The organism is Actinoplanes sp. NPDC049802 (assembly GCF_040656595.1).
Taxonomy (GTDB): domain Bacteria; phylum Actinomycetota; class Actinomycetes; order Mycobacteriales; family Micromonosporaceae; genus Actinoplanes.
Genome location: NZ_JBFAMR010000066.1, coordinates 1 through 46,626, shown reverse-complemented (window position 1 = coordinate 46,626; position 46,626 = coordinate 1). Strand labels below are relative to the sequence as shown.

The 46,626-nt window shown below is 72.2% G+C and carries 33 protein-coding genes; 20 read left to right on the top strand and 13 right to left on the bottom strand.

Annotation, left to right across the window (positions count from 1 at the left end; translation table 11 throughout):
- Both AB0I88_RS32320 and AB0I88_RS32315 read left to right on the top strand, forming a co-directional pair.
- A partial coding sequence (locus AB0I88_RS32320) for a GGDEF domain-containing protein (protein ID WP_361033337.1) occupies positions 1 to 1,172 on the top strand: 1,172 nt, incomplete at its 5' end.
- 104 nt (positions 1,173 to 1,276) lie between these two features.
- Positions 1,277 to 2,665 (top strand): cellulase family glycosylhydrolase, encoded by a 1,389-nt coding sequence (locus AB0I88_RS32315; protein WP_361033334.1) that lies wholly within the window; start codon positions 1,277 to 1,279, stop codon positions 2,663 to 2,665.
- Between the two features lie 246 nt (positions 2,666 to 2,911).
- On the opposite strand, the gene AB0I88_RS32310 is transcribed toward AB0I88_RS32315, so the two are convergent.
- Both AB0I88_RS32310 and AB0I88_RS32305 read right to left on the bottom strand, forming a co-directional pair.
- Positions 2,912 to 3,991: a CaiB/BaiF CoA-transferase family protein gene (locus AB0I88_RS32310; RefSeq protein ID WP_361033331.1), complete on the bottom strand. Its 1,080-nt coding sequence runs from the start codon at positions 3,989 to 3,991 to the stop codon at positions 2,912 to 2,914.
- Positions 3,981 to 5,144: an acyl-CoA dehydrogenase family protein gene (locus AB0I88_RS32305; RefSeq protein ID WP_361033328.1), complete on the bottom strand. Its 1,164-nt coding sequence runs from the start codon at positions 5,142 to 5,144 to the stop codon at positions 3,981 to 3,983. Before AB0I88_RS32305 ends, AB0I88_RS32310 begins: the two co-directional genes overlap by 11 nt.
- A 140-nt stretch (positions 5,145 to 5,284) precedes the next feature.
- On the opposite strand from AB0I88_RS32305, the gene AB0I88_RS32300 reads away from it, so the two are divergent.
- The gene (locus tag AB0I88_RS32300; RefSeq protein ID WP_361033325.1) at positions 5,285 to 5,893 is read left to right on the top strand and encodes a TetR/AcrR family transcriptional regulator; all 609 of its coding nucleotides are present in this window, start codon (positions 5,285 to 5,287) and stop codon (positions 5,891 to 5,893) included.
- 121 nt (positions 5,894 to 6,014) lie between these two features.
- A complete protein-coding gene (locus AB0I88_RS32295; RefSeq protein WP_361033322.1) occupies positions 6,015 to 7,907 on the top strand; it encodes a propionyl-CoA synthetase in 1,893 nt (630 codons plus the stop codon).
- A gap of 60 nt (positions 7,908 to 7,967) precedes the next feature.
- On the opposite strand, the gene AB0I88_RS32290 is transcribed toward AB0I88_RS32295, so the two are convergent.
- Positions 7,968 to 9,644, bottom strand: a complete 1,677-nt coding sequence (locus AB0I88_RS32290; protein ID WP_361033318.1) for a sulfatase-like hydrolase/transferase — start codon at positions 9,642 to 9,644, stop codon at positions 7,968 to 7,970.
- Between the two features lie 238 nt (positions 9,645 to 9,882).
- Between AB0I88_RS32290 and AB0I88_RS32285 the strand changes: the two genes are divergently transcribed.
- The 4 genes from AB0I88_RS32285 (at position 9,883) to AB0I88_RS32270 (ending at position 13,253) form a co-directional block, all read left to right on the top strand.
- Complete coding sequence (locus tag AB0I88_RS32285; RefSeq protein WP_361033315.1) at positions 9,883 to 10,875, top strand: SMP-30/gluconolactonase/LRE family protein; 993 nt, start codon at positions 9,883 to 9,885, stop codon at positions 10,873 to 10,875.
- 67 nt (positions 10,876 to 10,942) lie between these two features.
- Positions 10,943 to 11,467, top strand: a complete 525-nt coding sequence (locus tag AB0I88_RS32280) for a GtrA family protein (protein WP_361033312.1) — start codon at positions 10,943 to 10,945, stop codon at positions 11,465 to 11,467.
- A 132-nt stretch (positions 11,468 to 11,599) separates the two neighbouring features.
- Positions 11,600 to 12,265, top strand: coding sequence for a VanZ family protein (locus tag AB0I88_RS32275; RefSeq protein ID WP_361033309.1), 666 nt, complete (start codon positions 11,600 to 11,602; stop codon positions 12,263 to 12,265).
- 46 nt (positions 12,266 to 12,311) lie between these two features.
- Positions 12,312 to 13,253: a LysR family transcriptional regulator gene (locus AB0I88_RS32270; RefSeq protein WP_361033306.1), complete on the top strand. Its 942-nt coding sequence runs from the start codon at positions 12,312 to 12,314 to the stop codon at positions 13,251 to 13,253.
- Between the two features lie 38 nt (positions 13,254 to 13,291).
- Here the strand turns inward: AB0I88_RS32270 and AB0I88_RS32265 are convergent, their stop codons facing one another.
- Positions 13,292 to 14,290 (bottom strand): hypothetical protein, encoded by a 999-nt coding sequence (locus tag AB0I88_RS32265; protein ID WP_361033303.1) that lies wholly within the window; start codon positions 14,288 to 14,290, stop codon positions 13,292 to 13,294.
- Positions 14,291 to 15,426: 1,136 nt separating this feature from the next.
- Here AB0I88_RS32265 and AB0I88_RS32260 point away from each other — a divergent pair.
- Positions 15,427 to 16,848 carry an MFS transporter gene (locus AB0I88_RS32260; RefSeq protein ID WP_361033300.1) on the top strand — a complete coding sequence of 474 codons (1,422 nt, stop codon included), beginning with the start codon at positions 15,427 to 15,429 and terminating at the stop codon, positions 16,846 to 16,848.
- 72 nt (positions 16,849 to 16,920) lie between these two features.
- Entirely contained in the window at positions 16,921 to 17,724 is an 804-nt protein-coding gene (locus AB0I88_RS32255) for an SAM-dependent methyltransferase (RefSeq protein WP_361033296.1), read from the top strand.
- A 162-nt stretch (positions 17,725 to 17,886) separates the two neighbouring features.
- Here the strand turns inward: AB0I88_RS32255 and AB0I88_RS32250 are convergent, their stop codons facing one another.
- The 7 genes from AB0I88_RS32250 to AB0I88_RS32220 all read right to left on the bottom strand — a co-directional run bounded on the left by AB0I88_RS32250 (position 17,887) and on the right by AB0I88_RS32220 (position 31,564).
- The gene (locus tag AB0I88_RS32250) at positions 17,887 to 19,770 is read right to left on the bottom strand and encodes a bifunctional diguanylate cyclase/phosphodiesterase (protein ID WP_361033293.1); all 1,884 of its coding nucleotides are present in this window, start codon (positions 19,768 to 19,770) and stop codon (positions 17,887 to 17,889) included.
- The gene (locus AB0I88_RS32245; protein ID WP_361033288.1) at positions 19,767 to 24,497 is read right to left on the bottom strand and encodes a diguanylate cyclase; all 4,731 of its coding nucleotides are present in this window, start codon (positions 24,495 to 24,497) and stop codon (positions 19,767 to 19,769) included. Before AB0I88_RS32245 ends, AB0I88_RS32250 begins: the two co-directional genes overlap by 4 nt.
- Before the next feature lie 105 nt (positions 24,498 to 24,602).
- Complete coding sequence (locus AB0I88_RS32240; RefSeq protein WP_361033285.1) at positions 24,603 to 26,048, bottom strand: polysaccharide deacetylase family protein; 1,446 nt, start codon at positions 26,046 to 26,048, stop codon at positions 24,603 to 24,605.
- Between the two features lie 301 nt (positions 26,049 to 26,349).
- Positions 26,350 to 28,023, bottom strand: coding sequence for a glycoside hydrolase family 13 protein (locus AB0I88_RS32235; protein WP_361033282.1), 1,674 nt, complete (start codon positions 28,021 to 28,023; stop codon positions 26,350 to 26,352).
- 82 nt (positions 28,024 to 28,105) lie between these two features.
- Complete coding sequence (locus AB0I88_RS32230) at positions 28,106 to 29,137, bottom strand: LacI family DNA-binding transcriptional regulator (protein WP_361033279.1); 1,032 nt, start codon at positions 29,135 to 29,137, stop codon at positions 28,106 to 28,108.
- 39 nt (positions 29,138 to 29,176) lie between these two features.
- Entirely contained in the window at positions 29,177 to 30,385 is a 1,209-nt protein-coding gene (locus tag AB0I88_RS32225) for a sulfite oxidase (protein WP_361033273.1), read from the bottom strand.
- A gap of 60 nt (positions 30,386 to 30,445) precedes the next feature.
- The gene (locus AB0I88_RS32220; RefSeq protein WP_361033270.1) at positions 30,446 to 31,564 is read right to left on the bottom strand and encodes an SAM-dependent methyltransferase; all 1,119 of its coding nucleotides are present in this window, start codon (positions 31,562 to 31,564) and stop codon (positions 30,446 to 30,448) included.
- Positions 31,565 to 31,710: 146 nt separating this feature from the next.
- Here AB0I88_RS32220 and AB0I88_RS32215 point away from each other — a divergent pair, with 146 nt between their 5' ends.
- The 7 genes from AB0I88_RS32215 to AB0I88_RS32185 all read left to right on the top strand — a co-directional run bounded on the left by AB0I88_RS32215 (position 31,711) and on the right by AB0I88_RS32185 (position 40,305).
- Positions 31,711 to 33,846, top strand: a complete 2,136-nt coding sequence (locus AB0I88_RS32215; RefSeq protein WP_361033267.1) for a sensor histidine kinase — start codon at positions 31,711 to 31,713, stop codon at positions 33,844 to 33,846.
- On the top strand, positions 33,843 to 34,259 hold the full coding sequence (locus AB0I88_RS32210) for a roadblock/LC7 domain-containing protein (RefSeq protein ID WP_361033264.1): 417 nt from the start codon (positions 33,843 to 33,845) through the stop codon (positions 34,257 to 34,259). The genes AB0I88_RS32215 and AB0I88_RS32210 overlap by 4 nt, the downstream gene beginning before the upstream one ends.
- Positions 34,260 to 34,266: 7 nt before the next feature.
- Positions 34,267 to 35,445, top strand: a complete 1,179-nt coding sequence (locus tag AB0I88_RS32205; RefSeq protein WP_361033261.1) for an ABC transporter substrate-binding protein — start codon at positions 34,267 to 34,269, stop codon at positions 35,443 to 35,445.
- Between the two features lie 11 nt (positions 35,446 to 35,456).
- On the top strand, positions 35,457 to 36,239 hold the full coding sequence (locus tag AB0I88_RS32200; protein ID WP_361033258.1) for a class I SAM-dependent methyltransferase: 783 nt from the start codon (positions 35,457 to 35,459) through the stop codon (positions 36,237 to 36,239).
- Positions 36,240 to 36,243: 4 nt separating this feature from the next.
- A complete protein-coding gene (locus AB0I88_RS32195; RefSeq protein ID WP_361033255.1) occupies positions 36,244 to 37,125 on the top strand; it encodes a branched-chain amino acid ABC transporter permease in 882 nt (293 codons plus the stop codon).
- A gap of 278 nt (positions 37,126 to 37,403) precedes the next feature.
- Positions 37,404 to 38,384 (top strand): branched-chain amino acid ABC transporter permease, encoded by a 981-nt coding sequence (locus tag AB0I88_RS32190; RefSeq protein ID WP_361033252.1) that lies wholly within the window; start codon positions 37,404 to 37,406, stop codon positions 38,382 to 38,384.
- 220 nt (positions 38,385 to 38,604) lie between these two features.
- Entirely contained in the window at positions 38,605 to 40,305 is a 1,701-nt protein-coding gene (locus AB0I88_RS32185; protein WP_361033248.1) for an ATP-binding cassette domain-containing protein, read from the top strand.
- A 48-nt stretch (positions 40,306 to 40,353) separates the two neighbouring features.
- Here AB0I88_RS32185 and AB0I88_RS32180 read toward each other — a convergent pair whose 3' ends face one another.
- Positions 40,354 to 42,408, bottom strand: coding sequence for an MMPL family transporter (locus AB0I88_RS32180; protein ID WP_361033245.1), 2,055 nt, complete (start codon positions 42,406 to 42,408; stop codon positions 40,354 to 40,356).
- Positions 42,409 to 42,484: 76 nt separating this feature from the next.
- Here AB0I88_RS32180 and AB0I88_RS32175 point away from each other — a divergent pair, with 76 nt between their 5' ends.
- Together AB0I88_RS32175 and AB0I88_RS32170 are read left to right on the top strand one after the other, a co-directional pair.
- Positions 42,485 to 42,970 (top strand): MarR family transcriptional regulator, encoded by a 486-nt coding sequence (locus tag AB0I88_RS32175; RefSeq protein WP_361033242.1) that lies wholly within the window; start codon positions 42,485 to 42,487, stop codon positions 42,968 to 42,970.
- Positions 42,971 to 43,165: 195 nt separating this feature from the next.
- Positions 43,166 to 44,017 carry a tetratricopeptide repeat protein gene (locus AB0I88_RS32170; RefSeq protein WP_361033239.1) on the top strand — a complete coding sequence of 284 codons (852 nt, stop codon included), beginning with the start codon at positions 43,166 to 43,168 and terminating at the stop codon, positions 44,015 to 44,017.
- 163 nt (positions 44,018 to 44,180) lie between these two features.
- Here the strand turns inward: AB0I88_RS32170 and AB0I88_RS32165 are convergent, their stop codons facing one another.
- The gene (locus tag AB0I88_RS32165; protein ID WP_361033236.1) at positions 44,181 to 44,594 is read right to left on the bottom strand and encodes a MarR family winged helix-turn-helix transcriptional regulator; all 414 of its coding nucleotides are present in this window, start codon (positions 44,592 to 44,594) and stop codon (positions 44,181 to 44,183) included.
- Positions 44,595 to 44,680: 86 nt separating this feature from the next.
- Here AB0I88_RS32165 and AB0I88_RS32160 point away from each other — a divergent pair, with 86 nt between their 5' ends.
- Positions 44,681 to 46,450, top strand: a complete 1,770-nt coding sequence (locus AB0I88_RS32160; protein ID WP_361033233.1) for an ABC transporter ATP-binding protein — start codon at positions 44,681 to 44,683, stop codon at positions 46,448 to 46,450.
- Positions 46,451 to 46,626: the final 176 nt, after the last annotated feature.

Here is a 46,626-nt window from a genome sequence, read left to right as displayed (position 1 = left end):
ACTACGTACTGGTCTGTCCGACCTGGCGGTCGTTCCTTCTGGACGTGTCCGAGGCGGAGTTCCGGGACTCCGAGTTCTTCCGCAACTGGCACAGTGAAGATCTCATGCGTACGGTGATCGCGGCGCCGTCCGACGCGGCCCTGTTGTCCCGTCGGCGCACCATCGAGTCGGCCGCCCTGGTGTCCCGTGGCGTCGGCATCCTCTGCACGGCGCTCTACGCCGCCGGGTTCGGCGCCATGGCGCCCGAGCAGTTGCAGAGCACCGGGATGCGGGCCGTCAGCTGGATCGCGGTCGTGGGCATGACGTGCTCCAGCCTCTTCGCCCTCAAGAACTTCCGGCGGCCCGGTTCACGCCGGTACGAGATGCGCAGCGCCCTCCAGGTGGCCCTGGACACCGCCGCGATCATCGTCTTCGTGGTGATCGCCGAGGAGCAGACCCGGGAGACCACCTGGCCGCTGCTGGCGCTGGCCGTGGTGATCGGCGCGGTCCGGCACCGGCTGCCCGGGGCGCTGGCCGTCTGGGCCCTGACCACGGCGATCTTCATCGTGGCGTTCCCGGACTCGGCGGACATCCCGTTCGTGTTCGGCGGCCACCTGATGATCGCGGTGATCACCGGCACCCAGTCGTCCAGCCTGGCCCGGCACCTGCGGACGCTTCACGAGGCCCGGGAGGCGCTGCGGCACCAGGCGACTCACGACGGCCTGACCGGGCTGCCCAACCGCGCCCATCTGGCCGACTGCGCGGACCGGCTCACCGGCTGCCCGCTCGGCGTGCTGCTGCTCGACCTCAACGGCTTCAAACAGGTCAACGACACCCACGGGCACGCCGCCGGGGACCGGCTGCTGCATCTGATCGGCGAACGGCTGACCGGCGCCCTGCGTGACGTCACCGGGTCGGACGACGAGGCGCCGGTGGTGGGGCGGCTGGGCGGCGACGAGTTCCTGGTCCTGTTGCCGGGCGCCGATCACGCCACGGTGGCGGTGGCCTGCGAACGGGTCCGTGAGGCCGTCGGGCGGCCCGCGGATCTCGGTGACGGCGTTCAGGTGACGGTCGGGGTGAGTATCGGGGTGGCGTTGCGGCCGGCCGGGGGAGAGGCGGCCCTCGACGCGCTGACCGCCGAGGCGGACGCCGCCATGTACCGGGAGAAGCGCGGCCGCCGGCACGCCGCCTGAATCGACGCGTTGCGATGAGAGGGTGCCGGGAGTAGGTTGTCAACTGCCCGGGGGCGGGTGGAACGCGCCGTCATACGCCGTTCACTTCCCCCAAGAGGCAGGTCATGAAGAGAAGACTGGCCGTTCTGGCCGCCGTCCTCGTCACCCTCACCGCATCCGTGCTGACCTTCGTCAATCCCGCCTACGCCGCCACCGGCCTGCACGTCGAGGGCCGCGACATCGTCGAGGCCAACGGCAACACGTTCGTGATGCGCGGCATCAACCACATGCACACCTGGTACGCCGGGCAGACCGGCTCGTTCGCCGACATGAAGGCGGCCGGCGCCAACACGGTCCGGGTGGTGCTCAGCGGTGGCCGCTGGACGGCGAACACCGCCGCCGACGTGTCGAACGTGATCAACCTGTGCAAGGCCAACCGGATGATCTGCGTGCTGGAGAATCACGACACCACCGGGTACGGCGAGGACGGCGCCGCCTACACCCTGGACCAGGCCGTGAACTACTGGACCGGCCTGAAGAGCGTGCTGACCGGGCAGGAGAACTACGTCGTCATCAACATCGGCAACGAGCCGATCGGCAACACCGACCCGTCCCAGTGGACCGCCGCGACCGTCGCCGCGATCCAGAAGATGCGCACCAACGGGTTCGAGCACCTGCTGATGATCGACGCCCCTAACTGGGGTCAGGACTGGCAGTACGTGATGCGCGACAACGCCCAGACGGTGCTGGACGCCGACAGCCGGGACAACACGGTGCTGTCCATCCACATGTACTCGGTGTTCAGCTCGGCCTCGTCGATCACCGCCTACCTGGACCACTTCCAGAGCCGCGGCTGGCCGCTGGTGATCGGCGAGTTCGGCTGGCGGTTCGACTCCGGCCAGGTCGACGACCAGGCGCTGATGGCCGAGGCGCAGGCCCGGGGGATCGGCTACCTGGGCTGGTCCTGGGCGGGCAACACCGACCCGATCCTGGACATGACGAACAACTTCGACGCGGCCTCGCTCACCACCTGGGGCCAGCGGATCGTCAACGGGCCGAACGGGCTGAAGGCCACCAGCAAGGAGGCCACCGTCTTCGGCGGCACCCAGCCCAGCTCGCCCGGTTCGTCCTCCCCGTCGGCCTCAGCCTCGCCGTCGGTCTCCTCCCCGTCGCCGTCGCCCAGCTCCGCGTCGCCGTCGCCGTCGATGTCCATGCCGGGCGCCTGCACCGCCACCTACTCGATCGCCGGGCAGTGGCCGGGTGGCTTCCAGGGCGAGGTGAAGGTGACCGCCGGCTCGCCGGTCAGGAGCTGGACCGTGACCTGGACCTACGCCGACGGGCAGACCGTGAGCAACGCCTGGAGCGCCACGGTGACCAGCAGCGGTTCGACCGTGTCGGCTCGCAACGTGAGCTACAACGGCGTCCTCGCGGCCGGGGCGTCGACGTCGTTCGGGTTCCTCGGATCCTGGACCGGGAAGAACAGCGTGCCCACGCTGACCTGCTCGGCCACCTGACCGGGCACGAACCGCCGGGACGTTGCACTGGGAGCGCTCCCATGAAACGATGGGCGCAGACGCGTGCCTGCCCCCGCTCGGCGTCATCCCCATCATGAACAAGGTGCGGCCGGCCTCCAGGGTCGTCTCGCGGCCCGCGAGACGACCCGGAAGCCGGCCGGACCCACCACCTCGGCCCGGTGGTCGCGGCACTGCCTCGACCGGGCAGCGGCTTGCGGCTTTTCCGTACGATATGGTGGTTTTGAGCTAAGCCCAGCCGGACAGGACCTCCTCGACCGTCGCGGGTTTGACGGCCTCCGGGGTGGGCGCGGGCGTGCGGCTCAGGCGCGGCGCCGGCGCCGGCTGGACCACCCCGCCGACCTCGACGAACGCGCCGCGGGCCTGGTTGTGCGGGTGCAGTGGCGCCTCGGTGAGCGACAGGACCGGGCTCACGCAGGCGTCCAGCCCGTCGAAGATCGACGCCCACTCGTCGCGGGTGCGCAGCGCGAACCGTTCGGCGAAGCGCCGGCGCAGCTCCGGCCAGGCGCCGACGTCGAACTGGCCGGGCAGGTCCGGGTCGTCGTCGAGGCCGAGGCCCTTGAGCAGCGCCGCGTAGAACTGCGGCTCCAGCGAGCCGACGGCCAGGTAGCCGCCGTCGGAGGCCCGGTAGGTGTCGTAGAACGGGGCGCCGCCGTCGAGCAGGTTCTGCCCGCGCCCGCCCGGCCAGCGGCCCTCGGCCAGGAAACCGTGCAGGAACGTCATCAGCAGCGAGGAACCGTCGACCATGGCGGCGTCGACCACCTGACCGCGACCCGACCGCCCGCGCTCGACCAGCGCGGCGAGCACACCGACGGCCAGCAGCATGCCGCCGCCGGCGAAGTCGCCCAGCAGGTTGACCGGGGCGTGCGGGCGTTCGCCGGGGCGGCCCAGCGGCTCCAGCGCCCCGGAGATCGCGATGTAGTCGATGTCGTGGCCGGCGGCCGTCGCGAGCGGCCCGTCCTGACCCCAGCCGGTCATCCGGGCGTAGATCAGCCCCGGGTTGATCCGCTCGCAGTCGGCCGGGCCGAACCCGAGCCGCTCGGCGACCCCCGGACGGTAGCCCTCGACCAGCACGTCGGCCCGCTCGACGAGCGCCAGCAGCTCGGCCTTCCCGCCGCCGGACTTGAGATCCAGGGTGACCAGGCGGCGGCCGCGCTGCAGCGGACCGATCGGTCCGGTGCCGCCCGGCCGGTCGACGAGCACCACGTCGGCGCCGAGATCCGCGAGCATCATGCAGCCGAACGGGGCCGGCGCGAGACCGGCCAGCTCCACGACGCGGACACCGTCGAGGGGACCCCTAGAGGACACGCGAGATCAGCTCCTTCATGATCTCGTTCGTGCCGCCGTAGATCTTCTGGACCCGGGCGTCCGCGTACATCTTCGAGATCGGGTACTCGGTGGTGTAGCCGTAGCCGCCGAAGATCTGCAGGCAGCGGTCGACCACCTCGCACTGGCCCTCGGTCAAATACAGCTTGGCCATCGCGGCCGTCGACACGTCCAGCTCACCACGGGCGTGCCGCTGGATGCAGTCGTCCAGGAAGATCCGGGACACCCTGGTCCGGGTCGCGACGTCGGCCAGCACCATCCGGGTGTTCTGGTGGCCGATCAGCGGTTTGCCGAAGGCGGTGCGCTCCTTCGCGTACGCGGTCGCCATCTCCACGGCCCGCTGCATGGCGGCCACCGCGCCCACCCCGATGACCAGCCGCTCCTGCGGCAACTGCTGCATCATCTGGATGAAGCCGGCGCCCTCGGCGCCCAGCAGGTTGGCGGCCGGCACCCGGAAGTCGTCGAAGAACAGCTCCGCCGTGTCGTTCGAGTGCAGGCCGATCTTCTCGATCCGCCGGCCGCGCCGGAAACCCCGCGGGTCGCCGGTGATCTCGCAGACCAGCAGGGACATGCCGTGCGCGCGTGCGGACGTGTCGGTCTTCACGGCCAGGACCAACAGGTCCGCGAGGATCCCGTTGGTGATGAACGTCTTCGAGCCGTTGACCACGTAGTCGTCGCCGTCGCGGATCGCCCTCGTGCGGATCGACTGGAGGTCGGAACCGCCGTCCGGCTCGGTCATCGCGATCGCGCCGACCAGCTCCCCGCTGACCAGGCCGGGCAGCCAGCGCCGCTTCTGCTCGTCGGTGCCGTACTCGTTGATGTACCCGGTGACGATCCCGCTGTGCACCGCGATGCCGAGGCTGCCCTCACCGGCCAGCGTCTGCTCGTGCAGCAGCACGGCCTCGTGGGTGAAGTCGCCGCCCCCGCCGCCGTACTCCTCCGGGATGGAGAGGCCGAGCAGGCCGAGCTCGCCGGCCCGGCGGTAGTGCTCGCGATCGGGGTGGCCCTGCCGTTCCAGCCGCTCGGCGTGCGGCAGCACCTCCTTGGTGAAGAAGGCGCGGGCGAGCTCGGCCAGGTCGTCGTGTTCCGGCTTGCGCCACGGTTCGACGTAACCGTCCAGTCCAGGGGTCGGCATCGACCTACCATCGAGCACTATTGGCGATGTGTCAATAAGCTCGATATGAATTGCCACCATCCATCTGTCGCCGCGATCGATCGATCGATGAAACGGGCATCTCGGAACACGATGAATCCACGTGCCGTAAGGTCTGGCCCGTGGTGCACGCCGAGTCGATGCGCCGGCGCCGGCTCGAGCCCGACGCCCGGCGTGAACAGATCCTGTCGGTGGCGATCCGGCACTTCGGGTCGCGACCCTATGCCGAGGTCTCGACCACCGATGTGGCCCGTGACGCCGGAGTCGCCCGTGGTCTGGTCAACCACTACTTCGGTACGAAGAAGGATCTCTACCTCGAAGTCGTGCGCGTCATGCTGACCGTGCCCGAGGTGGCCCTGGAGCAGCTTCCCGAAGGCGATCTGCCGGAACGGGCCGACTCGATCGTCGGCTACTTCCTCGACGTGGTGTCCCGGCACAGCACCTCCTGGCTGGCCGCGACCGGTGCCGGCGGGATGGCCGGCGATGCCGACGTGAAGCAGGTGATCGCCGAGGCGGTGGACGTCGCGGCGGCCGGCGTGCTGCGCGCCGTCGGGATGGGCGACGATCCGTCGCCGGCGTTGCGTGCGATGAGCCGCTCCTACGTCGGCCTGGCGATCTGGACGGCCCAGGAGTGGCTGCAGCGGGGCGTTCTCACCCGGGATCAGGTGCACGCGCTGCTCGCCACGTCCCTGCTCGCCCTGGTGGACCGGGTGTTCCCGCAGGCCGTCTGAACCGGACCGTCCGGTCCGTCCCGCCTCCGGGTGACGGACCGTGTGTTCCGCCGGGCCGTTCTCCTGGGCCTAGCCTCCTAGGATGCTGGACAAGGTGTGATCCACGGCGCAGCGTCGAGGGATGGGCGCATACCTCGACGAGTACAAGCGCAGCATCGACGACCCGGCCGGCTTCTGGCGTGGCGCGGCCGAACTGATCGACTGGTACCAGCCACCGGACCGGATCCTCGACGACACCGAAGCGCCGATCTTCCGGTGGTTCCCCGGCGCCACGCTCAACACCTGCCACAACGCCCTCGACCGGCACGTCCACAGTGGCCGCGGCGACCAGACCGCCCTGATCCACGACAGCCCGGTCACCTCGGTGGTGCGCGGGTACACGTACCGGGAGTTGCGCGACGAGGTGGCCTCGTTCGCCGGGGCGCTGCGACGGCTCGGCGTGGAACGCGGCGACCGGGTGGTCATCTACATGGCCATGGTTCCGGAAGCGGTCGTGGCGATGCTCGCCTGCGCCCGCCTCGGCGCCGTCCACTCGGTCGTCTTCGGCGGGTTCGGCGCCCGCGAGCTGACCGCCCGCATCGACGACGCCCGGCCCCGGGTGATCGTGGCCAGCTCGTGCGGGATCGAGGCCGGGCGGGTGGTGCCCTACCAGCCGATGCTGTCCGCGGCGCTGGCCGAAGCCGCCCACGTGCCGTCGCGCTGCGTGATCCTGCAGCGGCCGCAGGCACCCTTCGACCTGGTCCCGGGCCGCGATCTGAGCTGGACGGACGCGATCGCCGGGGCGGAACCGGCGGACTGCGTGCCGGTCGCCGCCACCGACCCGCTCTACATCCTCTACACCTCCGGCACCACCGGGCGGCCCAAGGGCGTGGTCCGGGACAACGGCGGCCACGCGGTCGCGTTGCGGTGGTCGATGGAGAAGATCTTCGGGGTACGCCCGGGCGAGGTCTTCTGGGCCGCCTCCGACGTGGGCTGGGTCGTCGGGCACTCGTACATCGTGTACGGGCCGCTGCTGACCGGGGCGACCACGGTCCTCTACGAGGGCAAGCCGGTCGGCACCCCGGACGCGGGCGCGTTCTGGCGGGTGGCGGAACAGCACCGGGTGGCGGCCATGTTCACGGCGCCGACCGCGATCCGGGCGGTCCGCAAGGAGGATCCGGAGGGCAAACTGCTGGCCGGCCGGGATCTGGGCGGTCTGCGGACACTGTTCCTGGCGGGGGAGCGGCTCGACACGCAGACGTACGCCTGGGCGGGTGACCTGCTGGGCGTACCGGTGATCGACAACTGGTGGCAGACCGAGACCGGCTGGCCGATCGCGGCGAGCCCCCGCGGCATCGAGGAACTGCCGACCCGGCCGGGTTCGCCGTCGGTGCCGATGCCCGGATACCGGGTGCGGGTGGTCGGCCCGGACGGGACCGATGTACCGGCCGGCGTCGAGGGGGCGATCGTGATCGGGTTGCCGTTGCCGCCGGGCTGTCTGCCGACGCTGTGGGGCGACGACGAACGCTACGTGCGTTCGTACCTGTCGGCGTTCCAGGGCAACTATCTGACCGGTGACGGGGGGATGTTCGACTCCGACGGCTATCTGTACGTGCTCGGGCGTACCGATGATGTGATCAATGTGGCCGGTCACCGGCTGTCGACCGGGGCGATGGAGGAGGTGCTGGCGGCCCATCCGGCGGTCGCCGAGTGCGCGGTGATCGGGGTGGGCGATCTGCTGAAAGGTCAGGTGCCGCGCGGTTTCGTGGTGTTGCGCAGCGGGGTGGCGCCTGACGTCGCGAAGCTTTCGGCCGAGTTGGTGGCGCTGGTCCGGGAGCGGATCGGGGCGGTGGCGGCGCTGCGGCGGATCGACGTGGTGGCGGCGTTGCCGAAGACCCGGTCGGGGAAGATCCTGCGCGGCACGATGCGGGGGATCGCCGACGGGCGGGAGGAGGCGGTTCCGGCGACGATCGAGAACCCGGACGTGCTGGAGGCGTTGCGGCCGGTGCTGCGTTCACCGCGCGTGTCCGGATAAAGGGTTCGGGTGGTGTGCGGCGCCTGGAGTGACCGGGACCGGCGCCGCACACCACGCTTTCTAGTGGGCGCCGTCCGGGCCGTAGGCGGTGAGGAACTTGTCGCGGAAGTCGCTCATCGGCCAGACGGGGGCGTCGGGGGCCGGTTTGAGGCTGTCGGTCCAGCCCCAGGAGGTGATCCGGTCGAGGACGGCGGGGTCCTTGGCGACGATGGTGATCGGCACGTCGTGGCTGGCGTTGTCGCCGGAGACGACGCTGGACGGCTGGTGGTCGCCGAGGAAGACGAGCACGAGGTTGTCGTCGCCGTACCGCTGGATCCAGTCGATCAGGGTGCTCATCGTGTAGACGACGGACTTGCCGTATTCCTTGCGTACCTTCTTGGTGCTGTTCCAGATCTCCGACTTGCGGGTGGCGGCGGCCGTCTGGGAGTGGTAGACGGAGCCGTCGCCGACCTGGTCCCAGCCGATGGTGCTGGGGATGGGCGCCCACGGGGTGTGGGTGGACAGCAGTGGCATCTCGACCATCAGCGGCGCGCGGCCGGGTTTGGTGTATTCGAGTTCGTTGAAGCGGGTGAGGGTGTACTGGTCGGGCATGCTGGCCCAGCCGAACTTGGGGCCCTGGTAGCCGAGGTTGCGGGAGTCCCAGACCCGGTTGTAGCCGTAGAACTCGCTTTCCGGCCAGGGCCGGCTGTTGCCCGGCATCATGGCGACGGTGTCCCAGTTCGCCGACTTGAACGCCTTCGTGAGGGTGAGCCGTTGGCTGGCGTTGAGGTTGCGGTAGCGGGACTGGTTGTTGATCCACAGTCCGGACAGCAGGGTCGAGTGGGCGAGCCAGCTGCTGCCGCCGAACGTCGGTGAGGTCAGCCAGCCGCTGCGGGCGGCGAATCCGGCGGCCTTGAGTCTGGTGTCGCCGTCGGCGAGCAGCGCGCCGGTGGTCTCGGCGAACTCGGGGGCCTCGATGGCGTTGCGGCCGTAGCTCTCGATGAAGGTGAGGACGAAGTCCTTGCCGCGCAGGGCGGTGAGCAGTTGGTCCGGCGGGACGTCGTGGTACGGGTCCTGGTCGACCTCAGCCGCGAACTCGGCCTCGTTCTCCAGTCCTTCGCGGGCCTGCCCGATGCGGTCCCAGACGTAGGTGGCGGAGGTCCGGGCGGCGAGTGGGACCTCGGCGGTGAGCTGGACGCCGAGGGCGAGGGTGAGCATCCAGGCGGCGGCGATGCCGGTGGCGGTGAACGCGGAGCGGCGGCGGTGCCGGGTGAGCAGGGCGGCGACGCGCAGCATGGCCCAGGTGACGAACGCCGGGGCGGAGAGGCCGAGCACGAGGGCGCCGATGACGGCGGCCCAGGCGGCGAGCCCGCCGTAGGTCTCGTTGACGAAGTTGTAGGCGTCGCCGAACAGTGACCAGTCGAGGACCGGGTCGAACGGGCGGGCCAGGGTGCGGAAGAAGCCCATGTCGAGGCTTTTCTCGACGACCAGCCAGCCGAGCAGGACGCCGATGGTGGAGGCGACCGCGATCCGGGGGCGGCGGGGCAGCACGATGAGCAGCAGGATGATGACCGCGGCCTCGATCGGGATGCGGGCGAAGCTGCCGACGCCGACCCGGCGCAGGACGTTGGGGTAGAGCAGCGCCACGAAGACGGTCAGGCAGGCCACGACGGTCAGGGATCGCGACGTCCACGGCGAGTTCAGCAGCCGTCGTACCCGATGGGGTTTCTCGGGGGTGGGCTCCGGTTCCTTCTCCACCTGGGGTTCTTCGGGCGTGGACGGATCGGCGAGGTCTGTCGGCTGCACGACATGGTGAACGCACCGTGGGCCGGGATGGTTCAGCCGGGTGACCAAGAAGTCGGCTCGGTGGACCGGACGGTCCTGTTCGGGGGTGACCGCGGTTGCCGGACCGGTTGTTCCGCGCGATGCCGGACCGGGGTGGCCGTGCCGGGCGGGACCTGCGACGATGCGGGACCGATCGTTTTCTGGAGGAGCGATGGCCCGCCGCAGGATCAGCCCGTTGCGCTGGAAGCCGCCCGTCCTCGACGACCGGGGGCCCACCGGGCGGCTGCGGGTGGGGCGGCGGCTGCCGACCGGCGGGCGCGGGCCGGAGGATGTGGTGTTCGACGCGGACGGGCGGGTGGTCTGCGGGATCGCGGACGGGCGGATCGTCCGGCTCGACCCGGTGAGCGGGGAACGCACGGTGCTTGCCGACACCGGCGGGCGACCGCTCGGGCTGCACGCCCGCGCCGACGGTTCGGTGCTGGTCTGCGACCACGACAAAGGCCTTCTCGAGGTACGCGCTGACGGTTCCGTGACGACGTTGGTGGACACGGTGGACGGTGTGCCGCTGAGGTTCGCCAGCAACGTCGTGGAGTCCACCGACCGGACGATCTATTTCACCGCGTCGACCAGCCGGTGGAGTCTCGACGACCATCTCGGTGACCTGTTCGAGCACTCGTGCACGGGGCGGCTGCTGCGGCGTGACCCGGACGGGACGGTCACCACCCTGATGAGCGGGCTGAAGTTCGCCAACGGCCTGGTGCTGGCGCCGGACGAGTCGTATCTGCTGGTCGCCGAGACGACCGGTTACCGGGTGCGACGGTTTCTGCTGGCCGGGCCGCGCGCCGGTGAGGTGGAGACGCTGGTGGAGAACCTGGCCGGGTTCCCGGACAACATGTTCCTCGGTGGTGACGGGCTGTTGTGGATCGGGATCGCGGCGCCCCGCAACGGGTTGCTCGACCGGCTGCTGCCGCTGCCCGGCCTGCTGCGGACGCTGGTGTGGAACCTGCCGGAGGCGGTGCGGCCCAAGGCCGTGCCGATCGCCTGGGTCATGGCCTTCGATCTGGACGGCCGGCTCGTGCACGATCTGCGGGCCGCCGACGGGTCCTACGGTTTCGTGACGTCGGTCGCCGAGCGGGACGGGACGATCGTCGCCGGCAGTCTCACCGAACCTGACGTGGCGGTTCTCCGCCTCGGGACCGATTGACCGGCGTGCGTGCGCTAGGGTCGCCGGGATGTGGTTAACCACCCTGGTGCGCAAACACCATGAAGCGGTGAAGTTCCTGTTGGTCGGGGGCGTCTGCTTCGTCACGACAACAGTGATCAACTACGCGCTGAAGCTGACGGTGCTGCACGACAAGCCGGTCACCGCGCTGGCGGTCGCCACGATCATCGCCACCGTCCTGTCGTATGTGCTCAATCGCGAATGGTCCTTCCGCACCCGGGGCGGCCGGGAACGCCATCACGAGGCCGCGCTGTTCTTCTCGGTCAGCGCCATCGGCATCGCCCTCAACTCGCTGCCGCTCGCCGTCTCCCGGTACGTGCTGGACCTGCGCGTTCCGGAGGTGAGCCGTCCGGTCCAGGAGATCGCCGACTTCGTCTCCGGCATCATCCTCGGCACGCTCATCGCGATGTGCTTCCGGCTGTGGGCCTTCAAACGGTTCGTCTTCCCGCATTCCGGTGTCCGGCCGCGCACCCGTGTCCCGCGCGCCCGGCGGGGCCCCCGCAGCGCCCTGGTCCGCCACGAGTCCGAGGTGCAGGACCTTTCGCCGGACCTGCCGCGCGACCCCTTCGCGTGACCTCTCGTGGGCCGCGCCCGGTCGACGGTGCGGACCGCTGGGCAGCGAGTATGCCGTCGGCGCCGGGCGTGTATCGATGGGAATCGCCGGACGCTTACGCCACCGCGACGAAGCTGCGGCTTTGATGGCGGCATGAATCTCGGTACGGCGCGCCGCGCCCTGCTTCCCGGCCTGGTCCTGCTGGGCGTGCTGTACGCCGCCTACGTTGTGCGGCGGCCGCTGCTGATGTCCGCGCCGCGATGCTTCGACGGGCACTGGCACGGCTGCTACGACACCGAGAACGGTGTGGTCCTGATGACGCTGGTGGGGGCGCCGTCGGCCGTACTCCTGGCGTGGGTGTTGAAGGGGTTGCGGCCGGGTCCGATGGCGTGGCGGAGGTCGCTGGCCGAGGTGGGCATGGTCTACGGGACCGTGCCGATGGTGTGGCTCACGTTGATGCCCGGTCCGGGTGCGGGTGTCGTTGCCGGGCGGGTGAGTCTCACTCCGCTGGTGGACCTGGCCGTCATGGGGCCGCTCGGCATCGGCGGCAACCTGCTGATCTTCGCGGCGCTCGGGTTCTTCGCGCCGATCCGGTTCGCGGCGCTGGCGTCGGTGCCGCGGATCCTGGCGCTCGGGGCCGGCTGTTCGGCGCTGATCGAGATCGCGCAGTACACGTTGCGCCTGGACCGGGTGTCCTCGGTCGACGACGTGCTGCTCAACGCGGCCGGTGCGGCGCTGGCCGCGTGCGTGTCCCGCCGCTGGTGGCGGCGTGACGGTGACCGGGTTACCGCGTCGAGATCAGCGGTTAAGATGATTTAAGGGCTAAAATCGCCCAGGAAGGGGCGGTGGCACGCACCCTGACCGGGTGGAGTTACGGCAGCTCAGCTACGTCGAGGCGGTGGCCCGGTACGGCGGGTTCACCCGTGCCGCCGAACGCCTGCACATCGCCCAGAGCGCGGTGTCCGCCCAGATCCGGGCGCTGGAGGTCGAACTGGGCGTCACCCTGTTCGCGCGGACCACCCGCAAGGTGGCGCTCACTCCGGCCGGGGAGATGTTCGTGGCCCGGGCGCGGCGGATCCTCGCCGAACTGGACGGCGCCCGCACCGAGATGAACGAGATCACCGCCGTGGTCAGCGGCCGGGTGACCGTCGGCGCGACCGGCATGCTCGGCCCCTACGACCTGCCGCGGGCGCTGGCCCGGTTCCGCGACCGCTATCCGGGGATCGCCCTGCGGCAGCGTTCCGGGCTGCTGGTCAGCCTGCTCGGCGCGCTGGATCAGGGTGAGCTGGATCTGGTCATCGGGGCGGTGCACGCCGAGATGCCGCCGCGGTTCGACGCGCTGCCGCTCGCCGACGAGCAACTGATCCTGGCGCTGCCGGTCGGCCACCCGCTCACCCGCTCCGGCCGGCTCACCCTGGGCGAGGCCCGCGACGAGCCGTTCGTGAGCCTGCCGCCGGGCAGCGGGCAGCGCTGGATCCTCGACGACACGGCCCGGTCGGCCGGGTTCACGGCCCGCGTGCAGTACGAGACGGACGGCCCGGCCGGCATCCGCTCGCTGGTGGCGGCCGGCCTGGGGGTGGGCCTGCTGTCCCGGTCGGCGGCCGAGGACCCGTGCGGCCCGGCCATCGAGATCCGCCACCTGCATCCGCCGCCGGTGCACCCGCCGATCGGCGTGATCCACCACCGGGACCGGCCGTTGAACGCGGCCGCCCAGTCGCTGCGCCACCACCTGGTCGAGATGGCCGGCCCCCGCCCCGACCCGGCACACCGCGACGAGGCCGAGGCCGGGGCATCGCTCGATCCGTGACCCGCAAGCGTGAGGGCGGCGCCCGGTTCGGCGGGTGGTCAGAGCTTCTTGACGACGACCTTCTTGCCGGAGGCCTTGACCGAGTAGGTGACGGTCTTCTTCGTCCACGGGTTGGTGCCGAAGACCCGCACACCGCCGGAGACGTTCTTGACCTTGACCATGGCGACGCCGGCGTAACTGTTCACCGCCGACGCGTCGGCGCGGACCACCCTGCGCAGCGTCGTGACGTTCACCTTGCGGCCCTTGGCGGCCTTGCGGGTGTCGGCGGCGCCGAGCGACGCGGCGCGCTTCACGGTCTCCGGCATGGTCAGGTAGGCGACACCGGTGGCCAGGGTCTTGTGGTCGATCGTCTCGGCGGCCGCCGGCTTGTGCACCGTCTGCGGGCCGTAGGAGTAGTCCAGCGACACCTCGCTGGTGCCGCCGTCCTCGGTCATCGTGGCGTCGGTGCCGGTCAGCACCGCATCGGCGCCGACGTGCAGAGTGATCGACACACCGTCCCCGGCGGTGAACGCGTAGTGCGCCGAACCGTCCTCATGCGCCGTCCGCGTGCCCGCGACCGCGTAGTCCTCGACCAGGTCGCCCGGGTCGGGGGCGCTGTCCTCCAGGCTGACCGTCTTGTCGGCGACGAAGACGTACTTCACCGCGGACCGGCCCATCATCTTGAGCGCGTCCACCTGCGGTCCACCGCTGATCGACTGGTAGACACCGTCACCCTCGTCCAGCACGAGCGTCGTCGCCCCGAACCCGTCGACCGCGAAGACGTCGGAGAGCAGCCCGTGCGTACGGTCGGCGGTGATCGTCTCGGTGCCGGTCACGGACTTCCCGGATTCCGTGAACCGGTAGCCGGCGGCGCCCTTCCAACCCTCCGCGGCGGCCGTGTCGCTGGCCGCCGACACCTTCTCCAGCGCCGCCTTCATCTCGGCCGCGGTGAGCTGGGTGGTGGTGTCGGCGGCGTAGGCGGCGCCGGGCGCGACGAGCAGGCCGGCGGCCACGGCCGCGGAAGCGAGCAGAACGGCGGGGCGGGTGAGAACGGACATGCGGCAGAACCCCAAGCGGTCGAGAAGCGGAAGTGTCAGGCGCCGCTAGGGATCGGTCGCCGCCGCGCCCGCATGAGGTTCCGCACGGTGTCACTTCGTCAAGCACCCCGCCTTCACGTCCTCGATGAACGCGGCCCAGGTGAACGCCGCGAAAGCGGGCGTCCGCCGGCCCGGTCCATGCTGTCCCGAACACCGGCGACACCCGCCAGACAGCGCCCACGGCCGGCCGGCGCCGTGCGGCCGGTGCTGAGCGCGGCCTCACCAACGCCGAAACAGCACCGACCCTGCTGGCGAAATCGTCTGCCCCCGCCCACCCGCCTGCACGCCCGCCGGGCGGGCGGGGCGCCCAGCGCACCGATCGTGTGCCCCGAGCACTGCTGTGACACTCGTGAGCGACCACGCAGGGCCCTGCATGCGTGCCGAATCGCTCGGCCCCGTCCGCCCGCCGGGCGGGCGGGCGCCCACAGCGCACCGACGGCGCGCCCTGTCGTTCTGTCGTTCTGTCGCCTTGTCGCCCTGGCGTCCGGTGGGCCAGCGTGCAGGGCGATGTGTGCTCGGAGAACGCGACACCCGTAGTGGGTGTGAGGACACCCGCTGCGGGTGTCATGTCTGCGGAACACCGATGCCGTGATCCGTGTCCGGTCTCCCCGGATGGGGATTCGTTTCTGCGTGCGCTGCCGGCTGGTGATCGTGGTGGTGGCGGCGTGTGGCGGCCGTCCGGTGCCGCACGGTGAAGTCCAGGGGACAGCGTCAGCGGCGGTCGCCCGGGGAGTCATCACCGGCCGGCCGGGTCGTTTCGCCGGTCTTGCTCGGGGACGAGCGCACCGTTCACGTAATGCCGTCTACATGCGCAACCGCCGCAGCGGACGGGTCTTCACCGGTCTTGGACCGCCGACCGCCGACCGCAGGTCATCGAATCCCTGGTCCAGGTCCGGTTCCGCTACCCGGCACCCGCGTCGTGGGGCCTGGCGAAGCAGGGCCGGACCGGATATGCGCTGGTAGCGAGCCTCTATTGATAAGCCGGCAGGGTCAGCGTCTACGGCCGGCCGAACAAGATCAGCCGGAATCCGGGCAGTCCGGCCGTCCGGGCGTACCGGATCTGGTTTTTCAGGAGAGTGACCGGGCAACTGAGCACGATGGACGTTCGGGGCGAAGCGGCGGTCACGCCGGTGCGGCGGGGGTGGAGCACGGCGCTGGTGCTCGCCGGGGCGATGTTCCTCGTGCTGTTCGACAGCCTGGCGGTGGCCACCGCGCTGCCCGCCATCGGGGACGAGTTCGGGCTCTCGCCGGGGCGGTTGCAATGGGTGGTGACGCTCTACTCGCTCAGCATCGGGGGGTTCCTGGTGCTCGGCGGGCGGGTCTGCGATCTGTGGGGCCGTCGCCGGACGATGGTGGCGAGTCTCGCGCTGACCGCTGTCGGTCTGCTCGTGGCCGGGGTGGCGCCGGGAGCGGGGCCGCTGCTCGCCGGACGGGTCATGCAAGGGGTGGGGGCCGCGTTCGCGATTCCGGCGGCGCTCGCCTCGGCGGGGACGCTGTTTCCGGAGGAGCCGTGGCGCAGCCGGGTCTTCTCGGTGGTGGCGTCGGCGGCCAACACGGCCGGGATCGCCGGGGCGGTCGGCGGTGGGCTGATCACCTCTCTGCTCGGCTGGCGGTGGCTCTTTCTGATCGTCGTGCCGGTCGCTGTCATCGCGGTGGTGGTGGCCCTGCGAGTCCTGCCGCCGGACGCGCCGGGAGAGACGTGGCGCGGGCTGGACGTGGGTGGGGCGGTGCTGGTCACCGGTGGGCTGGTGGCCGTGATCCACGGTGCCGGGCAGGTGGGGGAGCGCGGTCCGGGAGCCGGCGCGCTGCTGCCGGTGCTCGCCGGGCTGGCGATGCTGGGGGCGCTCGTCCGGTGGGAGCGGCGGGCCGCCGCGCCGCTGATCAAGCCGTCGGTGGTGCGGTCGCGGCGGCTGACCGCCTGCTGTCTGGCATTCGCCGCGCATTCGGCGGCCTACTCGGCGGTGGTCGTCGTCGGGAGCCTGGCGTTGCAGGAACGGCACGGCCTGTCGGCCGCGCAGGCCGGGCTGGCGCTCGCGCCGATGCTGGTGAGCGCGCTGATCAGCGCGGTTCCGGCGAGTGCACTGGTGCGACGGTACGGAACACGCGCGGTGGCCGCGACCGCACTGCTGGTGTGTTCGGCGTCCCTGGCGCTGGCCGGTTCTCAGGCCGACGACGGTCCGGTGCCGGTGATCATCGTCTGCCTGGCGGTGTGGGGGCTCTCCGGCGGGCCGATATATGTGGCCCTGACCCGGTCCGCGGTCGTCGACGCGGCGCCCGCCGACCGGGGTGTGGCGTCGGCGCTGTTCGAGTCGACGAGCCATGTGGGCGGGGCGATCTCGGTCGCCGTCTTCCTGTCGATGATCGGCGCGGGGGCGGGGTACGGCGGAGCGCAGCTCCTGGGCGCCGCGGTCAGCGTCGCGGGCGTTCTGGCGCTGCTGACGATCGTGCCGCCGGGCCGTTCGGATCGGGGAACGTCCGCGAAGCCCGGCGATCATGCCGCGGCCCGTGCGGATCGGTGACGTCGCGGGGGTCGTCGGAATCGGTGAACCGTCCGCTGTGGACCGGAAAGGATTAGGGCTATGCTTCCGGCCATGACCGACAGTGACGCGGCCAACCTCGACTCGAGCGTGCCGCACTCGGCCCGGGTGTGGAACTACTGGCTCGGTGGGAAGGACAACTTCCCGGTGGACCGGGCGGTCGGCGACGACTTCGCGAATCTGTATCCGGACATCGAGGTGGTGGCCCGGCACTCGCGGGCGTTCCTGAAACGGGCGGTCACCTTCCTGGTGCGGGAGAAGGGGATCCGGCAGTTCCTGGACGTCGGCACCGGCATGCCGACCGCGGAGAACACGCACCAGGTGGCGCAGGCCGCGGACGCCGGCGCGCGGATCGTCTACGTCGACAACGACCCGCTGGTGCTGGTGCACGCGCGGGCGCTGCTGACCAGTACGCCCGAGGGCAGGACGGACTACATCGACGCGAATCTGCACGAGCCCGCCGAGATCATCAAGGGCGCGCGGGAGACGCTGGACCTCGATGAGCCGGTCTGTCTCATCCTCATGAACATCCTCGGTCACGTGCCCGATCTTGATCAGGCGGTGTCGATCGTTCGCGAGCTGCTCGCGGCACTGCCGTCCGGCAGTTACTTCCTCACCGCCGACGGGACGAACGTGATCGACGGACCGGCGTTCGAGGAGGCGATCGGGGTGTGGAACGCGAATGCCCCCCTGTCGTACCACCTGCGTCACCCCGACCAGCTCAGCCGTTTCCTCGAGGGCCTCGAAGTGCTGGAGCCGGGCCTCGTGCCGTGCTCGAAGTGGCGCCCGGCCGCCGACGCGGCCGGCGAGGACCTGCGCGAGGTCGACGAGTTCGGGGCGGTCGCCCGCAAGCCCTGAGCGGGGACACGGGAAAGGGCGGTCGCCCGCAAGCCCTGAGCGAGGACACGGGAAAGGGCGCTCGCCGCAAGCCCTGACCGGGGAGCCGGGAAGGGCGCGAGCCTTGAGCGAGGCCACGGCGAAGGGCGGCAACCCGCACAAGGTCGCCGCCCTTCGCCGTTTTCATGTGGGCTGGGCCAGCAGAAGGTCGGCGGCCGGCTGAGGGCGGGCGAAGTGGTAGCCCTGGGCCGTGTCGCAGCCCAGGGCGGCCAGCGCCGCCGCGGTGGCCGCGTCCTCGACACCTTCGGCGACGACCGTGAGACCCAGGTTGTGGGCCAGGTCCACCGACGAGGCGACCAGGGCGCGGCTGCTCGCGTCGGTCACCATGTCGGCCACGAACGAGCGGTCGATCTTCAGCTCGTCGACGGGCAGCAGCTTCAGGTAGGTCATCGACGAGTAGCCCGTACCGAAGTCGTCGATCGAGGTTTTGACCCCGAGGGCCCGGACCCGGTGCAGGGCGTCGATCGTCGTGGTGGGGTCGGACATCACCGTGTGTTCGGTGATCTCGATGCACAGCAGTTCGCCGGGCACCCCGCTGGACTCCAGCAGCGCGGCCAGCCGGTCCGGGAACGAACCGTCGAGCAGGCTGCGGGTGGACAGGTTGACGGCGACCGGGATGTGCCGGCCGGCGTCCATCCATTCGCGGGCCTGCTGCAACGCGATGGTGAGGACCCGCTCGGAGAACGGGTGGATCAGGCTGGTGGTCTCCAGCACCGGCACGAACTGGCCGGGCGGCACCGGGCCGCGGGTGGGGTGGTGCCAGCGGGCCAGGGCCTCGACCCCGGCGACGGCGCCGTCGGCCAGGCCGATCTTCGGCTGGTAGTGCAGGGTGAACTGGGAGGTGTCGGTCAGCGCCCGCCGCAGGTCGCCGAGCAGGTTGAGCCGGTCGGCGCTGTCCTGTCCGGATTCTCCGGTGAACCGGCGGTACCCGTCGTGCTGCGACTTGGCGTCGTGCAGGGCGCTGGCGGCGTGCCCGAGCAGGGTGCTGACGTCGTCGCCGTCGGCCGCGGTGGCCGCGCCGATGCTGATCTCCAGGTCGACGGTGAGGTCGTCGAGCTGGAACGGCTCGTCGAAGGTCTCCCGCAGCCGGGCCGCCACGTTCTCGGCCCGGGCCGGGTCGAGGTCGCGCAGCAGGATCGCGAACTCGTCGCCGCCGGTACGCGCGATCAGGTCGGTGTCACGTACCACGGCGGACAGACGCCACCCGGCCTCGGCCAGCAGCCGGTCGCCGACGTGCGGGCCGAGTTGGTCGTTGACGTGCCGGAAGCCGTTGATGTTGACGGTCAGCACGGTGACGCCGGGCGTGGTGCGGACCGGCCCGGTCACGTCCAGCGCCCGCTGCAGGTGCGCGGTGAACGCGGCCCGGTTCGGCAGCCCGGTGAGCATGTCGGTGGCGGCCATCGTCTCCACCTGGCGACGGTGGGCGCGGCTGTTCCAGCCGAACAGGGCCAGCGCGAGCAGGCTCAGCAGGAACGTGACGATGCTGGCGACGAGCAGCCGCCGGGAGTCCTGGCGGGCGTCGGCCAGGCGTTCGGCGTACTCCCGCTGGTAGCGGTTCTGCAGTTCGTGCAGCTGGGCGGCGTTGCGCCGGTAACTGGGCGAGATCGCGGTCTCCAGCGTCTGCCGCGCCTTGGCCGTCTCGCCGCGGTCCAGCATCGACAGATACCAGATGATCACCTGCCGCAGGTTGATCTGCCGCTGGGCGATGGTGGCCGCCTCCGGGGTGACCTCGGCGATCCGCAGCGTCGCCTGGTACGTCTCGGTGTCCGCGTCGAGCACCTGCAGCCGTTGCGCGCCCCGCGGGTTGTTGACGCTCGCCTCGATCAGCGCCATCTCCCACGCCGACAGGTAGGCGGCCTGCTGGTAGGCCGACACCTGGTCGCCGTTGCGGGCGATGTCCTCGACGATGCGGGCGTGCCGCTGACTGTCCACCAGCGCGAACCCGGACAGGCACGCGAGCGAGGCGACCAGGGTGCCGAACACCCAGCGCCGGGAACGGTGTCTCATCCGGCCACCACCCGGTTGCGGCCGGCGCGCTTGGCGTCGTACAGGGCCTCGTCGGCGAGCTTGAACAGATGGCTGGGCTCGTGGCCGGTGAGCGGGGCGCCGGCGGTGACGCCGACGCTGACGGTGACGATGCCGCCGTCGGCGAGCGCGTGCGGGGCCCGCAGCAGGGACACGGCACGGCAGGCCCGCTCGGCGGCGACCAGCGCGTTCTCCGGTGAGGCGCCGGGCATCACGATGCAGAACTCCTCACCGCCGTATCGGGCCACCAGATCGGTGGACCGTACGCTCGTGCGCAGCGCCTCCGCCACCAGCCGCAGGCAGTCGTCACCGCCCTGGTGCCCGTAGTGGTCGTTGTACTTCTTGAACTCGTCGATGTCGATCATCGCGAGGCCGACCGGTTCCCCGGCCCGGTGCGCCCGCTGCCAGGCGTCGTCGAGGAACGCGGTGAGCTTGCGCCGGTTCGGCAGCCCGGTCAGCGGGTCGGTGACGGTGAGCAGTTCGAGGCGGCGGTTGGCCTCGGCCAGTTCCTCGGTGCGCTCGGCGACGGCCCGTTCCAGCGACGCGTACACCTGGGCGTTCTCCAGCGAGACGGTGAGCTGGCCGGCGATCAGCAGCACCGCGTCCAGGCGCCCGGCCGAGAAGGCACGACGGCTCAGCCGGTTCTCCAGCACCAGCACGGCGCGCGGCCGGCCGTGGCCGAGGACCGGAACCACCAGCAGCGAGCAGTGCTCCAGCCCGGCCAGGTACGGGTCCCGGCCCACCCGGTCGTCCAGGGCCACGTCGTCGACGAGCAGCGGTTCGCGGGTGCGTTCGGCGTGCCGGACGGCGGTGAGCGGCAGCAGGCCGAGCCGGGCCGCCTCGTCGGCGCTCATCTCCGGCCGGTCGCCGTCGGCGGGCAGCACCCACCCGCCGGCACGGTCGTCGCGCAGCACCACGTGCACGGCGGTGGCCCCGGTCATCGCGCCGAGCACCTGCCGCACCCGGGCGCGCAGCGCGTCCAGGCTGGTCTCCGAGCTGAGCGCCCGGGCCGCTTCGAGGACCGCCAGCAGGTCGATCACCTCGGTGGACAGGCTGACACTGTGCGAACCGCCGAGGGTGGCGGCGCGCCCGGACGTGCCGGCGACCGCCGAGCCGAGCGCCGGATGGGTGCGTTTGAGGGCGTGCACCTTGGCGGTGGCGCCCCAGCGGGCGTACCCGGCCAGCGCCTCGGCCAGCAGCCGGGCGCCGACGTGCTCCAGCCCGCCGTTCAGATAGAACAGCGCGGCCCGCTCGGTGATCAGCGGCGCGTGCCAGGACCGTCCGGCGGTGGCGGCGTCGGCCATCGCGGCGTCGTACGCGGCCGCCGCCGTCGCGAAGTCGCCGAGCGCCACGGCCCGGGTCGCCACCGCGAACCGGTGCAGGTGCCGGAAGTTGCCCGGCTGGTCGGCGGCGCGGGCGGCCAGGAACGCGACACTGCGGTCCAGCACGGTCAGCGCCGCGTCGCGGTCGTCGCCGGTGGCGGTCCGCGCGGTCACCTCGGCGGCGAGCGCGGCCAGCACGTGTCCCGGAACGTTGAGATAGACGCCCGGCAGCGTGGGCAGCAGCGCGAACCCGGTCGCACTGTGCCTGGTCAGGGCCTCGTCGTCGCCGAAGATCGCCGCGGCGAGCGCCCGCATGGTCGAGTAGTAGGCGGTGGCCGCCTCGTTGCCGGCCAGCGTCCGCAGGTAGGTGTCGTCGAAGGTGGTCTCGCCGCGCAGCGTGCCGACCAGGCGGGCCGCGATGACGAACATGGCACTGTCCGCCCCGGCACCGATCCGCTCGCCGAACGCCAGAGCCGCCCGCGCCTCCCGGTGGAAGGACTCCAGGTCGGCCGAGCACTCCATCGTCTGCGGCACCGACGCGAAGTAGGTGTAGAGGGCGCTGCGCAGGTCGCCGCCGCGCAGCAGCCCGTCGCGGGCCTGGTGCGCCAGCCGTACGCCGGTCTCCAACGGCTCGAACCACGGCACCGTGGCGAGCGCGTGCATGAACCGCACCTGGGAGATCTCCGGCTCGTGGCCGTACTCCTCGGCGGCCGCCAGCACCCGGCACATCGCCTGGTAGGCGGCCCGGTGGTCGCCGCCGGTGGCGATCGTGAGCACACCCAGGTTGCCGAGCGCACCGGTCAGCGCGGCACACGTGCCGTGCGCCGACCACAGATCGGCGGCCTCCACCACGAGCCACGCCATCGTCGTACGGTCGGCGAAGAACGCGGCCGGATTCAACTTGTTCATCAGATGGGCGATGGCCAGCAGCCGCGGATCGGTCAGCTCCGGCCGCACGTCGCCGGAGGTGGCCAGGCGCTCGTAGAAGGCGGCCAGCCCGGCCCCGGTCCGCGCGCCCATCGCGGCCGGCTCGGGCACGTCCACGCCGAGCCGGGCGAGCAGGCCCAGCCCGAGAGTGAGGGCGTCGCCGAGCATCCGGCGGCTGGTGAGTGCCCCGATCTGCTCGGCCGCCGGGCGGGCCAGCCACACCGGGTCGTCCGCGCCGGCGTGCAGTTCGGCGAAGACACGGTCGGCGTCGTCGAACCGGGCCAGCGCGCACAGGGCGGCATGCCGGTCGGCGCGCGTGTCCGCGTACCCCGCATCGGTCTCGTCGAGAAGGCGCAGCGCGACCGCGAGATGAGCCTCGGCCCCCGCGTGGTCGGTGACCAGCCGCGCGGAGTGCGCCGCCCGGCGCAGCAGAGCCGCCGCCGAGGCGCGTTCGGCCGGATCGGTGAGCAGGTCCGCGGCGGCGAGATAGAGCGCCGCGGCGGCCGGGGCGGGCGCCAGGCGGCGGGCCAGCGACAGGCTCAGCCGGGCCCGGTCGTCGCCGGACAGGCGGGCGTACGCGGCCTGATGCACCCGGTCGTGCCGGAACCGCGCCCGGTCGCCGTCGACCACGACGAGACCGTCGTCGACGGCCGGGCGCAGCGCCGGCGACGCCTCCAGGGAGTCGCCGAGGCAGGCCATCATGTCGACGAGGCCGCGGGTCTCCGCGGGCAGCGCCGCGATCCGGGCGCCGAGCAGCGCCACCACGTCGCCGTGGCCGGCGAAGTCGCGCACCTCGGCCGGGTTCCAGCGCCAGCCGCCGCCCTCGGGGACGAGCACGCCCTCCCGGCGCAGCGCGCTGATCAGCTCGACGGTGTCGAACGGGTTGCCGGCGGTCCGGCCGGCCAGCACGGCGGCCAGCGGCGCCGCCTCCGGCCGGGGCAGGCGCAGCATCTCGGCGATCAGCTCGGTCAGGTCGTCGCGGCCCAGGTCGGCCAGCGGCACCCGGTGGGCGCGGGCCACGATCGCGGTCAGCGGGTGCGCCGCGTCGACGTCCGCCTCCCGGTACGCGCCGAGCACCAGCAGGCCCGGCAGATCGCCGGAGTCCAGCACGTCGTCGAGGAACCGGAACGACGCGCCGGACGCCCACTGCAGGTCGTCGAGGAAGAACACCACCGGACGGCCGGCGCCCGCCACGGTCCGCAGCAGGGTCAGCGAGGCCGTGCGCAGGCGCGCGAACACCGCCCGCGGGTCGCCGCCGGACGGGTCCTCCGGCGTCACCGCCAGCAGCGGACGCAGTGCCGGCGCCATGGCCGCGACCAGGCCGCGGTCCGGGCCGAGGGCGGCACGCAGCCGCTCGCCCAGTTCCGCGACCACGTCCTCCGGCTCGGCCAGCAGCTGGGTGCCGAGCTGGCCGAACGCCGCCCGGATCGGGCCGCCGCCGGCGTCGTGGTGGAACTGGTCGAACTTGCCGGACACGAACCGGCCACCGGCCGCGGCCAGCGCCGGGCGCAACCGGTCGACCAGGGCGGTCTTGCCGACGCCGGGCGGTCCGGTGATCAGCGCGAGCCGGCCGGCCCCGGCGTTCGCCTCGGCCAGCAGCGTGTGCAGGGCGGCCAGCGGCGCGTCCCGGCCGATCAGCCGGGCCGGCGCGGCCAGGCGCAGCGGGAAGTCGTGCCCACCCAGCTCGAACGTGCCGCCGGCGCGGGCCAGCGTGAGGTCGTGGGCCAGGCCCTCACCGCTCTGGTAGCGCTGCTCCGGCTCCTTGCACAGCAGCCGCAGGATGATCCGCGACAGCGTGTCCGGGATCGCCGGGTTCACCTCGGCGGGTGGGACCGGGACGCGGGCCAGGTGGTCGTGGACCAGGCTGAGCGGCTCCCGGTCGCGGCCGAACGGCGGCGCGCCGGTGGCCAGCTCGTACAGGACGGCGCCGAGCGCGTACAGGTCGCTGCGGTGGTCGACCGGGCGGCCGGTGCGCCCGGTCTGCTCCGGCGACAGGTACGGCAGCGTCCCGGCCAGCACGTCACCGGCCTTCCGCCCGGGGCTCCCGGCCAGCTCGAAGTCGATCAGCGTGGCCCGGCCGTCGTCGTGGATCAGCACGTTCGCCGGGCTCACGTCCCGGTGCACCACACCGCGCCGGTGAATCCCGGCGAGCACGCCGGCCAGCCGCGTCGCCAGCTCCGTCAGCGCCTCCGGCTCCCACGGCCCGTCAAGATCGGCGAGGGTACGCGCGGACGCGTCCACCAGCGTCAAGGACACCTCGTCCGGCTCCCCGGCCAGCCGCGGTGTGCCCGGCAGGCCCGCGAGCCGGCGCAGCACCGCGATCTCGTCGCGCAGGCGGTCGGCGGCGCCCGGCCCGAGCGGCTGCTTGCGGATCACCCAGCCGCCGTCCGTCACGCGAACGCGCGAGACGCGGGTGCGGTCGCTGTCGTACAGCACTTCTTCCAGGCCGTTGAGAGTCACGACGTGCGAATCGGCCCGTCCCGGCCCGGTGTGAGCCTTGCTACCGCACCGCCACCGTCCACCGGCCGTCCCCACGCTTGGCCCGGTGACGCGCTGCCGGTGACCTCAGTCCATGACCTCGCCGACGGTGCGGACGTCGAGGCCCCGCACCTTGATCGCCCGCATGATCTTCGCGAAGTCGGCCCGGTGGCACTCGGAGCTGTTCGCCGGAACCGTCGTGACGACCCGGTGGAAGCAGAGGATGAGCCAGCCGCCGGCGTTCTGGGCGCGGTCGAGCAGGCCACCGCGCCCGATCAGGCTCTCCGGGTTCGACATCCCCTTCTGCGTGGAGCTGATGCCGGTGAGCGAGCGCAGCCGCATCGGCATCGGCGGCGGATTGCACTCCCGGTTGTCCTCGGCGAGGATCGACCGGCCGGTGGAGAAGTGCCGCTGCACGATCTCCTCGACGCTGTGACCGTCGGTCGTCTGCCCGAACTGACCGCCGGGATAGGCGAACGATTCGCTGGTGAAGTTGTTCTCCCGCATCCAGCCGCGCAGCGCGCCGGCGTCCTTGTCGACCACCTCAGCGGTCACCCCGCTGTACCGGGCGGCATGCACCTCGCCCGCAAAGGAGTGCCCGGCCACCTCCCACCCGGAGAGGTCCTGCGCCGCGAGCAGCTGATCCGTCGTGAACTTGCCGTCCGTGTTGATCTGGTCGGCGATCGTGTACGTGGTCCCGCGAAAATCGTACTTGTCCATCAGCGGACGGGCGTTGGTGAAGACGTCCTGCCAGGAGTCGTCGAAAGTGATCGACACCAGTCCGTTGGGGTAGGCGGCCTTGGTGTCCGGGATGATCTCCACCGCCTGGAGCCGGACGTCGCATGGGCCCGTGCCGGAGTCGATCACCGAGAACCGCATGTCGGTGAACCCGGTCCAGGCGGAGGGCTTACCGGCCGCCTTGATCCGGTAGGCCCCGCTGGCGGCGTTGAGGTCACCCCACTGCAGGGTGACCGCCACCCACTCGCCGGACTGCACCCAGTTCTGCTTGTCCGAGTGCGTGTGCACCCGCCACCGGAAGGTGTTGGCCAGGCCTTTCGTGCCGACGTAGAAGTTGATCCAGCGCAGCCTGGTCACGTCGGACACCTTGAAGATCAGGCGAACGGCCTTGCCCTTCAGATTCACCGGCGGGCCGCCCACCCGCTCCACACTGGCCTGGTCGGCGTAGGCCCCGTTCTCGCTCGCCTTCCCGGCGGTGGTCAGCAGCACCGACTGCGTGCCGCGAACGAACTCGGTGGTGTCGTCGAGGACGGCCTTCCCGACGTTGCCGCCGGTGGCGGTCCAGCCGTGGCCCTTCTGAAAGTTCTCCGCCCAGGACGCCCGGCTCAACGCCGTGATGACGGGGGGAACGCCGGGCCGCACGAGACGGGCGGGTTCCTTGTCGAAGATCTTGGTGCCGGTGGCCAGCAGGGTCGCACCGGCCCCGGCCGCCACCACCCCGGCTCCGATCGCACCCGCCTTGAGCAGGGATCGCCGCGCCGGTTGAGGAGACCGGGTCCCCAGCGGATCATTCATGGCCGCCAGAATAATAAGCCCATCGGCCGGGCCCCGGGCCGGGACCTCCGCCCTGTTGCCGGACCTGGTCCTGCACCCCGGGCGATCCCGGCGGATGAAGAACCCCATCGATCGGCGCCGGCTCACCCGTACCACAAAACGGGCCGGAAGGGAGACGTCGCGCTCCGGGCGGCAGGTGGGTGAGGGCCGCGGTGACGGCGGAGACGGGCACGGGCGTGACGCGGCCCCCGTTCGGCGTCACGCCCGGGTGTCCCGGCCCGTCCCCCACCGTCCTGGGGACGGGCCGGGATGTCTCACCCGATCACCGGGACCACCAGACGGTGGTGTCCGGGGGCAGGACGACGTTGTCGGCGGTGCCGTCGATCGGGCCGCTGGCCAGCAGCAGTTCGCCGGGCCGGCCGACCGTGACCGGCTGGTCGCTCATGTTGACCGTGCAGCGGAAGACCGGCGCGCCCTCGACCTCGCGCTCGAAGGCGAGCACCCCGGCCGGTGCGGGCACCCAGCGCAGGTTGTCGGTGGGCGCGAGCGCCGGGTTGCCGCGGCGGATCGACAGGGCCGAGCGGTACAGCTCCAGGGTGGAACCGGACGTGCCGGCCTGCGCGGCGACGCTGAGTCTCGCCCACGACGCGGGCTGGGGCAGCCAGCTCGCGCCACCGTCCGGGCCGAAGCCGTAGGGGGCGCTGTCGCCGCTCCACGGCAGCGGCACCCGGCAGCCGTCGCGGTAGCCGTCCTGGCCGGCGGCGCGGTGGAACGCCGGGTCCTGGCGCACCTCCGGCGGCAGGTCGATGACCTCGGGCAGGCCGAGCTCCTCACCCTGGTAGAGGTAGGCGGAGCCGGGCAGCGCCAGCATCAGAGCGCTGGCCGCGCGGCCCCGGCGCAGACCGGCCTCGTCGTCGACCTCGGCCGGCTTGCGGCCGGCCGCCTCGCCGTCGATCTTCTGCATCAGGCGGGTGGTGTGCCGGACCACGTCGTGGTTGGACAGCGTCCAGGTGGTCGGGGCGCCGACCTCGCGCATGGCGGCGAGCGAGTCGTCGATCATCTGGCGCTGCTCGTGCACGTTCCACGCGGTGCCGAGGTAGCTGAAGTTGAACGCCTGGTGCAGCTCGTCGTCGCGGACGTAGTTGGCGACCCGGGCCAGCGTCGGCGCCCACGCCTCGGCCACGGCGATGCGCTCGCCGGGGTACTCGTCGAGGATCTTGCGCCAGTCGCGGTAGATCTCGTGCACGCCGTCGCGGTCGAAGAACGGGCTCTCGCCGGCGCCGAGCAGATGCCACTCGCCGGTGTCGCCGACGTCCGGCAGGCCGTCCTCCTTGACCATGCCGTGCGCCACGTCGATCCGGAAGCCGTCCACGCCCAGGTCGAGCCAGAACCGCAGGATGGTCTTGAACTCGTCGCGTACGGCCGGGTGCTCCCAGTTGAAGTCGGGCTGCTCGGGGGCGAACAGGTGCAGGTACCACTCGCCGTCGGGGACACGGGTCCAGGCCGGGCCACCGAAGATCGAGGGCCAGTCGTTGGGCGGCAGCTCACCGTGCTCGCCCTTGCCGGGGCGGAAGTGGTAGCGCTCCCGGAAGGGGGAGCCGGGGCCTTCCGCGAGCGCCCGCTTGAACCAGTCGTGCTGGTCGGAGGAGTGGTTGGGGACGAGGTCGACGATGACTCGCAGACCCAGGGCGTGCGCGCCGGCGATCAGCTGCTCGGCGTCGGCGACGGTGCCGAAGATCGGGTCGACGGTCCGGTAGTCCGAGACGTCGTAACCCGCGTCCGCCTGGGGCGAGGCGTAGAAGGGGGAGAGCCACACCGCGTCCACACCGAGATCCCGCAGATAGGGCAGCCGGCTGCTGATGCCGGGCAGGTCGCCGATGCCGTCGCCGTTGGAGTCGGCGAAGCTGCGCGGGTAGATCTGGTAGATGACCGCGTTGCGCCACCACGATGCCGGGGGCGCCTCCACGGTGGGCGGTGCGATCAGTTGGTCCGTCATGGCGACGAACGCTAGCAAGAAACTAACACGTGTTACATAGCCCCGGCGTTGCTTTCTTGCAGCAAGTTCTTGCAGCGGGTGGTTATGCCGGTTTCGTGGTTGATTCCCGCACGATCAGCGACGTGCCGAGCGTCTGGTGCGGGTGCTGGTCCTCACCCCTGATTGCAGAGATCAGGAAGTCTGCGGCGATCCGTCCCTTCGACACGATCGGCTGCCGGACCGTGGTCAGCCGCGGACGGAACCAGGCCGACTCGGAAAGGTCGTCGAACCCGGTCACGGACACCTCCGAGGGCACGTCGATTGCAAGTTCTTGCAAAGCATCCACCGCCCCGTACGCGAGGATGTCCGACAGCGCCAGCACGGCCGTCGGCGGCTCACCGGAGGCCATCAGCTCCCGGGTCGCCCGGTACCCCTCGGTCCTGGTCACCGGCACCTCGGCCAGCCGTACGGCGTCCCAGGACAGGCCCACCTCGGCCAGCGCGTCGGCGATCCCGGCCAGCCGCCGCGCCAGCGGGCCCCGATAGCCGCGCACCGGTGCCTCCGCGCCCGGGTCCATGGACAGCACGGCCAGCCGCCGGTGCCCCAGATCGAGCAGATAGCGGGCCACCTCGCGGGCGCCACCCCGGTCGTCGACCTCGACGCTGGGCGCCCCCGGCATCCGGTCGCTGTCGATCAGCACGAACGGGATGCCCCGCCGGCTCAGCTCGGCCACCTCGCCCCGGTCGGTCTCCAGGCCGCACACGATGAAACCGTCGACCGCCGCGTACGGGATCGCCTTGAGCACCGAGTCCTGCAGCGGCGGACTGAGCAGCAGCGTGTAGCCCTCCTGGTCGCACACCTGCCCGGCGCCCATCAGGAACCGCGAGTAATACGGGTTCTCCAGGATCCGGGCCAGCCGCTGCGGCAACAGCACGCCGATCGAGTTGGTGGTGCCGGCCTGCAGCATCCGGCCCAGCGGGCTCGGCGTGTAACCCAGCTCCTCGGCGGCGGCCAGAATCCGTTCCCTGGTCGCCGCCGAGATGCGGTGCGGGTTGTTGAAGGCGAACGAGACCGCCGAGCGGGAGACGCCCGCCGCGGCCGCGACGTCACTCGACGTGGCCCTTCTCGACGGCATGGGCGCTCCAGGGTCGGGCGCCCACTCTATCCCGAACGCTTACGCGGCGATCACCGGCACGCGGACCACCGCGTCGAAGACGTAACCCAGCGTGTTGTAGCGGGCCACGTCGGGCTGGGTGTTGCCGCGTACGTCGGTGGCCCTCGCGAGCAGCGTGTGCGACCCCGCCGCCGGGGTCCAGTCGATCTCCCAGCGCTGCCAGACGCCACCCGGCGTGGACCCGTACGGCCGGGCCCGCCGCCAGGTCGTCCCGCCGTCGGTGCTGACCTCGACGTGCCGGATCGGGCCGTCCGCCGACCAGGAACGCCCGGTCAGTCGCGTCCGTGCCCCGGCCGTGAAACTCGTCCCGGCGTCCAGCTCGAAGGCGCTCTTGACCACCTGCCGGTCGAAGGGCTGCCCCTCGGCCGGGAAGCCCGGCCCGAACAGCCGGTAGAACTGGGTGTTCCACGGCGAGAACAGCGGCTCGGCGGACACCTCGATGCGGCCCACCCACTTGATCGACGAGATGCCGATCCAGCGCGGGACGACGACCCGGACCGGGTAGCCGTGGTCCGGCGGCAGCGGTTCGCCGTTGAGCTCGTAGGCGAGCAGCACGTCGTCGAGGGCCTTGCTGACCGGGAACGGCCGCCGCACCGGGCCCAGGTCGACGCCGCCGCTCACGAAATCCGGGTCGAGACCGGACGGCTGCACGTCCACCGCGTCGCGGGTGAGCCCGGCCCGGCGCAGCACGGTGGAGAGCCGGACGCCGGTCCACTTTCCCACTCCGATGGCGCCCAGCCCCCACGCCGTACCGGAGACGGTCTGGCCCTGCTGTGAGCTGAAGTGGCCGCGGGCGTTGCCGGCGCACTCGATGGCGACCGGCCGGGTCTCGCGCGGAAGCGCCTTGAGGTCGTCGAGGCCGAAACGCGTGGACCCGCGCACGCCGGAACCGGAGACCTCCAGAGACCACGTCGCGGCGTCGATCGCCGGGGTGACGGTGTGGTTGCGGACGAAGAACCGGTCCACCGGCACGTAGTAGCCCTGGCCCCTGAGCGCCGACCACCTGGTCTCCGCGTTGGTTCCCAGAGGCCGGAACAGCTCGGCCGGCAGCGGCTTGACGATCGGGGAGGCGGCCAGCGCCGGGCCCGGGACGGCCGCTCCCGCCCCCACCGCCGCGGTCAGTGCCAGCAGGTCACGGCGGGAGAAACCCCGTGTCCGGCCGGCCCGGAAGTCGCGCAGTCTGCGCTCGTCGTATGCGCCCTCGCTCATGGCGACTCATCCTATCTACTCCATAGGAGATGTGGATAGTCTGGCCCTGCGAGTCTCCGGTCAGGAAGGCAGGCGGGCCACCGCTCCGTAGGCGGACACCTCGGCCGGGGAGGCGCCGGGCCGGGCCGGGCGCCACTCGCTCAGCGGGACCAGGCCCGGCTCCAGCAGGTCCAGGCCGTCCAGGAGGGCGGCGATCCGGTGCCGCGGGCGGGGCCGCATGTCGGCCAGCCCGGCGCGGAGCAACTCCTCGTACGCCTCCGCCGACTCCGGGGCGAAGTCCAGCGTGCCGTGGCTGAGCACCAGGAAACTGCCCGCCGGCAGCGCCGTCGTGAAGCGGCGCACCGCGTCCCGCACGGCCTCGTCGCCGGGCAGGAAATGCAGCACCGCCACCAGCAGCAGCGCCACCGGGTGGTCCGGGTCCAGGGTTCCGGTCACCGCCGGGTGCGCCAGGATCGCCTCCGGCTCGCGCAGATCCGCCTCCACACAGCCGACCCGGCCCGCGGGGTCGCCGGCCAGCCGGGCGCGGGCGTGGGCCATCACGATCGGGTCGTTGTCCACATACACGATCCGGCAGGCCGGATCGACGCTCTGCGCGACCTCGTGGGTGTTGCCGTCGGCCGGCAGTCCGGCGCCCACGTCCAGGAACTGGCGCACCCCGCGCTCGGCCAGGTGCCGCACCGCCCGCCGCAGGAACGCCCGGTTCTCCCGGGCCGCCGTCGCCGCGGCGGGGAGAACCTTCGCGATGGCGTCGGCCGACTCCCGGTCGGCGGCGAAGTGATCCTTGCCGCCGAGCCAGTAGTTGTAGCGGCGGGCCGGATGCGCCGTGCCCACGTCGATCGGCGGGCGCCCGCGGGCGGGCCGGACGGCCTCGCCGCGGCGCGGACTGTAGAGGCCGATCACCGCGTCCGTCTCGGCACCCACCACCTGCCGCAGCGCGGCCCGCCGCTCCTCGCACGGCCAGCGGTGCTCGCCGCGCTCCAGTTTGCCGACCCAGCGCGCGTCGACGTCGAGCGAGGTCGGATTGCGGTCCGGGAACAGCTCCCGCAACGCCGTGTTGACCGCCTCGGCCAGCTCCGCCCGGGACAGGCACTGCCCGGCCCGGTGCGGCGACGGCAGCCGCTGCCGTCGGGCGCGCAACTCGGCGTTGGGGGTGATGACAGCGTCCGGATGGCGAGGCACCCATAGATATTAGATGATTTATGGCGAATCGAGGGGCGAGGTCGGACCCAAGGTCGGTATTCCCGGACCGCCCACGCATCAGTGATCGTATATGCGCACTGACCGCGCCGGCGCGGCCTGCCGCCGCGCACCCCGGGGGAAGATCCTTGCTGCGACTCACGGACCGTCCGATCAGGACCAAGCTGGCGTTGCTGCTCACCCCGCCGATCGTGGTCATCCTCGTGTTGTCCGGCGTGATCGCCTACGGCGCCGCGGCCGCCGCCTCCCGCGCCGACGAAGCCCACCGCCTCGTCGGACAGAGCATGATCGCCGGCGAACTGGCCGGGGCCCTGCAGAACGAGCGCGCCGCCGCCGGCCTCGTCTTCGTCGAGCCCTCCCGTGCGGCCGCCGTCACCGCGTACCGGAAAGCCGCCGACCGCACCGACACGCTCGCCGCACGCTTCACCGCGCGCCGGCTCGACGCCCTGCCGCAACTGCGTGAGCAGGTGCGCGGCGGGCAGGACGTGCCCGCCAGCCTCGTCCTCTTCCGGTACCGGGCGATGATCGCCGACCTGATCGGTTACCGCGCCGGCATGGGCCAGCTCAACGTCGACGCCGACATCACCACCGGCCTGCGCGCCTCCGCCGCACTCTCCGCCTGCGTCGAAGCCCTCGGCCAGATGCAGATCACCGTCCTGCCGACCTTCACCACCCGGCAACTCACCGCCGCCGGACAGCAGCAGGTCGTCGCCGCCGCCGCCGCACACGGCGAAGCCCTCGAAGACTTCCGGCGCCTCGCCCCCGCCCGCTGGACCGCCCGGCTCGCCACCGCCCCCGCCCGCCCCGACGTGACCGTCGCCGAACAACTCCAAGCCCTCGCCGCCAACACCCCACCCGGCGCCACCCTCACCTGGGCCGTCCCGCCGCAACGCTGGGTCAGCGCCATCGGCGCCCGGATGGAACGCCTGCACACCGTCGAACGCGCCGCCGACACCGAACTGCTGCGCGCCGTCGCCGAACGCCGCGACGCCCAGCGCCGCGACCTGCTCGTCCTCGCCGCCGCCGTCCTCGCCGCCCTCGTGGCGCTGCTCGCCACCGGCTGGTGGATCAGCCGGTCCATGACCCGGTCGCTGCGCGCCCTCACCCGCGGCGCCACCGCCACCGCCACCACCACCCTGCCCGACGTCGTCGGCCGCCTCACCAGCGGACTGCCCGACGCGACCGTCGCCGCCGCCCTCGTCGAACGGGCCGGGCAGGCCGTCGCGGTCGCCGGCGAGGACGAGATCGGCGAGGTGGCGCGGGCCTTCAACCACGTCTCCCGTACGGCGGTGAGCCTCGCCGGCGACCAGGCCCAGCTCCAGGCGGTCATCGCCTCGGTCATGGAAGCCATCGCCCGCCAGCTGCAACGACAGGGTCACCAGGTGATGGCCGCCATCGACGCCCTCGAACAGGACGAGGAGGACCCGGCCCGGCTGCGGAGACTGTTCGAACTCGACCAGAGGGCCACCGGCATCCAGCGGCTCATCGCCAACCTGTTCGTCTTCGCCGGCGGGCGCGCCGGACAACCCGTTCGGCGGCCCATCGCGCTTCCCGACGTCGTCAAGGCCGCCATCAGCCGGGTGGACAAGGCGTACGACCGGGTCGACGACACCGCCGTCGACCGCAGCGTGCAGATCGTCCCCGAACACGCCGAGGAGATCGTGCACGTGCTCACCGAACTCGTCGACAACGCCGTCCGCTTCTCACCACCCGGCGCCCCCGTCCGGATCGAGGCGTGCCACGTCGGCGACCGGGTGCACGCCCAGATCAGCGACACCGGCATGGGCATCCCGCAGAGCCGGCTGCCGCACCTCGTCGACCGGCTCGCCACCTTCCGCCTCGACGCCGAGACCGCCCGGCACATGGGCCTGCCCGTCGTCGGCCGCATCGCCGCCCGCCTCGGCCTGTCGGTAGGCCTGCGCTCCACCGGCGCCGGCACCCGCGCCGACGTGGTCATCCCGGCCACCCTGTTCACCACCGTGCCCGCCCTCGCCGTGGCAGAGCCGGCGGCCTTCGCCGTGACCGAACGGCCCGCCCTCGCCGCCCGCGGCACCGCCACCACCCTCGCCGACGCCCCGCCGCCACGGCGCCGCACCGCCAACGGGCTGCCGGTGCGCGTACCCGGGGAACACTCCGCCCCCGCCGCCGCGCCCGGCCCGTCGGCGCCGCCCACCGACCGCGCGGCCGCCGGGCGCGGCATGGCCGCGTTCGCCGCCAGCGCCCGGCTCGCCCGCCACACCCCCACACAGATTGGCCAGAGATGACGTTCACGCACCCCGACGCCGAGGCCGGCCGGACGCTCGGCTTCCTGCTCGACCGGTTCTGCGCGGAGAACCCCGACGTCAGCCACGCCCTCGCCGTCTCCGGCGACGGCATCCCGCTCGCCACCAGCGGCGACATCGACCCCGCCATCCGCGACCAGCTCGGCGCCAGCACCTCCGGCCTGATCGGCATCGCCCTCGGCATGTCCGGCTTCATGCGCGCCGGCGCCGTCCACGACATCGTCGTCAACTTCGACTCCGGCTGGGTCATCGTGCAACGCCCGTCGCAGCGGCTGGTCCTGACCGCCCTCGCCGCGTCCGACGCCGAGATGGGCCGCGTCCACCACGAACTGGTCCGGCTCGGCGAAGCCGCCGGACGTGTCCTCGAACCGGGCGCCCGCGTCCCCTCGAACTAGGAGAACCGTGAAACACCTACCCCGCCTGCTCGCGGCCGCCGTGCTGCTCGCCGCCGCCACCGGCTGCTCCGGTTCCAGCCTCGACACCGGCGGCCAGACCACCGCCGGGCCCCTCACCATCGGTCTCATGTGGCCCGCCTCCGGCCCGTACGCGGCCATCGGCAAGGACCAGGCCGCCGGCTGGCAGCTCTACCTCGACACCCACGGCGGCAGGCTCGGCGGCCGCACCGTCACCACCGTCACCGCCGACGAGGGCGCCAACCAGGCCAGCGCCCTCACCGCCGCCAAGAAACTCCTCGACGCCGACCGCGCCACCGTCATCGTCGGCACCGCCAGCGCCGACGCCGCGGCAGCCGTCGCCACCCCCGCGACCGCCAAGAAGGTGCCATTCATCGGTACGGGCGGACGGCCCTCCACCCTCACCGACATCAGCTACACCTGGCACACCTCCTGGCTGTCCCGGGAGATGGGCCAAGCCGTCGCCGCCCACCTGAAGAACACCGTCGACGGCCCGGTCTACGTCATCGGCCCCGACTACCAGGGCGGTTACGACCAGCTCGGCGGCTTCACCGACGCCTTCCAGCAGGCCGGCGGCGAACTCGCCAACCCCGGCGGCAAGACCACCTGGACGCCGTGGCCCGGCACCACCAACTTCCTGCCCTACCTCAACAAGGTCAAGGACTCCGGCGCCAAAGCCGTCTACACCTTCTACGCCGGCACCGCCGCCGTCGACTTCGTCAAACAGTACGAACAGTCCGGCCTCACCATCCCGCTCTACGGCGCCGGATTCCTCACCGAAGGAGCCGTCCTCGGCGCGCAGAAGGAAGCCGCCGACGGGGTGTACACGGTCATGAACTACGCCCCGAACCTGGACAACCCGGCCAACCGCACGTTCGCGCCCGCCTACCAGGACAAGGCCGGGGCGCCGCCCAACATCTACAGCGTCACCGGCTGGGACGCCGCCCTGCTGCTCGACAAGGCCATCGCCGCCGCCGGCGACAACCCCACCGGCGAATCCATCAACAACGCCATCGCCGCCCTCGGCACCGTCGACAGCCCGCGCGGCGAATGGCGCTTCGGCAGCCAGCACTCGCCCAACCAGGCCTACTACCTGCGCCAGGTGCGCAACGACGGGCGTACCCAGGCCAACGTCGTCACCCAGACCCTGACCACGCTGACCAACTGAGGGGACCGTCGATGGCCGACAGCTATCTGTTCGACAACGCCACCGCCGAGGCCGCCCGCCAGGTGCGGCTACTGGCCCGCATCCTCGACGATCACAGCCGCGACGTGCTCCGCGGCATCGGCCCCAAACCCGGCTGGCAATGCCTCGACCTGGGCGCCGGCGCCGGCTCGGTGGCCACCTTCCTGGCCGGCCAGGTCGCTCCCGGCGGCCGCGTCGTCGCCCTCGACAGCGACCCCCGCCACCTCGCCGGACACGACCAGATCACGGTACGCCAGGGCGACGTCACCACCGCCGACCTCGGCACCGAGGAGTACGACCTGATCCACGCCCGGCTCCTCTTCATGCACCTGCCGCAGCGCGAGGAACTGCTGGTACGGGCGGTGGCCGCCCTCAAGCCCGGCGGCCACCTGGTCGTCTCCGACTGGGACTGCACCCGGCCCGAAGACATGCTGCTCACCGCGACACCGGAGGTCGCCGACGCGTTCCTCGCCTTCCAGCGCACGATCATCGGCCTCGGCGCGGCCCGCGGCATGGACCCGGCGTGGGCGCGGCGGCTGCCGGCCGCCATGCGAACCGCCGGCCTGCGTGTCTCCGCGGTCGTCCACAACCGGTACTGGACCGGCGGCGAACCCGGCATGCAACTGCACGCCTGCAACAGCCGCCAACTGGAGCCCGCACTGCTGTCCGGCATGACCCCCACCCAGCTGCGGGCGCTGCGCGACGGGATGGAGGATCCGGCGGTCGGCGGCTACACGTACCCGATGCACACCTGCGTCGGCGTCCGGGCCGGCTGAGACGGTGGCGACCTACACGGCGACCGCGGTGGACGGGGTGGCCTACGGCCTGCTCCTGTTCACCGTGGCCGCCGGGCTCTCCCTCGTCTTCGGCGTGATGAACGTCCTCAACCTGGCCCACGGCACCCTCTACCTGGCCGGCGCCTACCTGGCCTCGTCCCTCCCCGGCTCCCCGGGCGGCGGTGGCCTGGTCACGCTGGGCCTGGCGGTGCTTCTCGGCATGCTGCTCGGGGCGGCCGGCGGCGGCCTGCTCGCGGTGGCGCTGCGACCGCTGCGGGCCGGCGCCGACCACCTCGACCAGGCACTGGCCACACTGGGGATCGCCTTCGTGGGATCGTGGGCGTTCACCGAGATGTTCGGTGCCGCGCCACTGCCCGCCGAGCCACCCGCCGTCCTCGACGGGAACATCACGATCGCCGGGCACGGCTATCCGGTGTACCGGCTGCTGTTCATCGCCGTCGCCGGGCTCCTCGCGATGGCCCTTCACCTGATCGTCCGGCGTACCCACGCCGGGATGCTCCTGCGCGCCACCGTCAGCGACCCGGCGATGGCCGCCGCCACCGGCATCCGGGTCACCCGGGTACGCACCGCCGCCCTGGCCGCGGGCGGGGCGATCACCACCCTGGCCGGTGTCCTCGGCGCGCCCCTGCTCGGCCCGGCCCCCGGCGTGGACGTGCAGGTGCTGGTCCTGTCGCTGGTGGTGGTCGTCCTCGGCGGCGCCGGCTCGGTCCCGCACACGCTGGCCGCCGCGCTGCTGGTCGGCCAGGTCCAGACGGTCGGCGTGATAGCCGCGCCCACTCTGGCCGCGTTCCTCCTGTTCGGTCTGGTCCTGGCCGTCCTGGTGGTCCGGGGCCGCTCCAGCGCATCGGTGGCCGTGCACGCATGAACCCGACGCCACCCGATCGGCCCTCGGCCGTACCCGCCGGCCGGCATACCGACCCGGTCGATGCCGACCGGGCTCGTCTCGCCCCGGCCCACGCGGACTCCGCCCGTATCGAGCTGGTCCGCATCGAGCAGCCCCATATCGGCGCGGCCTCGGTTGACGCGGTGCCTCTTGAAGCGGCGGCCGTTGAGACAGCGCGTGTTGACGCGGTGCCCCTTGACGCGGCGTCCGTCCAAACAGTGCCGGTTGACGCAGCGTCCGGCGACGCGGCGGCAGTTGACATGGCACCGGTTGACGCGGCGCCGCGGTCACGTCGACCGCGTGTCTCGTGGCGGCTCGGGTGGCCGCTGTCGTTCGCCGCGGCCGCGGCCCTCCCCGCGGTGGCCGGCGCGTACCCGGTCGGGATAGCCGCCCACGCGCTGGTTCTCGGCTTGCTGGCGATGAGCGCTCAGCTGCTGGTGGCCGTCGCCGGCCTCCCGGCGTTCGGGCAGCCCGCCTACTTCGGCATGGGCGCCTACACGGCGGCCCTGCTCAGCCGGGCCGGGCATCAGCAGGCGCCGGTTCTCCTGGTCGTCGCCGCCCTCGCCGGGGGCGCCGCCGCGGCGATCACCGCGCCCATGCTCTTGCGCACCCGCGGAACCGCGTTCCTGATGGCGACCTTCGCCGTGCAGTCGCTGACAGCGACCGCCGCGATCCGGTGGACCACCGTCACCGGCGGTGACGAGGGCCTGCACACGCCTCCGGCGCTGCCCTGGCCCGGTGGCACACCGCTCACCGCACCCGCCTACGTGTACTGGTACGCCCTCGCCGTGGTCGTCCTCAGCTACGCCGGGATCGTCGTGTTCCTCCGCTCCCGTTCGGCCCTGACCCTGCGCGGGATCGCCGGCCACGAGCCGCGGATGACCGCCCTCGGCCACCGGGTCACGGGGGCCCTGACCGTCGGCTACACGATCGCCGGGGTGCTGGCCGGCCTGGCCGGTGGCCTGCTGATCATCGTCAACCGATACGTCTCCCCGGCCGACATCGGCTTCGAAGCCGCCGCCCTCACGCTGCTGGCCGCCGCGATCGGCGCGGGCACGATGCTCGGCGCGATGGGCGGCGCCGCCCTCGTCGTGGCGGTCCGCGACGGAGCCGGCATCGGCACCGGCGGACTGAGCCCGCTGCTGCTCGGCCTGCTCTTCCTCGCCGTCGCCTATCTGCGGCCGTTGGCTGTCCGGGGTTCCCGGCCGTTCCTGACACGGGCGAGGCGGGGAGCCCGGTGAGCGTGCCGGCTCTGTCAGCGTTCGTGGGTGTGCCGTTTCCGCCTGTTCGTGGCCTGCTCCGAACGACGGGTTCGGTGAGCCTGCCGCCCGTGGGCTGTCCGGGTTCCCGGCCGTTCGCCACGTGGACTCGGGGGCGTCCGGTGAGCGTGCCGCGCGTCGCCGCCTCTCGGTGGCCGTCGGCTCCTCGGACTCTCCGGCCGATCGCCGCGCGGGCGGCCCGATGAGACCGGCGCTGCGGGCGCACGATCTGGTCGGCCGCTACGGGGCGGTGACCGCCGTCGACGATGTCACCCTGACCGTGACGCCCGGCAGCCGGCACGCGCTGATCGGCCCGAACGGCGCCGGGAAGAGCACCCTGCTCAGCCTGATCGCCGGAAGCCTCACCCCGCACCGGGGGCGGATCGTTCACGACGGCGCCGACATCACCCGGCTCGGGCAGGCGGCGCGGGCGCGGCGGGGGATCGGGCGGACCTTCCAGCATCCGGGGATCGTCGAGCGGCTGACCGTCGCCGAGAACGTCGTCCTGGCCGTACCGGTCCGCCGGGGCGCCCGGGAACGCGCCGTCGACGCCCTCGACCGGGTCGGGCTCGCCGACGCCGCGGGGGAGACGGCCGGGAACCTGCCCTACGGCCGGAGGCGGCTCGTCGAGATCGCCATGCTGCTGGCCGGCTCCGCGCGCCTGCTGTTGCTCGACGAGCCGTGCGCCGGTCTCGGCCCGGCCGACATCGAGCGGCTCAGCGAGGTGCTGCGCGGGCTGCCGCCGCGGATGACGCTCCTGCTGGTCGACCACCACCTGGACCTGATCTGGCGGCTCGCGGACACGGTCACCGTTCTGCACCGGGGCCGCCATCTGTGCACGGGCACCCCGGACGAGGTTCGCGCCCACCCGGGCGCGCGTCAGGCGTACCTCGAATCAGGTCCGCTCGCCACCGGGAAGCCGGACGCGCCCCACCGGGCCGGGCCTGCCCACCGGCTCGCGTCCTCGATTGCCGGGCTCGCGCCGAACGCAGAGGCCGCGGCCCGTGGACAGGCCGCGCCGATCGGGGAGGCCGCGCCGAGCGGGAAGGTCGCATCGATCGGGGAGGCCGCGCCGATCGGGGAGGCCGCGCCGAGCGGGGAGGCCGCGCCGGCCGGGAAGCTCGCATCGATCGGGGAGGGCGCCTCGCGCCGGCAGGCCGCGCCGGGCGGTGAGGTCGCGCCGGACGGCCCGGCAGCGCCCGCTGCCGAGCCCATGCTGACCGTGATCGCCCTCCGTGCCGGCTATCAGGGCGCCCCGGTGATCGACGGCCTCGACCTGACGGTACCGGCCGGGACGATTCACGCGCTGCTGGGCCGCAACGGCGCCGGGAAGACGACCCTGCTCAACGCGCTGGGCGGCCTGCTGACCCCGGCCCCGCCTTCCGAGATCCGGGTGAACGGGCGCCCGCATCGGCGCGGCATCGCGCTGGTCCCGCAGGGGCGCCGCCTGTTCGCCCAGTTGACGGTGGCCGAGCATCTGGCGCTGGCGGCCCGTGGCCGGCCGTCGCACGTGACCGAGCGGGTGCTGACGCTTCTGCCGAGCCTCCGCGAGCTGTGGAGACGCCGCCCGGCTCAGTTGTCCGGCGGCCAGCAGCAGATGCTCGCCCTGGCCCGCGCACTGCTCACCGAGCCGCGGGTGCTGCTGTTGGACGAGCCGAGCGAGGGACTGGCCCCCGCCGTGATCGCCCAGTTCGCCGACGCGCTGACGGGGATCGCGAGGGACGGCGTCGCGGTCCTGCTGGCCGAGCAGAACGTCCGTTTCGCCCGCGCGGTCGCCGATCACCTGACCGTCCTCGACCGCGGCCGCGTCGCCCTGACCAGCGCCAACCCGCCCAGCGCCGGGGCCGGCGGCGAGCTGAACCGGCTGCTCGGCATCGGCGGTGGACGCGAAAGCGCCGGGTGACCCCGGAGGGGACCACCCGGCGCCTTCTCTCTGGCGGAGAGTGAAGCCTTACGGTTCGCCGACGGGCTCGGAGAGCTTCGTCCGGTTGACCGCCTCCCAATCGGTGGCCGGCCGGGACGGCGGGGGAGGCACCTGGACCGCACCCGCGGCGGGGCGGCCGGGCCACCAGAACCGGTCGCCGGTGAGGGTGGCCAGAGCCGGGACCAGGACGGTACGCACGAGCAGAGTGTCCAGCAGCACCCCGATGCCGACGATGATCCCGATCTGGGTGAGCGTGACCACCGGCAGCACTCCGAGGACCGCGAACACCGCGGCCAGCAGGATGCCGGCGCTGGTGATGACGGCGCCGGTGACCGCGAGGGCGTGCACCATGCCGTCCTTGGTGCCGCGGGTGGCCGCCTCCTCCTTGGCCCGGGTGACCAGGAAGATGTTGTAGTCGACGCCGAGCGCGACCAGGAACAGGAACGAGAACAGCGGCACCGAGTTGTCCAGGGCCGGATAGTCGAACACGTTCCGGAACAGCCACGATCCGGCGCCGAGCGAGGCCACGAAGCTGATCACCACGGTGATCATCAGCAGGATCGGGGCGACCAGGGCGCGCAGCAGGGCGACCAGGACCAGGAACACCACCGCCAGGATCACCGGGACGATGACGGCCAGGTCGCGGCGTGCGGCGTCGCGGGTGTCGAGCGCGGTCGCCACGGTGCCGCCGACCAGCGCTTCGCCGTCGAGGTTGTCCCGCAGGTCACGGATGGTCTCGAAGGCCTCCGCGGTGTCGGGGGCGGCCTCCAGCACGGCGCTGATGCTGACCCGGGTGGCGGTCTCCTCGGCGACCCGGGCCTGGGCGACGCCGGGCGTGGCGGAGACGGTGGCCAGGACCTCCTGCGCCTTGGCCGGTTCGGTGAGCACCACGGCGGGTCCGGCGGCGCCGGCCGGGAAGTACCTGCTGAGCGTTTCGAGACCCTGCACCGACTCGGCCTCGACCCGGAACTGCTCGGCCTGTGACAGGCCCACCTTGGTGCCGAGGCCGCCGAGCGACAGCAGCCCGAGCACGACCATCGACACGACGGTCACGGCGACCGGGCGGCGCACCACGGTCCGGCCGACCTTGGCCCACATGCCCTTGCCGTCCTCCGGGCCGGTCTTGCCGACCCGCGGGATGAACGGCCAGAACAGGCCGCGGCCGCAGACGACGAGCGCGGCCGGCAGCACGACCAGGGCGAACACCGCGGCGATGGCGACACCGGCGGCCGACGTGATGCCCAGTGCCGTGTTGCTCTTCAAGCTGGCGAGAACGAGCGTGAGCAGGGCCAGGATGACGGTGCCGGCGCTCGCGGCGATGGCCGGGCCGGCCCCGCGCAGCGCCTTGCCCATGGCCTCGAACCGGTTCTCGTACTTGTGCAGCTCCTCCCGGTACCGGGAGATCAGCAGCAGCGCGTAGTCGGTGCCGGCGCCGAAGACCAGCACCGTGACGATGCCGGTGGTGGACCCGTTGACGGCCAGGTCGGTGTGCTGCGACAGCAGGGCCACGACCTTGGCGGCGAGCTGGTCGGCGAACCCGACGACGAACAGCGGGACGATCCACAGGATCGGGCTGCGGTACGTGACGAGCAGCAGGATCGTGACCACCACGACGGTGACGATCAGCAGTTTGGTGTTGGCGCCGCTGAAGCTGTTCGACAGGTCGGCGCTGAAGCCGGCTCCACCGGTGACCTGCGCGGTCACTCCGGGCGGCAGGTCGGTGGAAGCCTTCTCGCGGAGCTGCTTCACCGCTTCGATGGTGGCGTCGCTGTCACCGGTGGCCGCGAGCGGCACGGTGATCAGAGCGGCCTTGCGGTCCTCGGACAGGATCGGCCGGCCCAGCTCCTGAAAGCCGGCCAGGTCGGTGTCGGTGAGTGCCTCGCCGCCCTTGGCGACCACGATCAGCGCCGGGTTGGTGCGTCCCGACGGCAGCTCCTTCTGCAGCTGGGCGACCTTCGTCGACTCGGCCGAGGACGGCAGCGAGGAGGCCGGATCGTTGTCCGTCTCCGTGGAGCCCGCGAAGCCGAAGACAAGCCCGCCGAGTAGCAGGGCCAGCAGGAGCGTCGCCCATGCCCTTCTCATTGAAAGCCTCCAAGAACGAGAATCTTTATAATCGAGATTGTTCACGACTGAGGCGGGATCTGCAACACTTACCCCCGTGGAAGGCAACGAGACCGCGGAACGGCAGCGGTTACGCAGGCAGCTCGTCGACCTGTTGAACACCTACAGCAGCGAGGCGAATCACATCGGGCACGCCTTCGCACATCTGCACCGGCTCAACGCGACAGACCTGCACGCGCTGCTCGCCGTCATGCACGCGGAACGCAGCGGCAGCCCCCTCACCCCCGGCAAACTCGGCGAGGCCATCGGCCTCACCTCCGGCGCCACGACCGCCCTCATCGACCGTCTCGAACGCGGCGGCCACCTGCACCGAACCCGGGAGAGCGCCGACCGCCGGGTGGTACACCTCCGCTACGCCGACGCCGGCATGGCCCTCGCCATGTCGTTCTTCGCACCGCTCGCGCCCCGCACCGACGAGGTGATGGCCCAGTTCGGCGTCGGCGAACTCCAGGTCATCGAGAAATTCCTGCACGGCATGATCGCCGCACTCATCTCCTACCGCGACGAGCTGCGCAACCACTAGATCAAACCCTTTTACGGTACGCACGACGCGCGCCACCCGTGGACGACCCGCGAGCCTTCGCCCGGCCCGGCCCGTGCCGCGCCCGCCGGGCTGAGATCGGTGGGTGCGCTCACCGCGTACCGAAAAGGGATTTTGCAACGCGGCCGCACCAGACGATAGCCGTGAGTGACCCGCGGCGCTGCCGATCGAAGCGGCGTGCGAACCGAGCCCCTACTGGCCGAGGCCGACGCCCTGCTCGCCCGCGGCCGCCCCCACCAGGTCGAACGGCTGCTCGCCCCCTTCGTCGGGCGGGAGCCGGAGAACGTCGGCGCCTGGCAGCGGATGACCCGGGCCCGCCTCGACCTCGGCGACATCGCCGGCGCGCTGCTGGCCGCGGAGGCCGCCTGGCGTCTGGACCCCTACGGCACCGAGTCGCTGTTCTGGCTGAGCGCCGCCCGCTCACAAGCCGGCGACCACGCCGAGGCGATCGCCGCCGCGGCCGCCGCCTGCCGGGAGGACCCCGGCAACCCCCGCCTGCACACCCGGCTGGCCCGCGCGCAACTCGCCGCCGGCCTGCCCACCGACGCCGCCGAAGGTCTGCGCTACGTCGTCGACCTGGCCGGCTACGACGCCGACCTGCAGGTCACCTTCGGTCAGGCGCTGTTCGCGATCGGCCGGCCGCTGACCGCCCGAGAGGCACTCGGGCGGGCCCTGGCGATCGACTTCGGGCACGCCGGCGCACGGGCCGCGCTGAAGGCCTTCGAGAAGGCCATGAGCACGGCGGTCGACGCCGCTTCGCTCGCCCTGGCCGCCGACGAGTTCGCCGATTCGCTGCGCATCCACCCCGGCCGACCCGGCACCCGCCGTGCCGCGGGCCGCGACGCCGTGACGCATGTCGCGCGGGTGTCGCTGGCATGGTTCCTGGCCGGGATCGCCGGCCTCGGCACCCTCGAGGCGATCGGCCTGCTGACCGCCCCGCCCAGCCTCTACCTCACCCTGATCTGCGCCGCCGGGGTCGCCGGCTGCGTCTCCGCGGTGGCCCGTCCGCCGGCGGACGGGCCCGCGTGAGACAGCGGCTCTTCCATCGGAACTCGGACTCGGACCCGGACCCGGGCTCGGACCCGGACCCGGGCTCGGACCCGGACCCGGGCTCGGACCCGGACCCGGGCTCGGACCCGGGCTCGGGCTCGGACTCGGACTCGGACTCGGACTCGGGGTGAAGTGGCTGCTCTCAGCGGGCGTCGCGCAGCAGTTGCAGGATCCGGGCCAACTCGGTGCGGTCGGCCGGGTCCAGGCCGGCGAACAGGCGCTCGCCCTCGCTGGCCCGTGCCTCGCGGATGGCGGCGGCCGTGGCGGCGCCGGCCGGGGTGAGCGCCACCAGTGTGGCCCGGCGGTCGGTCGGGTCGGGTTTGCGCTCGACCAGGCCTCGATGTTGCAGGTCGTCGACCACCTCGGTGGCCGAGCGGGGGGCGATGTGCAGCCGCTCGGCCAGCACGCTGAGCCTGATCTCGCCGTCGGAGGTGAGCACGCTCAGCGCCCGCGACTGCGACGGCGAGACGTGCCACGGCTCCAGGGTGATGCGGGTCCGCTCACGCAGGCGCCGGGTCACCGCCCAGAACGATTCCAGCAGGCTGTCGTCCTCCACCGGAACAAAATAGCAGTGACTACCGTTGTTCCCTCATGTTGAGGTAACCTCAGTTTACTGCAGTCCCCGGTTGAGAGAGGCTTCATTTGCCCAAGGAACGTCCCCGGAAACCCACCGCCGAGGAGAAGGCGCAGGCCCGCGCGGTCTCCTTGCGCCGCATCGGCGCCCTGTTCATCGGCCACCGCCGCCACCTCGCGGTCGTCGTGGCCGTCATCGTCCTGTCGTCCGTCATCTCGATGGGCTCGCCGTTCCTGCTGCGCGAGGTCATCGACGTCGCCCTCCCGCAGTCCGACCTGCGCCTACTGACGCTGCTGGTCGCCGGCATGGTCGGCATCGCCGCGGCCACGTCCGCGCTCGGCGTCGTGCAGACGTGGATCTCCACGACCGTCGGCCAGCGTGTCATGCACCGGCTGCGCACCGACGTCTTCGCCCACCTGCAACGTCAGTCGGTCGGCTTCTTCACCCGCACCCGCACCGGCGAGGTGCAGTCCCGCATCACCAACGACATCGGCGGCATGCAGCAGGTGGTCACCTCCACCGCCACGTCCGTCGCGGCCAACCTCACCACGGTGATCGCCACCCTGGTCGCGATGGCCGCCCTCTCCTGGCAGCTCACCCTCGTGTCGCTGGTCGCGCTGCCCCCGGCGATCTACTGGACCCGGCGGGTCGCCCGCATGCGGCAGAAGATCACCGCCCAGCGGCAGCGCGAGCTCGCCGACCTCAACGTGATCATCGACGAGGGCCTGTCCATCAGCGGCGTCCAGCTGGCCAAGACGATGGGCGCCGGCGGCGCGCTGACCGAGCGGTTCACCGCCTCCTCGGCCCGCCTCATCGATCTGGAGCTGCGTTCCGAGCTGGCCGGCCGCTGGCGGATGGCCACGATGAACGTGGTGTTCGCCGTCATCCCCGCGATCATCTACCTGGCGGCCGGCCTGCCGTTCGCCGCCGGCGCCATGAGCATCGGCACCCTGGTCGCGTTCACCGGCCTGCAGGCGGGCCTGTTCCGGCCGCTGATGAGCCTGCTCGACGTCGGGGTCACCCTCACCGCGTCGCTCGCGCTGTTCCAGCGCATCTTCGAGTACCTCGACCTGCCGGTCGACATCAAGGAGCCGGCGTCGCCCGTGCGGCTGCCCACCGTCCGCGGTCATCTGCGCTTCGAGAACGTCACTTTCGCCTACGACGGGGGCGCCACCGCCGCGCTGGCCGGCGTGAGCCTCGACGTCCCCGCGGGCAGCTCCCTGGCCCTGGTCGGCGAGACCGGCTCCGGCAAGAGCACCATCGCCGCCCTGATCGCCCGGCTGCACGACCCGACCTCCGGCCGGGTCACCATCGACGGCGTCGACGTGCGCGACCTGGCCCTCGACGACCTCGCCGCCATCGTCGGCGTGGTCAGCCAGGAGACGTATCTGCTGCACACGACGATCCGGGAGAACCTGCGCTACGCGAAGCCCGACGCCACCGACGCCGAGATCGAGCGTGCCGCCCGTGCCGCCCAGATCCACGACCTGATCGCCGCCCTCCCTGACGGCTACGACACGATGGTCGGCTCCCGCGGCCACCGCTTCTCCGGCGGCGAGAAACAGCGCATCGCCATCGCCCGCACCCTGCTGCGCGACCCCCGCATCCTGGTCCTCGACGAGGCGACGAGCGCCCTCGACAACGAAACCGAGCGCGCCGTCCAACAGGCTTTCGACACCCTGTCCCGGGGCCGCACCACAGTCACCATCGCCCACCGCCTGTCGACGATCCGCGACGCCGACCAGATCGCCGTCATCGACCACGGCCGCATCCTGGAGTCCGGCACCCACGACACGCTCCTGCAGGCCGAGGGCCGCTACTGGACCCTGGCCCGCTGAGCCTTCGCCGGTTGGTCTGTCGGTCGCCGACGCACCTGCTCATTCATGACAGGCTCTTGTAGGCGGAGGGCCGCTACTGGGCCCTGGTTCGCTGAGCCTTCGCCGGTTGGTCTGTCGGTCGCCGACGCACCTGCTCATTCATGACAGGCTCTTGTAGGCGGAGGGCCGCTACTGGC

Coding starts and splice junctions, on each gene's coding strand:
- AB0I88_RS32315 (WP_361033334.1), top strand. CDS start 1,277: ATGAAGAGAAGACTGGCCGTTCTGGCCGCCGTCCTCGTCACCCTCACC.
- AB0I88_RS32305 (WP_361033328.1), bottom strand. CDS start 5,144: ATGCCGACCCCTGGACTGGACGGTTACGTCGAACCGTGGCGCAAGCCG.
- AB0I88_RS32295 (WP_361033322.1), top strand. CDS start 6,015: ATGGGCGCATACCTCGACGAGTACAAGCGCAGCATCGACGACCCGGCC.
- AB0I88_RS32285 (WP_361033315.1), top strand. CDS start 9,883: ATGGCCCGCCGCAGGATCAGCCCGTTGCGCTGGAAGCCGCCCGTCCTC.
- AB0I88_RS32275 (WP_361033309.1), top strand. CDS start 11,600: ATGAATCTCGGTACGGCGCGCCGCGCCCTGCTTCCCGGCCTGGTCCTG.
- AB0I88_RS32265 (WP_361033303.1), bottom strand. CDS start 14,290: ATGTCCGTTCTCACCCGCCCCGCCGTTCTGCTCGCTTCCGCGGCCGTG.
- AB0I88_RS32260 (WP_361033300.1), top strand. CDS start 15,427: ATGGACGTTCGGGGCGAAGCGGCGGTCACGCCGGTGCGGCGGGGGTGG.
- AB0I88_RS32255 (WP_361033296.1), top strand. CDS start 16,921: ATGACCGACAGTGACGCGGCCAACCTCGACTCGAGCGTGCCGCACTCG.
- AB0I88_RS32250 (WP_361033293.1), bottom strand. CDS start 19,770: ATGAGACACCGTTCCCGGCGCTGGGTGTTCGGCACCCTGGTCGCCTCG.
- AB0I88_RS32240 (WP_361033285.1), bottom strand. CDS start 26,048: ATGAATGATCCGCTGGGGACCCGGTCTCCTCAACCGGCGCGGCGATCC.
- AB0I88_RS32235 (WP_361033282.1), bottom strand. CDS start 28,023: ATGACGGACCAACTGATCGCACCGCCCACCGTGGAGGCGCCCCCGGCA.
- AB0I88_RS32230 (WP_361033279.1), bottom strand. CDS start 29,137: ATGCCGTCGAGAAGGGCCACGTCGAGTGACGTCGCGGCCGCGGCGGGC.
- AB0I88_RS32225 (WP_361033273.1), bottom strand. CDS start 30,385: ATGAGCGAGGGCGCATACGACGAGCGCAGACTGCGCGACTTCCGGGCC.
- AB0I88_RS32210 (WP_361033264.1), top strand. CDS start 33,843: ATGACGTTCACGCACCCCGACGCCGAGGCCGGCCGGACGCTCGGCTTC.
- AB0I88_RS32200 (WP_361033258.1), top strand. CDS start 35,457: ATGGCCGACAGCTATCTGTTCGACAACGCCACCGCCGAGGCCGCCCGC.
- AB0I88_RS32190 (WP_361033252.1), top strand. CDS start 37,404: ATGGCACCGGTTGACGCGGCGCCGCGGTCACGTCGACCGCGTGTCTCG.
- AB0I88_RS32185 (WP_361033248.1), top strand. CDS start 38,605: ATGAGACCGGCGCTGCGGGCGCACGATCTGGTCGGCCGCTACGGGGCG.
- AB0I88_RS32180 (WP_361033245.1), bottom strand. CDS start 42,408: ATGAGAAGGGCATGGGCGACGCTCCTGCTGGCCCTGCTACTCGGCGGG.